This is a genomic window from Mycobacterium sp. E2733 (genome assembly GCF_001667585.1).
Classification (GTDB): domain Bacteria; phylum Actinomycetota; class Actinomycetes; order Mycobacteriales; family Mycobacteriaceae; genus Mycobacterium.
This window is the reverse complement of record NZ_LZJZ01000023.1, coordinates 1-53,871: the sequence shown is the minus strand read 5'-3', so window position 1 is coordinate 53,871 and position 53,871 is coordinate 1. Positions and strand designations below refer to the sequence as shown.

General features: G+C 68.0%; 47 protein-coding genes and 3 tRNA genes. 17 read left to right on the top strand and 33 right to left on the bottom strand.

The genetic code is table 11. The features are described from left to right. The first annotated feature begins 200 nt into the window (after positions 1 to 200). The 5 genes from A5678_RS05290 (at position 201) to A5678_RS05270 (ending at position 11,353) form a co-directional block, all read left to right on the top strand. Positions 201 to 1,103: an esterase family protein gene (locus A5678_RS05290; protein WP_068039538.1), complete on the top strand. Its 903-nt coding sequence runs from the start codon at positions 201 to 203 to the stop codon at positions 1,101 to 1,103. Between the two features lie 109 nt (positions 1,104 to 1,212). Continuing rightward, a complete protein-coding gene (locus tag A5678_RS05285) occupies positions 1,213 to 2,223 on the top strand; it encodes a cutinase family protein (protein WP_068039529.1) in 1,011 nt (336 codons plus the stop codon). 288 nt (positions 2,224 to 2,511) lie between these two features. Next, a complete protein-coding gene (gene fadD32, locus A5678_RS05280) occupies positions 2,512 to 4,410 on the top strand; it encodes a long-chain-fatty-acid--AMP ligase FadD32 (protein WP_068039525.1) in 1,899 nt (632 codons plus the stop codon). Positions 4,411 to 4,421: 11 nt separating this feature from the next. Further along, positions 4,422 to 9,779 (top strand): polyketide synthase Pks13, encoded by a 5,358-nt coding sequence (gene pks13, locus A5678_RS05275; protein WP_068039523.1) that lies wholly within the window; start codon positions 4,422 to 4,424, stop codon positions 9,777 to 9,779. A gap of 8 nt (positions 9,780 to 9,787) precedes the next feature. Then, on the top strand, positions 9,788 to 11,353 hold the full coding sequence (locus tag A5678_RS05270; protein WP_156746767.1) for an acyl-CoA carboxylase subunit beta: 1,566 nt from the start codon (positions 9,788 to 9,790) through the stop codon (positions 11,351 to 11,353). Between the two features lie 81 nt (positions 11,354 to 11,434). On the opposite strand, the gene A5678_RS05265 is transcribed toward A5678_RS05270, so the two are convergent. From A5678_RS05265 to A5678_RS05225, 9 genes are all read right to left on the bottom strand, one after another. Then, complete coding sequence (locus A5678_RS05265; RefSeq protein ID WP_068039517.1) at positions 11,435 to 13,207, bottom strand: acyl-CoA dehydrogenase family protein; 1,773 nt, start codon at positions 13,205 to 13,207, stop codon at positions 11,435 to 11,437. A gap of 10 nt (positions 13,208 to 13,217) precedes the next feature. Then, a complete protein-coding gene (locus A5678_RS05260) occupies positions 13,218 to 13,661 on the bottom strand; it encodes an FHA domain-containing protein (RefSeq protein ID WP_068039513.1) in 444 nt (147 codons plus the stop codon). Continuing rightward, positions 13,658 to 14,125, bottom strand: coding sequence for a hypothetical protein (locus A5678_RS05255; RefSeq protein WP_068039509.1), 468 nt, complete (start codon positions 14,123 to 14,125; stop codon positions 13,658 to 13,660). The genes A5678_RS05260 and A5678_RS05255 overlap by 4 nt, the downstream gene beginning before the upstream one ends. 108 nt (positions 14,126 to 14,233) lie before the next feature. Then, positions 14,234 to 14,740 carry a hypothetical protein gene (locus A5678_RS05250; RefSeq protein WP_068039506.1) on the bottom strand — a complete coding sequence of 169 codons (507 nt, stop codon included), beginning with the start codon at positions 14,738 to 14,740 and terminating at the stop codon, positions 14,234 to 14,236. A gap of 153 nt (positions 14,741 to 14,893) precedes the next feature. Then, on the bottom strand, positions 14,894 to 18,103 hold the full coding sequence (locus A5678_RS05245) for an arabinosyltransferase domain-containing protein (protein ID WP_068039504.1): 3,210 nt from the start codon (positions 18,101 to 18,103) through the stop codon (positions 14,894 to 14,896). Next, positions 18,100 to 21,426 carry an arabinosyltransferase domain-containing protein gene (locus A5678_RS05240; RefSeq protein ID WP_068039501.1) on the bottom strand — a complete coding sequence of 1,109 codons (3,327 nt, stop codon included), beginning with the start codon at positions 21,424 to 21,426 and terminating at the stop codon, positions 18,100 to 18,102. Before A5678_RS05240 ends, A5678_RS05245 begins: the two co-directional genes overlap by 4 nt. Positions 21,427 to 21,483: 57 nt before the next feature. After that, entirely contained in the window at positions 21,484 to 22,107 is a 624-nt protein-coding gene (locus A5678_RS05235) for a maleylpyruvate isomerase family mycothiol-dependent enzyme (RefSeq protein WP_068039498.1), read from the bottom strand. After that, positions 22,104 to 22,589: an SRPBCC family protein gene (locus A5678_RS05230; RefSeq protein ID WP_068039496.1), complete on the bottom strand. Its 486-nt coding sequence runs from the start codon at positions 22,587 to 22,589 to the stop codon at positions 22,104 to 22,106. Before A5678_RS05230 ends, A5678_RS05235 begins: the two co-directional genes overlap by 4 nt. Further along, positions 22,586 to 22,909, bottom strand: coding sequence for a helix-turn-helix transcriptional regulator (locus A5678_RS05225; RefSeq protein ID WP_068039493.1), 324 nt, complete (start codon positions 22,907 to 22,909; stop codon positions 22,586 to 22,588). Before A5678_RS05225 ends, A5678_RS05230 begins: the two co-directional genes overlap by 4 nt. A 313-nt stretch (positions 22,910 to 23,222) precedes the next feature. Here A5678_RS05225 and A5678_RS05220 point away from each other — a divergent pair, with 313 nt between their 5' ends. After that, the gene (locus A5678_RS05220) at positions 23,223 to 23,573 is read left to right on the top strand and encodes a hypothetical protein (protein ID WP_156746766.1); all 351 of its coding nucleotides are present in this window, start codon (positions 23,223 to 23,225) and stop codon (positions 23,571 to 23,573) included. A 3-nt stretch (positions 23,574 to 23,576) separates the two neighbouring features. On the opposite strand, the gene A5678_RS05215 is transcribed toward A5678_RS05220, so the two are convergent. The 9 genes from A5678_RS05215 to A5678_RS05175 all read right to left on the bottom strand — a co-directional run bounded on the left by A5678_RS05215 (position 23,577) and on the right by A5678_RS05175 (position 33,691). After that, positions 23,577 to 26,855, bottom strand: coding sequence for an arabinosyltransferase domain-containing protein (locus tag A5678_RS05215; RefSeq protein ID WP_068039487.1), 3,279 nt, complete (start codon positions 26,853 to 26,855; stop codon positions 23,577 to 23,579). Positions 26,856 to 26,865: 10 nt separating this feature from the next. Then, positions 26,866 to 28,755, bottom strand: coding sequence for a galactan 5-O-arabinofuranosyltransferase (locus A5678_RS05210; RefSeq protein ID WP_068039484.1), 1,890 nt, complete (start codon positions 28,753 to 28,755; stop codon positions 26,866 to 26,868). Between the two features lie 2 nt (positions 28,756 to 28,757). Beyond that, positions 28,758 to 29,522, bottom strand: coding sequence for a decaprenylphospho-beta-D-erythro-pentofuranosid-2-ulose 2-reductase (locus tag A5678_RS05205; protein ID WP_068039481.1), 765 nt, complete (start codon positions 29,520 to 29,522; stop codon positions 28,758 to 28,760). Next, complete coding sequence (locus A5678_RS05200; protein WP_068039478.1) at positions 29,523 to 30,914, bottom strand: FAD-binding oxidoreductase; 1,392 nt, start codon at positions 30,912 to 30,914, stop codon at positions 29,523 to 29,525. It lies immediately after the preceding gene. Between the two features lie 31 nt (positions 30,915 to 30,945). Next, positions 30,946 to 31,374, bottom strand: coding sequence for a GtrA family protein (locus A5678_RS05195; RefSeq protein WP_068039473.1), 429 nt, complete (start codon positions 31,372 to 31,374; stop codon positions 30,946 to 30,948). A 42-nt stretch (positions 31,375 to 31,416) separates the two neighbouring features. Further along, the gene (locus A5678_RS05190) at positions 31,417 to 31,896 is read right to left on the bottom strand and encodes a GreA/GreB family elongation factor (RefSeq protein ID WP_068039534.1); all 480 of its coding nucleotides are present in this window, start codon (positions 31,894 to 31,896) and stop codon (positions 31,417 to 31,419) included. Between the two features lie 97 nt (positions 31,897 to 31,993). Further along, positions 31,994 to 33,133 (bottom strand): flotillin family protein, encoded by a 1,140-nt coding sequence (locus A5678_RS05185; RefSeq protein WP_068039471.1) that lies wholly within the window; start codon positions 33,131 to 33,133, stop codon positions 31,994 to 31,996. A 59-nt stretch (positions 33,134 to 33,192) separates the two neighbouring features. Next, complete coding sequence (locus A5678_RS05180) at positions 33,193 to 33,408, bottom strand: hypothetical protein (RefSeq protein ID WP_082945400.1); 216 nt, start codon at positions 33,406 to 33,408, stop codon at positions 33,193 to 33,195. Positions 33,409 to 33,451: 43 nt separating this feature from the next. Next, complete coding sequence (locus A5678_RS05175; protein WP_068039464.1) at positions 33,452 to 33,691, bottom strand: hypothetical protein; 240 nt, start codon at positions 33,689 to 33,691, stop codon at positions 33,452 to 33,454. 97 nt (positions 33,692 to 33,788) lie between these two features. On the opposite strand from A5678_RS05175, the gene A5678_RS05170 reads away from it, so the two are divergent. Then, positions 33,789 to 34,154 carry a DUF732 domain-containing protein gene (locus A5678_RS05170; RefSeq protein ID WP_068039461.1) on the top strand — a complete coding sequence of 122 codons (366 nt, stop codon included), beginning with the start codon at positions 33,789 to 33,791 and terminating at the stop codon, positions 34,152 to 34,154. Between the two features lie 16 nt (positions 34,155 to 34,170). On the opposite strand, the gene A5678_RS05165 is transcribed toward A5678_RS05170, so the two are convergent. The 5 genes from A5678_RS05165 to A5678_RS05145 form a co-directional block, all read right to left on the bottom strand. Then, on the bottom strand, positions 34,171 to 35,001 hold the full coding sequence (locus tag A5678_RS05165) for an ABC transporter permease (RefSeq protein ID WP_068039458.1): 831 nt from the start codon (positions 34,999 to 35,001) through the stop codon (positions 34,171 to 34,173). Positions 35,002 to 35,074: 73 nt separating this feature from the next. Beyond that, a complete protein-coding gene (locus A5678_RS05160; RefSeq protein WP_068039455.1) occupies positions 35,075 to 35,989 on the bottom strand; it encodes a glycosyltransferase in 915 nt (304 codons plus the stop codon). Beyond that, positions 35,982 to 36,821: an ABC transporter ATP-binding protein gene (locus A5678_RS05155; RefSeq protein WP_068039452.1), complete on the bottom strand. Its 840-nt coding sequence runs from the start codon at positions 36,819 to 36,821 to the stop codon at positions 35,982 to 35,984. The genes A5678_RS05160 and A5678_RS05155 overlap by 8 nt, the downstream gene beginning before the upstream one ends. Positions 36,822 to 36,831: 10 nt before the next feature. Continuing rightward, positions 36,832 to 37,281: a bacterial proteasome activator family protein gene (locus tag A5678_RS05150; RefSeq protein WP_231983578.1), complete on the bottom strand. Its 450-nt coding sequence runs from the start codon at positions 37,279 to 37,281 to the stop codon at positions 36,832 to 36,834. Between the two features lie 78 nt (positions 37,282 to 37,359). Further along, complete coding sequence (locus A5678_RS05145) at positions 37,360 to 39,333, bottom strand: DUF6541 family protein (protein WP_068039446.1); 1,974 nt, start codon at positions 39,331 to 39,333, stop codon at positions 37,360 to 37,362. A gap of 128 nt (positions 39,334 to 39,461) precedes the next feature. On the opposite strand from A5678_RS05145, the gene A5678_RS05140 reads away from it, so the two are divergent. Next, the gene (locus A5678_RS05140) at positions 39,462 to 40,658 is read left to right on the top strand and encodes a cysteine desulfurase-like protein (protein WP_068039444.1); all 1,197 of its coding nucleotides are present in this window, start codon (positions 39,462 to 39,464) and stop codon (positions 40,656 to 40,658) included. Positions 40,659 to 40,732: 74 nt separating this feature from the next. Here the strand turns inward: A5678_RS05140 and A5678_RS05135 are convergent, their stop codons facing one another. Beyond that, the gene (locus A5678_RS05135) at positions 40,733 to 41,713 is read right to left on the bottom strand and encodes an NAD(P)H-quinone oxidoreductase (RefSeq protein WP_068039531.1); all 981 of its coding nucleotides are present in this window, start codon (positions 41,711 to 41,713) and stop codon (positions 40,733 to 40,735) included. Between the two features lie 37 nt (positions 41,714 to 41,750). Here A5678_RS05135 and A5678_RS05130 point away from each other — a divergent pair. Continuing rightward, a tRNA-Ser gene (locus tag A5678_RS05130) sits at positions 41,751 to 41,837 on the top strand. A gap of 6 nt (positions 41,838 to 41,843) precedes the next feature. Here the strand turns inward: A5678_RS05130 and A5678_RS05125 are convergent. The 4 genes from A5678_RS05125 to A5678_RS05110 are packed head-to-tail and all read right to left on the bottom strand — an operon-like array spanning position 41,844 to position 45,303. Then, a complete protein-coding gene (locus tag A5678_RS05125; RefSeq protein ID WP_068039440.1) occupies positions 41,844 to 42,962 on the bottom strand; it encodes a hypothetical protein in 1,119 nt (372 codons plus the stop codon). A 34-nt stretch (positions 42,963 to 42,996) separates the two neighbouring features. Continuing rightward, the gene (locus A5678_RS05120) at positions 42,997 to 43,188 is read right to left on the bottom strand and encodes a hypothetical protein (RefSeq protein WP_067760639.1); all 192 of its coding nucleotides are present in this window, start codon (positions 43,186 to 43,188) and stop codon (positions 42,997 to 42,999) included. A 29-nt stretch (positions 43,189 to 43,217) separates the two neighbouring features. Continuing rightward, a complete protein-coding gene (gene lipE, locus A5678_RS05115; protein ID WP_068039437.1) occupies positions 43,218 to 44,453 on the bottom strand; it encodes a lipase LipE in 1,236 nt (411 codons plus the stop codon). A gap of 25 nt (positions 44,454 to 44,478) precedes the next feature. After that, positions 44,479 to 45,303 carry a crotonase/enoyl-CoA hydratase family protein gene (locus tag A5678_RS05110; protein ID WP_068039434.1) on the bottom strand — a complete coding sequence of 275 codons (825 nt, stop codon included), beginning with the start codon at positions 45,301 to 45,303 and terminating at the stop codon, positions 44,479 to 44,481. 23 nt (positions 45,304 to 45,326) lie between these two features. Between A5678_RS05110 and A5678_RS05105 the strand changes: the two genes are divergently transcribed. Then, complete coding sequence (locus A5678_RS05105) at positions 45,327 to 45,911, top strand: TIGR03086 family metal-binding protein (protein WP_197502037.1); 585 nt, start codon at positions 45,327 to 45,329, stop codon at positions 45,909 to 45,911. Positions 45,912 to 46,000: 89 nt separating this feature from the next. On the opposite strand, the gene A5678_RS05100 is transcribed toward A5678_RS05105, so the two are convergent. Further along, positions 46,001 to 46,462 (bottom strand): DUF4334 domain-containing protein, encoded by a 462-nt coding sequence (locus A5678_RS05100; protein WP_068039428.1) that lies wholly within the window; start codon positions 46,460 to 46,462, stop codon positions 46,001 to 46,003. Positions 46,463 to 46,473: 11 nt separating this feature from the next. Beyond that, positions 46,474 to 47,541 carry a pyridoxal phosphate-dependent aminotransferase gene (locus A5678_RS05095; protein ID WP_068039425.1) on the bottom strand — a complete coding sequence of 356 codons (1,068 nt, stop codon included), beginning with the start codon at positions 47,539 to 47,541 and terminating at the stop codon, positions 46,474 to 46,476. 84 nt (positions 47,542 to 47,625) lie between these two features. Here A5678_RS05095 and A5678_RS05090 point away from each other — a divergent pair. Both A5678_RS05090 and A5678_RS05085 read left to right on the top strand, forming a co-directional pair. Beyond that, positions 47,626 to 47,714, top strand: a tRNA-Ser gene (locus tag A5678_RS05090). A 41-nt stretch (positions 47,715 to 47,755) separates the two neighbouring features. Further along, a tRNA-Arg gene (locus A5678_RS05085) sits at positions 47,756 to 47,828 on the top strand. 57 nt (positions 47,829 to 47,885) lie between these two features. Here A5678_RS05085 and A5678_RS05080 read toward each other — a convergent pair. Then, positions 47,886 to 49,199, bottom strand: coding sequence for a serpin family protein (locus A5678_RS05080; RefSeq protein ID WP_156746765.1), 1,314 nt, complete (start codon positions 49,197 to 49,199; stop codon positions 47,886 to 47,888). 273 nt (positions 49,200 to 49,472) lie between these two features. Between A5678_RS05080 and A5678_RS05075 the strand changes: the two genes are divergently transcribed. Continuing rightward, the gene (locus A5678_RS05075) at positions 49,473 to 50,123 is read left to right on the top strand and encodes a DUF1345 domain-containing protein (protein WP_068039419.1); all 651 of its coding nucleotides are present in this window, start codon (positions 49,473 to 49,475) and stop codon (positions 50,121 to 50,123) included. A 10-nt stretch (positions 50,124 to 50,133) separates the two neighbouring features. Here the strand turns inward: A5678_RS05075 and A5678_RS05070 are convergent, their stop codons facing one another. Beyond that, positions 50,134 to 50,625, bottom strand: coding sequence for a hypothetical protein (locus A5678_RS05070; RefSeq protein ID WP_068039416.1), 492 nt, complete (start codon positions 50,623 to 50,625; stop codon positions 50,134 to 50,136). Positions 50,626 to 50,644: 19 nt separating this feature from the next. Then, complete coding sequence (locus A5678_RS05065; RefSeq protein WP_231983577.1) at positions 50,645 to 51,643, bottom strand: phosphotransferase family protein; 999 nt, start codon at positions 51,641 to 51,643, stop codon at positions 50,645 to 50,647. A 220-nt stretch (positions 51,644 to 51,863) separates the two neighbouring features. Between A5678_RS05065 and A5678_RS05060 the strand changes: the two genes are divergently transcribed. The 4 genes from A5678_RS05060 (at position 51,864) to A5678_RS27465 (ending at position 53,761) form a co-directional block, all read left to right on the top strand. Further along, the gene (locus A5678_RS05060; protein WP_068039409.1) at positions 51,864 to 52,805 is read left to right on the top strand and encodes a class I SAM-dependent methyltransferase; all 942 of its coding nucleotides are present in this window, start codon (positions 51,864 to 51,866) and stop codon (positions 52,803 to 52,805) included. 27 nt (positions 52,806 to 52,832) lie between these two features. Beyond that, positions 52,833 to 53,243, top strand: coding sequence for an MmcQ/YjbR family DNA-binding protein (locus A5678_RS05055; protein ID WP_068039406.1), 411 nt, complete (start codon positions 52,833 to 52,835; stop codon positions 53,241 to 53,243). 103 nt (positions 53,244 to 53,346) lie between these two features. After that, positions 53,347 to 53,595, top strand: coding sequence for a hypothetical protein (locus A5678_RS27745; RefSeq protein ID WP_068039403.1), 249 nt, complete (start codon positions 53,347 to 53,349; stop codon positions 53,593 to 53,595). Positions 53,596 to 53,605: 10 nt separating this feature from the next. Continuing rightward, entirely contained in the window at positions 53,606 to 53,761 is a 156-nt protein-coding gene (locus A5678_RS27465) for a DUF6131 family protein (protein ID WP_197502036.1), read from the top strand. Positions 53,762 to 53,871 lie beyond the last annotated feature (110 nt).

The window sequence follows — 53,871 nt, the reverse complement described above, 5'->3', positions numbered from 1 at the left end:
CGCGACCGCTGCCGGGAACGGTCAGACCGGCCAGGGCACCTAAGCCCAAGAACGACGCGACTGGCGGCGGAAACCCCGCGGGGTTTCCGCCGCTGGTTGTTTTGGTGTGTGATTTGTTTCACTACCCCGCGGGCGGGGGAACTACGGCGCTGGCTAATGTGCAGACAGCGACTAGACGATGGAGGGTGGACATGAGGGTCGTGCGGGGTATGCCAGCGCTTCTTCGGGTGATCTCCGTGGCCGCGCTGGCGGTCGGCTTGATCGGTGTGACGGTGACGGGCGGACCCGCCGGCAAGGCGCGGGCGGCCGGTTACGAGAGCCTGATGGTGCCGTCGGCGGCGATGGGCCGCGACATCCCGGTGGCCTTCCTGGCCGGCGGTCCGCACGCGGTCTATCTGCTGGACGCCTTCAACGCGGCCCCGGACGTCAGCAACTGGGTCACCGCGGGCAACGCGATGAACACCCTGGGCGGCAAGGGCATCTCCGTGGTGGCGCCCGCGGGCGGCGCTTGGAGCATGTACACCAACTGGGAGCAGGACGGCAGCAAGCAGTGGGACACCTTCCTGTCCAGCGAGCTGCCCAACTGGCTGTCCGCCAATAAGGGCCTGGCGCCCGGTGGCCATGCCGCCGTCGGCGCCTCGCAAGGTGGCTACGGCGCGATGGCGCTGGCCGCCTTCCACCCCGACCGCTTCGGCTTCGCCGGTTCGCTGTCCGGATTCCTGTATCCGTCGAGCACCAACTACAACGGCGCGATCCTGGCCGGCCTGCAGCAGTTCGGCGGCGTGGACGGCAACGGGATGTGGGGCGCCCCGCAGCTGGGCCGGTGGAAATGGCACGACCCCTATGTGCACGCCTCGCTGCTGGCGCAGAACAACACCCGGGTCTGGGTTTACAGCCCGACGAACATGGGCGGGGACGACGCCGCCATGATCGGCCAGGCGGGTGCGGCGATGGGTAGCTCCCGGGAGTTCTATCAGCAGTACCGCAGCAACGGCGGGCACAACGGTCACTTCGACTTCCCGGCCGGCGGCGACAACGGCTGGGGCTCGTGGTCGGGGCAACTGGGAGCCATGTCGGGCGACATCGTCGGCGCAATCCGGTAGCCGATCGCTGCGGGACTGACCTAGTCGGGCGAGCCGGTACCGTGTAGAGGTGCGGCAGGGGTCGGGAGGACCGCGTCGCCGCGATCAATCCCTCTGCTAGCAGGAGAACATGGCTACCAACGCCCAGCGCAAGCGCCACCGAATCCTCGCCTGGGCCGCCGCGTGCGCGATGGCGGTCGTGGTGCTGTTGGTGATCGTGGCGGTGGTGGTCTTGCTGCGCAACCGCGAGGCTCCGCCCAGCGCGGTGCCGCCCGGCGTCCTGCCTTCGCCGACCACGACCACTCACCCGCACAAGCCCCGGCCCGCTTCGCAGGACGCGTCATGTCCCGACGTCCAGTTGGTCAATGTCCCCGGCACGTGGGAATCCGCCCCGCAGGACGATCCGGTCAACCCGATGCAATTCCCCAATGCGTTGCTGCACAAGGTGACCGCGACTGTCAGCCAGCAGTTCCCTGCGTCCCGGGTGCAGGAGTACACCACCCCCTACACCGCCCAATTCCACAACCCGCTCAGCGGCGACACGCAGATGTCGTACAACGAAAGCCGCGCCGAAGGCACCCGCGCGACGGTCCAGGCGATGACGGACATGAACGCCAAGTGCCCGCTGACCAGTTACGTGCTGATGGGTTTCTCCCAGGGCGCGGTGATCGCCGGGGACATCGCCAGCGACATCGGCAACGGGCGCGGACCCGTCGACGACGACCTGGTGCTCGGTGTGACGTTGATCGCCGACGGTCGCCGCCAGCCCGGGGTGGGCAACGACATAGGGCCCAACCCGCCGGGGCAGGGCGCCGAGATCACGCTGCATGAGGTGCCCGTGCTGTCCGGTCTGGGGTTGACCATGACCGGGGCCCGGCCCGGCGGGTTCGGGGCGCTCAACGGCAAGACCAACGAGATCTGCGCTCCGGGCGACCTCATCTGCGCCGCGCCGAACGAGGCATTCAGCGTGACCAACCTGCCCAACACGCTCAACACCCTGGCGGGGAATGCCGGGCAGCCCATCCACGCGTTGTACGCCACCACGGAGTTCTGGAACGCCGACGGGCAGGCGGCGACGGATTGGACCTTGAATTGGGTTCAAGGACTGATCAATAATGCGCCGCACCCCAAACATGGATGACCGGCCGCGGGACACAGCAGCCAGGAGCCGGTTGCCGGTGCAGATCAGCGGTACCTTGTGATTTGGTGTGCTGCGGGCAGCCCCTTAACATTAAGAGGAATTTAAGAGCTAAAAGACTTTGTTGCGGACCCGGTCCTGGTAGACGCCGGCCTGTGATGAGCAGGACGCCGGCGCCCGTGACGCCGCGCGAGGGCTGGTCCGCGTAGAGATGGAAACCGTCGGCGTCCGCCGACCAGAAGACAAACGTCGGCGTACGCCGACCTAAAACAGGTGTGACAGGAGAGCGGAATGCCGTACCACAACCCGTTCATCGTGAATGGAAAGATCAGGTTCCCGGACAACACCAACCTGGTCAAGCACGTTGAGAAGTGGGCGCGGGTACGCGGCGACAACCTGGCCTACCGTTTCATCGACTACTCCACCGAGCGCGACGGGGTGTACCGCGACATCGTCTGGCGCGACTTCAGCGCCCGCAACAGGGCGGTGGGCGCCCGGCTGCAGCAGGTCACCCAGCCCGGTGACCGCATCGCCATCCTGTGCCCGCAGAACCTGGACTACCTGATCGCCTTCTTCGGCGCGCTGTACGCCGGCCGGATCGCGGTGCCGCTGTTCGACCCGGGTGAGCCGGGCCACGTCGGCCGCCTGCACGCGGTCCTCGACGACTGCACGCCCTCCACGATCCTGACCACCACCGAGGCCGCCGAGGGTGTCCGCAAGTTCATCCGCGCCCGGTCGGCCAAGGAACGGCCCCGCGTGATCGCCGTCGACGCGGTGCCCAACGAGGTGGCCTCCACCTGGGTGGAGCCGGAGGCCGACGAGAACACCATCGCCTACCTGCAGTACACCTCCGGCTCCACGCGCACCCCCACCGGCGTGCAGATCACCCATCTGAACCTGCCCACCAACGTGCTGCAGGTGCTCAACGGCCTCGAGGGCAAGGAGGGCGACCGGGGCCTGTCCTGGCTGCCGTTCTTCCACGACATGGGCCTGATCACGGCGCTGCTGTCGCCGGTGCTCGGTTACAACTTCACGTTCATGACCCCGGCCGCGTTCGTGCGCCGGCCCGGCCGCTGGATTCGGGAGATGGCGCGCAAGCCCGAAGACGCCCCGAACTGCGAGGTCGTCACCGTCGCTCCGAACTTCGCGTTCGAGCACGCCGCGGTGCGCGGCGTGCCCAAGGACGGCGAGCAACCGCTCGACCTGAGCAACGTCAAAGCGATCCTCAACGGCAGCGAGCCGGTGTCCCCGGCATCGATGCGCAAGTTCTATGAGGCGTTCGCGCCCTACGGCCTGCGCGAGACGGCGATCAAGCCGTCCTACGGCCTGGCCGAGGCCACGCTGTTCGTCTCAACCACGCCCATGGACGAGGCGCCCACGGTCATCCACGTCGACCGCGACGAGCTGAACAAGCAGCGCTTCGTCGAGGTGGCCCCCGATGCGCCCACGGCCGTCGCGCAGGTCTCCGCCGGCGTCATCGGCGTCGACGAGTGGGCCGTCATCGTCGACCCCGACACCGCCAGCGAGCTGCCGGACGGGCAGATCGGCGAGATTTGGCTGCACGGCAACAACATGGGCACCGGCTACTGGGGCAGGGAGGCGGAGACCCAGGAGACCTTCCGCAACATCCTCAAGTCGCGCATCAGCCAGTCGCACGCCGAGGGCGCTCCGGACGACGGCATGTGGGTGCGCACCGGCGACTACGGCACCTACCACAAGGGCCACCTCTACATCGCGGGCCGGATCAAGGACCTCGTCATCATCGACGGCCGCAACCACTACCCACAGGACCTCGAGTACTCGGCCCAGGAGGCCAGCCGCGCCCTGCGCACCGGCTACGTGGCCGCGTTCTCCGTTCCGGCCAACCAGCTGCCGCAGGTGGTGTTCGACAACCCGCACACCGGCCTGAAGCACGACCCCGATGACAGCTCCGAGCAGCTGGTGATCGTGGCCGAGCGTGCCCCCGGCACGCACAAGCTCGACTACCAGCCCATCGCGGACGAGATCCGGGCGGCCATCGCCGTCCGTCACGGGGTGACCATTCGCGACCTCCTGCTGGTGCAGGCCGGAACGATTCCGCGCACCTCCAGCGGCAAGATCGGGCGCCGCGCGTGCCGCGCCGCCTACCTCGACGGCAGCCTGCGCAGCGGTGTCGGTTCGCCGACCGCCTTCGCCGGTGCTAACGACTGAACCCGGGAACCATGGCTGAACTAGACGACCCCCAAGACCAGCAGGAGAATCTGCCCGCCAAGAAGACGGACCTGACGGTTCCCGAGATGCGCGAGTGGCTGCGCAACTGGGTGGGCCGTGCCGTCGGGAAGTCACCGGACGACATCGACGAGTCGGTGCCGATGGTCGAGCTGGGCCTGTCGTCGCGCGACGCGGTGGCGATGGCCGCCGACATCGAGGACATGACCGGTGTCACCCTCTCGGTCGCGGTGGCGTTCCAGCATCCGACCATCGAGTCGCTCGCCACCCGGATCATCGAGGGCGAGCCTGAAATCGACACCACCGGTGACGACGTGTCGGACTGGACGCGCAACGGCCCGGCCGAGCGTGTCGACATCGCGATCGTGGGCCTGTCGACCCGGCTGCCCGGCGACATGAACAGCCCCGACGAGACGTGGCAAGCGCTGATGGAGGGCCGCGACGCCATCACCGACCTGCCGGAGGGTCGCTGGGAGGAGTTCCTCGAGGAGCCCCGCCTGGCCGCGCGGATGGCGAGCGCCCGCACCCGCGGCGGCTACCTGAAGGACATCAAGGGCTTCGACTCCGAGTTCTTCGCGGTGGCCAAGACCGAAGCCGACAACATCGACCCGCAGCAGCGGATGGCGCTGGAGCTGACCTGGGAGGCGCTCGAGCAGGCCCACATCCCGGCGTCGAGCCTGCGCGGCCAGTCCGTCGGGGTGTACGTCGGCGTCTCCAACAACGACTACAGCTTCCTGGCGGTGTCGGACCCGACCGTCGCCCACCCCTACGCGATCACCGGCACGGCGACGTCGATCATCGCCAACCGGGTCTCCTACTTCTACGACTTCCGCGGTCCGTCGGTCGCCGTGGATACCGCGTGCTCGAGCTCGCTGGTGGCGATTCACCAGGCCGTGCAGGGCCTGCGCAACGGCGAGGCCGACGTCGCGATCGCCGGGGGCGTCAACGCGCTGATCACACCCGTGGTGACGCTCGGTTTCGACGAGATCGGCCAGGTGTTGTCTCCCGACGGCCGGATCAAGTCGTTCTCCTCGGACGCCGACGGCTACACCCGCTCCGAGGGCGGCGGCATGCTGGTGCTCAAGCGGGTCGACGACGCCCGCCGCGACGGCGACCAGATCCTCGCCGTGATCGCGGGCAGCGCCGTCAACCACGACGGCCGGTCCAACGGCCTCATCGCGCCGAACCAGGACGCGCAGGCCGACGTGCTGCGCCGGGCCTACAAGGACGCCGGCATCGACCCGCGCACCGTCGACTACATCGAGGCGCACGGCACCGGTACCGTCCTGGGCGACCCGATCGAGGCCGAGGCCCTGGGCCGGGTCGTCGGCCGGGGCCGTCCCGCCGACCGCCCGGCGCTGCTCGGCGCGGTGAAAACCAATGTGGGCCACCTGGAGTCGGCGGCCGGCGCGGCCAGCATGGCCAAGGTGGTGCTGGCCCTGCAGCACGACAAGCTGCCGCCGTCGATCAACTTCGCCGGGCCCAGCCCCTACATCGACTTCGACGCGATGCGCCTGAAGGTGATCGACCAGCCCACCGATTGGCCGCGGTACGGCGGCTACGCGCTGGCCGGGGTGTCCAGCTTCGGCTTCGGTGGCGCCAACGCGCACCTGGTGGTGCGTGAAACCTTGCCACGTGACGTGGTTGAAAAAGAGGCACGCGAACCCGAGCCCGCGCCCGAACCGCAGGCCGCCGCCGAAACCGCTGACGCCCCCACCATGGAGGGCCACGCGCTGCGGTTCGACGACTTCGGCAACATCATCCCGGACGCCGGCGCGGCCGAGGAGGACGAAGCCTACGAGCTGCCCGGCGTCACCGACGAGGCGCTGCGGCTGAAAGAGATCGCGCTGGAGGAGCTCGCCGCGCAGGAGGCGGAGGAGCCGACCAAGCCGCTGATCCCGCTCGCCGTGTCGGCGTTCCTGACCTCGCGCAAGAAGGCGGCGGCCGCAGAGCTGGCGGACTGGATGGAAAGCCCGGAGGGGCAGGCGTCGTCGCTGGAATCGATCGGGCGGGCGCTGTCGCGGCGCAACCACGGCCGCTCCCGAGCGGTGGTGCTGGCCCATGACCACGAGGAGGCCATCAAGGGCCTGCGCGCGGTGGCCGAGGGCAAGCAGCGGCCGGGCGTGTTCAGCGTCGACGGGCCGGTGACGAACGGCCCGGTGTGGGTGCTGGCCGGGTTCGGCGCGCAGCACCGCAAGATGGGCAAGAGCCTGTACCTGCGCAACGAGGTCTTCGCCGAGTGGATCGAGAAGGTCGACGCGCTGATCCAGGACGAGCTGGGCTACTCGGTGCTCGAGCTGATCCTCGACGACTCGCAGGACTACGGCATCGAAACCACCCAGGTCACCATCTTCGCGATCCAGATCGCGCTGGGCGAGCTGCTCAAGCATCACGGCGCCAAGCCCGCCGCGGTGGTCGGTCAGTCGCTGGGCGAGGCCGCCTCGGCGTACTTCGCCGGCGGTTTGTCGCTGCGCGACGCCACCCGAACCATCTGCTCCCGCTCGCACCTGATGGGTGAGGGCGAGGCGATGCTGTTCGGCGAGTACATCCGGCTGATGGCGCTGGTGGAGTACTCCGCCGAGGAGATCAAGACGGTGTTCTCCGACTTCCCGGACCTGGAGGTGTGCGTCTACGCCGCCCCCACCCAGACCGTCATCGGCGGTCCCCCCGAGCAGGTGGACGCGATCATCGCCCGCGCGGAATCTTCAGGCAAGTTCGCCCGCAAGTTCCAGACCAAGGGCGCCAGCCACACCCAGCAGATGGACCCGCTGCTCGGCGAGCTCGCGGCGGAGCTGCAGGGCATCCAGCCGACGAGCCCGACGGTCGGGATCTACTCGACGGTGCACGAGGGCACCTACATCAAGCCCGGCGGTGAGCCGATCCACGACGTCGACTACTGGAAGAAGGGCCTGCGCCACAGCGTCTACTTCACCCACGGCGTCCGCAACGCGGTCGACAGCGGGCACACCACCTTCCTGGAGCTGGCCCCCAACCCGGTGGCGCTCATGCAGGTCGGGCTGACCACGGCCGCCGCCGGGCTGCACGACGCGCAGCTGATCCCGACGCTGGCCCGCAAGCAGGACGAGGTCGAGTCGATGATCTCGACCATGGCGCAGCTCTACGCCTACGGCCACGACCTGGACATCTGGACGCTGTTCACGCGCGCAGCCGGACCGGCGGACTATGCGAACATCCCGCCGACCCGCTTCAAGCGCAAGGAGCACTGGCTGGACGTGCACTTCTCCGGCGACGCGTCGGTGATGATGCCCGGCAACCACGTCGCGCTGCCGGACGGCCGCCACGTGTGGGAGCACAACCCCCGCGGCCAGGCGGACCTGCCGGCGTTGGTGAAAGCCGCCGCGGCGGCGGTGCTGCCCGACGCGCAGCTGGCCGCGGCCGAGCAGCGCGCGGTTCCCGGCGAGAACGCCCGGCTGGTGACGACGCTGACCCGGCACCCCGGCGGCGCCTCGGTGCAGGTGCACGCGCGCATCGACGAGTCCTTCACGCTGGTGTATGACGCGCTGGTGACCCGCGGCGGGGAGGCGAGCGTCGCCCTGCCTGCCGCGGTCGGCGCGGGAGCGGCGGTCACGGCCGGGTCCAACGGGGCGGCGGCCGCGCCCGAGGCGCCCACCGAAGAGGCGGACGCCGAAACCCTGACGGACAGCCTCACCAACCGGTACTTCTCGGGCAGCGTGGGCAAGTGGTCACCGGACTCGGGCGAGACCATCGCGGAGCGCTTGGGCATGATCGTCGGCGCGGCCATGGGCTACGAGCCCGAGGACCTGCCGTGGGAGGTGCCGCTGATCGAGCTGGGCCTGGACTCGCTGATGGCGGTGCGAATCAAGAACCGCGTCGAATACGACTTCGACCTGCCGCCGATCCAGCTGGCCGCGGTGCGCGACGCCAACCTCTACAACGTGGAGAAGCTGATCGAGTACGCGGTCGAGCACCGCGACGAGGTCGAGCAGCTGCACGAGTACCAGCAGACGCAGTCATCCGAAGAGATCGCCCGGATGCAGGCGGAAATGTTGAGCGGGGCGACGCCGGGCACGGTGACGGCGCCGGCGCCCGACCCGCAGGCGGAGCCGGAAACCCAACAAGCGCCGCCGCCGGCCTCGGACGTTCCCGTCCCGCCGCCGCCCACGGACCCGTTGGGGCCCAAGGCCGCCGGACCCAATGGGGCCGCGCAGCCGCAACCCAACCTGGCCGGGGCCGCCGAAGCGCTCAACCAGCAGGCGGTCGCCGCGGCGCTCAACTCCGACGTGCCGCCGCGCGACGCGGCCGAGCGGGTCACGTTCGCCACGTGGGCGATCGTCACCGGCAAGTCCCCGGGCGGCATCTTCAACCCGCTGCCCAAGCTGGACGACGACCAGGCCGCCAAGATGGCGCAGCGCCTGTCGGAGCGCGCCGAGGGCCCGATCAGCGTCGAGGACGTCGTGACGTCGGAGAACATCGAGGCGCTCGCGGAGAAGGTACGGGAGTACCTGGAGGCCGGCGTGGTCGACGGGTTCGTCCGCACCCTGCGGCCGCGGCCCGAGGGCAGCACGAAACCGCCGGTGTTCGTCTTCCACCCGGCCGGCGGTTCGACGGTGGTGTACGAGCCGCTGCTCAACCGGCTGCCGGCCGACACCCCGATGTACGGCTTCGAGCGGGTGGAGGGCTCGATCGAGGAGCGCGCGGCGCAGTACCTGCCGAAGCTGATCGACATGCAGGGCGACGGGCCCTACATCCTGGCCGGTTGGTCCCTCGGCGGCGTGCTCGCCTATGCGTGCGCGATCGGGCTCAAGCGGCTCGGCAAGGACGTTCGGTGGGTCGGGCTGATCGACGCCGTCCGGGCCGGCGAGGAGGTGCCGCAGACCAAGGAGGAGATCCGCAAGCGCTGGGACCGCTACGCCCGGTTCGCCGAGCGGACCTTCAACGTCACCATCCCGGAGATTCCCTACGAGCAGCTCGAGGAGCTCGACGACGAGGGCCAGATCCGGTTCGTGCTCGAGGCGGTCAGCCAGAGCGGGGTGCAGATCCCGGCCGGGATCATCGAGCACCAGCGCACGTCGTACCTGGACAACCGGGCCATCGACACCGCCCAGATCCAGGCCTACGACGGGCATGTCACCCTCTACATGGCCGATCGCTACCATGACGACGCGATCATGTTCGAGCCGCGGTATGCCGTTCGCCAGCCGGACGGCGGCTGGGGCGAGTACGTAGCCGATCTCGAGATCGTGCCGATCGGTGGCGAGCACATCCAGGCCATCGACGAGCCGATCATCGCCAAGGTGGGCGCACACATGACCGAGGCGTTGAACGAGATCGAGGCCGACACCAGCCACACGAGTGAGGTAGGCAAGTAGTGACGGAGATGGCGCCAGCCCCCATCCAGCACAGCACGGCCGAGAAGCTGGCCGAGCTGCACGCCCGCCTGGAATTGGCCATGGAGCCGGGCGGTGAGAAGGCTGTCGCCAAGCGCGACAAGAAGGGCATCCCCAGTGCCCGCGCCCGCATTCACGCGCTGGTCGATCCGGGCACCTTCCTCGAGGTCGGGGCGCTGGCCAAGACGCCGAACGACCCGAACGCGCTCTACGGTGACGGCTGCGTCACCGGGCACGCCATGATCGACGGCCGGCCAGTCGGGGTGTTCTCCCACGACCAGACCGTGTTTCAGGGCACGGTGGGCGAGATGTTCGGCCGCAAGGTCGCGCGGCTGATGGAGTGGTGCGCGATGGTCGGGTGTCCGATCATCGGCATCCAGGACTCCGGTGGCGCCCGGATCCAGGACGCGGTCACCTCGCTGGCGTGGTACGCCGAGCTGGGCCGTCGCCACGAGGCGCTGTCCGGGCTGGTGCCGCAGATCTCCCTCATTTTCGGCAAATGCGCTGGGGGAGCGGTGTATTCGCCGATCCAGGACGACCTGCTCGTCTCGGTGCGCGACCAGGGCTACTTCTTCGTCACCGGTCCCGACGTGATCCGTGAGGTCACCGGCGAGGACGTCACCCTCGACGAGCTCGGCGGCTCCGACGCGCAGGCCCGCTACGGCAACATCCATCAGGTGGTGGACTCCGAGGCCGAGGCGTTCCAGTACGTCCGTGACTTCCTGTCGTTCCTGCCTTCCAATTGCTTCGACAGTCCGCCGATCATCAACCCCGGGCTGGAGCCGGAGGTCACGCCGACCGACCTGGAGCTCGACGCGATCGTGCCGGACTCCGACAACGCCGCCTACGACATGCACGAAATCCTGCTGCGGATCTTCGACGACGGCGACTTCCTCGAGGTCGCCTCGCAGCACGGGCCGGCCATCATCACCGGCTATGCCCGGGTGGACGGGCGCCCCGTCGGCGTCATCGCCAACCAGCCCATGCACCTGGCCGGGTCGATAGACAACGAGGCGTCCGACAAGGCCGCGCGGTTCATCCGGTTCTGCGATGCGTTCAACATCCCGCTGGTCTTCGTGGTGGACACCCCGGGCTTCCTGCCGGGTGCCGAGGAGGAGAAGCGGGGCATCATCAAGCGCGGCGGGCGGTTCCTCTACTCGGTGGTCGAGGCCGACGTGCCGAAGGTGACGATCACCGTCCGCAAGTCCTACGGCGGCGCCTACGCCGTGATGGGGTCCCGGCAGCTGACGTCCGACTTCAACTTCGCCTGGCCCACCGCGCGCATCGCGGTGATCGGCGCCGAGGGGGCCGCGCAGCTGCTGATGAAGCGGTTCCCCGATCCGACGACGCCCGAGGCGCAGCAGATCAAGAAGGACTTCATCGAGGGCTACAACCTCAACATGGCCATCCCGTGGACCGCCGCCGAACGCGGTTTCATCGACGCGGTCATCGACCCGCACCAGACCCGGCTGTTGCTGCGCAAGTCCCTGAAGCTGTTGCGGGACAAGCAGTTGTGGTTCCGCACGGCCCGCAAGCACGGGCTGATCCCGGTCTAGTTTTTTCCGCGAGCAGACACAAAATCGCCCTTACGACATCCGGATTGGGCTATTTTGTGTCTGCTCGCGAGCGCCAGCTCGCTAGCAGGTCAGCGCGCCGTCGATCAGTTCGTCGAATCGCTCCAACGCCTCGTCGCCGTCGGCGTCGATGCCGCGCAGCGCCCCGCGGTCGGCGAGATACCGCTGCGCGTAGAGCCGGGCGACCAGCGCCTTGCGCTCCCCGCCGCGGGTCGCACGCTCCCAGGCGGCCTGCTCGGTGAGCAGCGCCGCGCCGTACACGTCGCCCATGAATTGGGCGAGCGGGAACAGCCGCGCCTCGGCCACGTCGCGGTCCAGTTTGGACCACGCCGTGATCGCCGCGTCCAGATCCTCGATGCGCCCGGCGACCAGCCGGGTGGTGTCTTCGTCATCGGAAACCGACACCGCGTCGCGCAGGCGCGCCAACAACGTCTCGTGCGCGCGGGTCTGCTCGATGCCGCGCCGCACATCCAGGCAGAGGATGTTGTCGGGCCCTTCCCAGATGGTGTTCACCTGCGCGTCGCGCAGCAGCCGGGCCACCGGCCAGGTCTCGATATAGCCGTTGCCGCCGTGGATTTCGATCGCGTCGGACGCGGCGGTGATCCCGAGCCGGCAGACCTTGAGCTTGGTGACCGGCACGGCGATGCGCTGCCGCATGCTGCGGGGCTGGCGGTGGTTGGTGGCGCCGGTGCCGTCGAAAACCATTGCCTGCGCGGCTTCGACGTCGACGACCAGTTCAGCGAGCTTGCGCCGCATCAGCGGCTTGTCGATGAGCGCGCCCCCGAACGCGTGCCGCCGCCGGGCGTAACACAGCGACTCGACCAGGGCGCGGCGCGCGTTGCCCAGCCCGAACAGGGCGATGCCGAGGCGCGCGGCGTTGGTCAGCTCCATCATGCGGCCCAGCCCCTTGCCGTCCGACGGCCCTGCCTCGCCGGTGGGCTCGCCGGACAGCAGAAAGGCCTCGGCGTCAACGAATTCCACCTCGCCCGAGGCCACCGATCGGGTGCCGAGCTTGTCCTTCAGGCGGCGCACCCGCACCCCGTTGCGCGACCCGTCGCGGCGGGTGTGCAGCACGAGGAAGTTGGCGACGCCACGCGATGAGTCGGGCGCGCCCTCCGGCTTGGCCATCACGACGAACGCCTGGCCCGCGCAGTTGGAGGCAAACCACTTGAGGCCGTTGAGGATCCACGCATCATCGGAGCGGGTTGCCGTCGTCTCGAGCGCGCCCAGGTCCGAGCCGCCGGTGCGTTCGGTCAGCAGCTGAGCCGTCTCGCCTGCCCACTCGCCGGAGGCGAACTTGGCCAGCACGTGCTCTCGCACGTCGGCCGGCGCGTACGCGGCCACCAGCGACTGGACCATGCCGCCGCCCGTGCCCAGCGCGCAGCCCATCCCGATATCGGCCTGGTTGAGCAGATAGTTGGACGCGAACAGGCCCAGGCCCGAGCTCACCTCGGCGGCGCGCGCGTCGTCACGCAGGGCCTGCTGGGCATCCAGGACCGCGCGCTTGGACTGGGTGAAGGAGGCCGGCATGACGACCTGGCTGACGTCGTGTCCCCAGCGGTCGTAGCGCTCCAGGCGGGGCGGGTTGTGGTCGGTCTCCTCCGCCCAGCGCGCGACCGGACCGCCCATCAGCTCGCCCATGCGCACCAGATGCGGCTCTACGACCGCCAGTTCGTCCGGTTGCAGGTAGTACGCCATGGTGAACTGCAGGGTGGGATCGGTGACGTACCAGTTGAGACCCACGGCCCCGCGGTAGTTTTCGGTTTGGTAGCGCTGCGACTTCTCCCCCGTGGAGAAGGGCAGCCTGTCCACCGCCTCTACGGGGTAGTCGCTCATGAGAGAGACGCTACGCGCCCGTGAGGAAGACCAGACGAACCCTGCCGATCTGGATCTCGTCACCGTTGGTCAGCACCGCCGAGTCGACGGGTTCCCGGTTCAGATAGGTGTGGTTCATGCTGCCCACGTCGACGATGCGGAATTGGCCACCCTCGCTGCGCAATTCGGCGTGCCGGCGGCTGACGGTGATGTCGTCGAGGTAGATGTCGCTTTCCGGATGCCGGCCCGCCGACATGACGGGCTGGGTCAAGGCGAACCGTGAGCCGGCGTTGGGTCCGCGCGTGACGACGAGCAACGCCGAGCCCGGGCTCAGTGTCGGCGTGTCCTCGAGCGCCGCGGCGGCGGTGGCCGGTGCGGCGAACTCGGTCGGCAACTCAGTGCCGATGTCGCCGGTGAGTTCCTCCGAGCCCTCGCGCTGGGTCGGCCGGTTCGGTGTAGACCCGGTGTTGCTCACGCGGCTCGCGGCAGATCCGGGTTGGTCGCTGCCGGTTGCGAAGTCGGCCGCGTGGGTGCCGGTGCCCAGCCGACGTAGGTCAGGTAGACACCGACCAGGGCGAAGACGATGCACGCGGTGATCCACCAGCCTTGCGCGCCGATCATGTCGTTGGCCAGCGAGGCGAAGAACTTGGGGAAGGCCACCAGTAGCAGACCCCGCAGAACGATCAGCCAGCCGAGCAGGGAGACGATGATCGCCGCGGCGCCGCGCCAGCTCTGGTGAGCGGCGACAATGGTCAGGCCGAGCAGCAAGATGAAGGCGCCGGTGACGAACGTCCACATCGAGTTCGCCTCGAACTGCGACAGCAGGGACTGCATGTCGGACGAGCGCGCCACCGCGGTCACATCGACAATGATGAGGAAGGGACCGAGCACGCGGGAGAAAAAGCGTGTCGCGGTCTGCGATTCGTGTGGAGCGTTCATTGCCGTACCTTTCATCCGGCGCCGGTCATTCGGCGGTCCCCTTTATCGGAGCACTTCGCCACGGCGTCGAGATAGGGACTTATGGCACTCGCTGCAGGCGGCCCCGGCTTATACCGGTGCCACGAACTCCGAGGTGTAAAACTCCGCCGGATTCTGCGAGTTGGTGTTCGCCCGCTCGATAATCACCCACACGCCCGTGGTGCCGGGCCGAATGGTGTCTTGCACCGTCGCCGTTCCGTTGCCCGCCGCGTCGATGTCCATGCCGGAGAAGGCGGTGCCCGGATCACCCGGCCCGCAGGTGCTCGACGACGGCCGCGGCATCTGGATGAGCCCGACGTCGAAGTGGCTGCCCGGCTCGGGCTCGTCGTACAGATGCACCTCCGCGACCGCTCTTGACCCGGAGGTATGGATCAGGGCCGACCCGGTGCCCAGCCCCGGGCGAGGCACCTTGGGGGCGACGCTGACGCGACTGAAATCGCAGCGCCGGTAATAGTTGTCCAGGGCCACCGTGGTGCCGCCCTCGGCGGCGGCTTTGGTAATTTCGAACGTCGCCGCCGGGGTGATCACCACGGTGATCGCCGCCGCACATGTCCCGAGTCGCGTCAGCGCGTGCATTGGGCCGCCTATTTGTCCGTGTGAACTGGATCACAGCGGAATAGGTATTAACCCACAATCGGCGGGATTAAACCTTTTTCCGGCAATTACTCGACCGTTAATTTGAGCGGCTATTTGGCGGCTGACCAATTAAGGGCGAAGCCTTAAAAAGCGCTAGGGCTTAATGCGGATCGGCCCCGGGGACCACCACCCGCTGCGCGTAGCGGTGCCGAGGTCGATCTGCGCGGGATGCGCATCGGCGATGGTGTCGAACTTGCGCAGCGATCCCCAGTCGCGGCCCCAGTCATGGGACAGGTAGGTCGACATCACATGAGCCCTCAACAGCAGATCGGTGATGCCCAGCAGGCCGCCGTTGACCCCGTCCTGCCAGGTGTCGGTGTCCTGCTTCTTGGCGTTGTAGTCCGGGGTGATCCGGAACTTGGGGATCTCGGTGACACCGTTGACGTGCAGCATCGGCTGCTGACACGGGAAGGCCAACCCGACCGCCCAGTCCATCAGAACCGGCTGTGTCGAGCCCACGTACTCCTGCAACGAGCGCAGCTCCGGCACCCGCGGTGGGGTCAGTGCGATCCAGTCGTCCGGCGTCAGGGACAGGTCCTCGGCGACCACCCGCACCGCGACCGCGTCGCCGGGCATCTGGGAGCGCGCGAAGCGCAGGTTCCGCCACACCTTCGGTTGCTCGCCGTACAGGTCATAAGGCACCAGGCGGCCGGCCGGAAGGACGGCGCCGCCGGGGCCTGGCCTGCCGAATTCCAATTCCACGGTCTGTCCATTGGTGTGGTGGTGCAGGATGCTGTTGCCGGCGATGGTCCCTGCGGCGGTCACCACCACCAGCGGGTGTCCGGCGTCGGGCTTCGGCAGCTGGTACCACGCCGAGGTCAGCTTGCTCTGTCGTTGCGGGCCGCTGGTGTAGCTGCCCGCGAGCGGGACCTGTTCGGGGTTGAGGCCGTACGGCAGCGGCACCGTCGATCCGTTGATGCCCGGTGTCGTCAGCTTGAGCGGCGCGTCCCAGTCGTAGTCGGTACCGGGCTGCGGCACCGACGTCTCCTTGACCGATTCGGCCAGCGTACGATCCGGTACGCCGTTGGGGGTGAACCCGGTCGGGTTGACGCCACCCAGTGGGCCCAGCGGGCCGTAATCGTCGGGCAGGGGCGCCATGAAGCCGGCGTTGCTGTCCGGTTCGACGAGCACGTCGTCGGCCAGACCGCAACCGCCGCTGAATTCCCGTAGGTTGTCCCAGGCGTTGGAGTAGGTGGGGTACTGCCGCACGATGCCGGCCGTCATCGACGCGATGAATACCGCCGCCATGAATCCCGCTGCGATAGGGATGGGCGCTGCCGTCACCAGCCGTGCCAGTCGTCCTTCGCCGCGGCTCCTGGATGCGAAGTGCAGGTACATCGCCCACAGGGCGGCAATGGCGAATAAAGCGAAAAAGATTGTGCTGACCGTGATTCCGCCGATTTTCGGCATGCTGCTGTTGAATGGGACGCCATAGCTGGAGACGTACCACCAGCCGTTCGTGGTGGCGAAGCACAGCGCCAAAATGAAAAGCACGGCCGCCAGGAACGCCATCCGGTTGCGCGACCAGCGCAGCACCTCATGCGACACCAGCACCGTCGTCAGCGCGGCCATCGCGGCGCCCACCGCCGCGAACAACCCGAAGTGGTGCACCCACTTGGTGGGCGTGAACATCAGGAAGAACATAGTGCCGAAGATGACGCCCATCAGTCGCCACGCCGGTCCGCGGGCCACACCGGGAACCCGCTTGCGCCGCAACATGATGAACACGGCCGTAAAGAGGCACAGCGCGGTGATCAGGAAGCCGAAGCGGCGGGAGAGCGATCCGTCGACGGTGGGCAGAATCAGGTAGTAGTAGCGCAGGTTTTCGGTGTACCAGGCCTGGCTGGGCCCGATGTCGGTGCGAATCCTGGTGGCTTCCAACACCGTTGACAGCGTCTGATCGGCGAAGACCACGGTCAGGATCACCGTGCCGGCGGCCAGCATGGGTGCCACCAGCGGCCAGGTGCCGACCAGGCGATGGCGGCGGACCAGGATGCGCAGGATCGGGCGGCCACCGGCGACCAGCGCGGCCACCGCGATCAGCCCGGTGGGCTGGACTCCGAGGGTGAACGCCGCGGTGATGACGGCCAGCGCGGCCGGCGTCAGCCGGCTGTAGCGCATGGAGCGCTCGATCAGCACATAGGTGATCAGCGACCCGACGGCGATGATCGGTTCAGGGCGCAGACCGTTGTCGAACGGCATCCATGCCGTCAGCAGCACCATGCCGGCCGCCCAGTTCGCCGCCTTGCTGGAGGCCACCGCGGGCCCCAACCGGGGCAGCACCTCACGCGAAAGCAGCAGCCAGCACACGATTCCCGCGATCAGGTCCGGCAACCGCATCCACAGGCTGGCGTCGCTGACGTGGGTCATCAGCGCCAGCAGGTTGTAGTACCAGCCGAAGGGGTCCTCGGGGCTGCCGAACCAGCGGAAGTAATTCGACATGTAGCCGGCGTGGTCGGCGACCCGGGCCATGCCCAGGATGTAGCCGTCGTCGGACGAGTTGGCGCCGATCACATGCCAGAGCAGGAAGCCGAAGATCACCACGACATCGGCCAGGGTGAAGGTGCGCCAGTTCGCGGGGATGAGCCGGCGCATCCGGTGACCGTCCAGCTGGTCGAGGCGCCACAGCGCGACCAGCGCAACGATCGTGGACAGAATCGCCACCACCATCGCGGCCAGTTTCAAAGTCGTTGGGGTGGTGGAGAACCGCGTGTCGATGGTGGCCGAGAGCTTCAAATCCGGTGGGGCGGGGCCGGTCAGGTCGGTGAACACTCCCACGATCTGTGGCCGCAGGTTCGGATCGGGGAAACCGCCGCTGATAGGTTTCCCCGCCGGATCGGTCAGCCCGACGAAGGTGGCGAAGGCGCCGGCTTTGGTCGAGGTGATCTCGATTCTGGAACAGCCGGGGGCACCTGCGGCTCCTGCCACCTGATCTCGGGAAGCGCTGGCGATCACCACATTGCGGTCGGTGACGTCCACCCGCTTGGCGTTGACGACGACGAACAACGCGTTGAGCGCGGCATCTTTGCCCTTTTTGGGGGCAGTGCTCAACACCACGCCGCCCTCCGGCGGCAGGCCGCGCACCGCAGAGCACGGCACGGTTGCCGTCACGTCGACCGGGGTGAGCGAAATCAGCGGTGCGGTAACGCTATTCAGTTGGCCGTTCTGTGGCCAGTTCAGGGTCGCGGTGGTCTGCACGACGGGCAACAGCGGGGTGGCCACCGACAGCACGAACCCGATCAGGCCGGCGACGGTCGCCACCCAGCGCGTCACCCGCACGTCCTTGACGGTCGTCATGCTCATGGGAGCGCCCGAATCGGTCCCTGCCGGCTCCAGCCGTGCACTGTCATCACACCCTGTTCGATAACGGCCTCCGGCGCCTGATCAGCCGGCACCAACGGGAAGTACTGCTCCACGGATCCCCAGTCGCGATACCAGTCGCCACGCAGATACGTCGAGATCGTTGAGGTGCGCAGCATGGTCTGCAGGAACAGGAACGGCCCACCGGCCTCGCTGGCCTGCCACCCGTTCGACGACGACGCCGTTTGTTTGTGATCGGGCAGGATGCGGTACTGCGGAAGTTCGGCAACGCCGAGGTGTTCCGAGAACGGCCGCTGGCACGGGAAATTCGCGGCGGTCGCGATATCCATCAGCACCGGTGTCTGCGATCCCATCAATTGCTGCAGCGTCTGCAGCACCGGGACGCGCGGTGGCGTGAACGCGAACCACTGATCCGAACTCAGGTTCGGGTCGTAGGCGACGATGCGCGCCACGTTCGCCTCCGGCGGCGCCCACGTCAGTGGGAACCGCAGATTGCGCCACGCCGGCTCCGGGCCGATGTCGATCGGCTGCACCTCGCCCAGCGGCTGCGTGGTGCCGTCGGGGCGGGTGACGCCCCATTGCACCTTCAGCGACTGCCCGTAGGTGAAGGTGCCGTCCTCCTTGTACGACCAGATGGCGCCGGACGCCGACACCACGACGATCGGGCGGTCCGGGGTCCGGGCCGGCAGCTGGTACCAGGCGGAGGTGGCGGTGGCGGCCAGCGAGTTTTCGCCGTAGCTGCCCATCACCGGGGTGCGGGCCGGGTCGAGGCCGAACGGCAGCGCGGCGTGCGAGCCGTTCACGCCGGCGGGGCCCTTCCCGCCGGCGGTGCCCGCGGAGTCACTCATGGCGGCGTTGGGCTTGTTCGGTGACGCGTCGGAGTTCACCACCCCGGGTTTGGTGACGACCGGGTACGACCTCAGGTCGTCGCCGACGCCGTCGGGTTTGAAGCCGACCGGGTTGGCGCCGCCGAGCGGGCCGTCGGGGCCGAAGGTCTGCCCAGGCGCCGGCTGCAGCATGCCGGCGTTGGGGTCGGGCTCGGTCAGCACGTCGTCGGCCATCGCGCAGCTGGCGGGCGACAGCCCCGAACTGATGGCGGCGAGATTGGCCTTGCCGGTGGTGTAGAGCGGGTAGCGGAACACCACGCCCTTGGTCAGCGAGGCGACCTCGCCGACCACCATGATGGTCGCGACCACCAGCAGCGGCGTCGACGCCAGCACGCGGTTGCGCCGGCTGTCCTTGACCTCGGTGTGCCCGGCGTAGTCCATCCGGAAGTGCTGCCAGGCGGCCAGCAGGCCGGTGAGGATGGACAACGTCAAGAACATCGAAGTCACCGGGTGGCTGGCGACCACCGGCTGGATGTCGTACCACGGCACCCCGTAGTTGCCGACGTAGAACCAGCCGTTGATGCCGGAGGTCGCGACCGCCAGCACGAACAGCAGGGCCGTGACGTACAGCGTCAGGTTGCGGCGGTTGTGCAAGCCGATCCGCGCGAGGGCGAACGCGGTGACCGCGCCCAGGGCCCCGGTCAGTCCGGCGAACGCGCCGAACTGAACCGCCCACTTCGTCGGGGTGAAGGTCAAGAGCAACAGGCCGACGGCGGTGGTGCCGATCAGCCGCCAGGCCGGGCCGCTGGCCACCCCCGGCACCCTGCCCCGGCGCAGCAGGATGACCAGCATCCCGAACAGGCACAGCAACAGCACCAATACCGCGAATCGCCTCGCCATCGACCCGTCGGGGTTGGACTCCACCGTGAGGAAGTAGTAGCGAAGCCAGTCCTGGTACCACGCGATCGTCGGCCCGACCTTGTATTTGATGCGCGCCGACTCGGCGACGGTCGCCAGCGTCTGACTGCGGAACACCACGACGGTGATCAGGGACAGCGACGCCGCCAGCACCGCCAGCGGAGCGAGCAGGCCGTCGGTGGCCCGGCGTCGGCGGATCGTCTGGGCGACGGCCCGCGCCCCCGTCAGCAGGGCCGCGACGGCGATCAGGCCCTGCGGCGCCAGTGTCGCGGTGAGCATCGCGACGAAGATCGCGACGGCGGCCGGGGCCAGGCGCCGCAGCGCGATCGCGCGTTCGACCAGGATCCAGGTGACCAGCACGCCGAGGGCGATCAGCGGCTCGGGCCGCAGACCGTTGTTGAACGGCAGCCAGGCGGCCACGAACACCGCGGCCGCGGTCAACACTGCCACCCGGTTCGCCGCCAGGCCGCCCCTGCCGGGCCCCAGCCTGCGCAGGATCAGGTGGCTGATCACCAGCCAGCACGCGATGCCGGCCAGCGTGGCGGGCAGCCGCATCCACACGCCGGCGGTGCTCACCGACGCCAGGCTCGACAGCACCCCGAGGTACCAGTCGAAGGGCGCGTCGGTCGTGCCGAAGTAGCGGTAGTAGTTGGCGATGTAGCCGGCCTTCGGGGCGACCCGGGCGATGGTGAGGTTGTAGCCGTCGTCGGACGAGGTCGCGCCGATGATGTGCCAGAGCAGCAGCGTCGCGATCACTCCGGCGTCGGCGATCCAGGTGGCGATGCCGACGCGCCGCCACGAACTCCAGCGCGCCCGAGGGCGGTACCGGGACAGCCTGGCGATCGGGGACCGCCAATTGACCAGCGTGCCGCCGCCGCGGCTGCGACGGTCGAGCGCGGCCAGCGCGATGACGGCCGTCAGGACGGCCAGCACGCCCACGGCCATGGCGAGCTCTTTGAGGGCGGTCGGGGCCGTGATGAACCGGGTGTCGATGTCGACGCGGGCCGACAACCCGGGCTGGGCGGGCACCTTCAGGTCGGTAAAGATCCCGCCGACCTGGGGCTTCTTTTCCGAGGGCAGTATCCCGGCGGCGCCGGGCATGCCGACGAACTCCGCGCCCGCCGCGCCCGCGTCGGCCCAGGCGTGCAACACGCTGCAGGCCCCGCCGGCGACCGCCGGGCGCGGCGCCGCCGCGGCCACGGTGTCGCGGAACGCCACCACCACCAGGTCCTTGTCGGCGCGCACGAACAGCCCGTTCTTGCCGGCGTCCATCCCGCCGGCGGGCAGGGTGGAGACCACCAGGCCGCCGGCGGCCGGCAGGGTGGCGATCGCCGCGCACGGGATGGAGATGTCCAACGCGCGCGGCGCCCCGGACACCAGGGGCGCGGTGATCTGGGTGACGTGCCCATCCGTGGTGCCCTGCGGCCACAGCACCGTCGCGGTGGTCTGTTTCACCGGGAGCAACGGGACGAGCGCGCACAGCAGCAGACCCACGAGGCCCGCGATGATGGCCACCAAGCGAGGGATCCGCTGCGAACGCTGATCATCGTCGTGGGGCACGAGGCTCGATCGTAAGCGAAGCTCCTTTGTCCGATGAGGACGCGGGGCCGGAGGGCCTCAGCGGGTGATCCGGGCGGCCAGTGTGTCCAGGCCCGGACCGGCCAGGTCGGCCAGCGCCGCGGGGCGCCCGGACATCGCCATCAGTAGCGCCTCACCGGGCCCGGTGACTTCCGGCCCGTGGCCGTGTTCCCAGTCGACGTCGGTGGCGCGCAGGCGCAGGCCCCTGATCCGGCGGCCGGCGCCGAGCCTGGGGTTGCCGGGCACCAAGCCGAGAACCCGCTCGAGCCGATCGGCCGGCACGCTGCGCGGCCGGCCCAGCGCGCGGCGGATGTCTTGGTGATGGATGGTGCCGTCGACGAGTGCGATCATTCCGCCGAAACCCGCTGTCAGCCCGCGTGGTTGGAGATGAGCGCGCAGAAAGTCGAGCAGCTGCTGAGGACCCAGCTCGGCGAATTCGTCGACGCCGACCTGGTTGGCCCGCACGACCCAGCCCTTCGCGAAGCGCTTCAGCAACCCCAGCGTGCCGAGCTCTTCGTAGCTGATCACATGCGCGACAACGTCTTTGACGGTCCACCTCGAGCACAGGCTGGGAGCGTCCCACTCCCGCGGCGCCAGGGTGGCCAGGAAATCCGCCAGATCGGCCCGCTCGTCACGGGCCATGCTCATCAGGGTGGCCGTCATTGCGCGGCCCCGGCGAGCAGCAGGCGGGCATAGCGGTCCAGGTACAGCGGCCAGCCCGCGTCACCGTCGACGCCCTCGGCGACGGATTCCCATCCGGGTCCATGGCGGTCCAGATGGCGATGCTCGAGATCGATCCGGGTGCGGTCGTCAGACTCCGCGGTGAAGCGCACCTCGACTTCACTGGTTTTCGACTGGTCGGGTTCCAGTTGCCAGGTCGGGCCGATATCCCAGGTGAACACGAGGCGGCGGGGTGGCTCGTAGGCCAAGATCCGCGCCCAGCGGCATACGCTGCCGTCGACGCCGCGGTCGTAGATGTGCCCGCCCACCCGGCGCTCGAAGACCGTCTCGGCGATCGGTACCGCGAGCAGGTTGTGCTCACGGGGTTTGAAGTCGCCGAACTGCTCGGTGAAGACGGCGAATGCCTGCTCGATCGGGGCGTTGACCAAGACGTGGTGGGTAACGTCCGGGATCCGTTGCGTCACAAGTCTTCTCCTCTATTTTCGTCGATCTTTCGGGCGTAGCCGGCCAATGCCTGCGCCCAGAACCTGTCGAGGTCGGCGCGCAATGCCTCGAGGCCCGTCGGGTCGAGTTGGTAAACGCGCCGGGTGCCTGCCGCACGGTCGCGCACCAGCCCCGCGCATTTGAGCACCTTGAGGTGTTGTGAAACGGCCGGTCTGCTGACGGGCAGCTGCCGCGCCAGTTCACCGACGGCGGCCGGGCCGTGTGTAAGCCGCTCCAAGATGGCCCGCCGCGTCCGATCCGCCAGGGCGTCCCACACATCTCGGTCGGTTTGGTAAGCCATCACGAACCGTAAGCCTACACTTACCAATTGTGAGCGCCAACCCCGCGACTTCCGAGATCGCGGCAACGCCTCCCCGGCACGCCGACTCGAGTGGCCCATTAGCCACACGACCGGGTGGCTACAGGCGAATACTGATCGCCGGCGTGAGAAAGGGCGACAGGCGATGTCACGCGATCACACAGTTGCGAAGGCGGCCGACGGCGCATGCCTCGCTGACCGGGGACAGGCCGGCACCGCCCGGGAGACCGTGGCCATCGGCCGGTCGCCCGCGACCTTGGGATCGGTAGCGACCCCGACCGCCTGCACTGGCGGTATGAACATCGGTCACAACACAAAGCGGGTGCTCGCTGGCGCGTTGCTCTCGGGCGGCCTCGCCGCCGTCGGGTCGGGGCTGGTCGTGGGAACCGGCCACGCTCAGCCCGCCCCGATGGTGTGTCAGGACCCAAGCCGCGGACCGAGCCCCACCAACAGCTGCACCTATCAATGGTGCCCGGGGTCACCGGAGCTCAAAAATATGCCGAACTGGGACAGAAATGTCTGCCACCCTTGGTATTTCGATCAGAACAGCCCGCTGACCAATTCGGCCATCATCGAAGGCTTTCCACCGCCGCGGCCGCCCTCGCCTCCGTGCATCCCGTTCATCAACTGCCTGCCCGGGTTGTGACGGCTAGGTCTTGCGCAGGGGCGCGGGGCTCCACAGTCCGCTGCGCGTCGCCGTGCCGAGCTGCAGGCGGGCGGGCTGCGCATCTGCGTAATACGGCGTCAGGCGTTGCAGCGAGCCCCAATCGCGCGACCAGTCGTCCTTCAGATAGGTGGCCATGGTGGTCGCCTTCACCAGCAGCTCGGTGACGCCCAGTGGCCCGCCGCCGTTGTTGTCCATCACCGGCGAGTTCGCCTCGGCGCCGAAACGGTCCGGCAGGATGCGCCATTTCGGCGTCTCGTCGACTCCGTTTTGATGGCCGAACGGCCGCTGGCAGGGGAACGCCAGCCCGACCAGCCAGTCCAGGAACACCGGGTCCCGCGACCCCACCACGTCCTGCAGCGTGCGCAGCTGGGGAATCCGCGGCGGCGTGAGCGCGATCCAGTGCTGCGGTGCCAGGTCTTCGTCGTCGGCGACCAACCGGATCTGGGTGGCGCCGGCGGGGATGGCCGACAACGGCAGCCGCAAGTTGCGCCACGCCGGGGAGGCCCCCACATCGGAGAGCTGGAACGACCCGCCGGCGTGTCCGTTCGCCGCTTCGTCATCGGTGGCCCACTGGACCTGGACCTCGCGGGGGTCGAAGCGGCCGGCCGCGCTCACCACCAACAGCGGCCGGGCCCCGTCGCGGCTGGGCAGTCGGTACCAGCCCGATCGCAGGTGGGCGGGCACCTGGATGCCGGGGCGCCAGCTGCCCAGGACGGGCGTGCGCGACGGATCCAGGTTGTAGGGCAGCTGGGCGACCGAACCGTTGATTCCCGGCGCCGGAGTGGTGCCGCCCTCGGTGCCGGCCTCGGCGCCGGTGACCAGCTTGTCGTCGTTGATGAAGCTGCGGTCACCCGGCCGCTCCATCACCGGGTCGGCGCGGACGTCCGCGGGAATCCCGTTGGGCGTGAAGGCTTCCGACAGGCCGGCGCCCAGCGCGTCACCCACCGTGGCGCTCACCGGCGACAGCGTCCCGGCGTTGGGATCCTGTTCCACCAGCACGTCCTGGGCCAGTCCGCAGGTGTGGCCGGTCTTGAAAACGAAAGCGGCCTCGAGGTTGGACCGGCCCACCGTCCACGCGGGATACTGGTCGGTCATCGCCAGGGTCAGCGACGCCACCTCGAACACCACCAGCACCCACGTCGCGATTGCCAACGGGGACTGGACGATTCCGGCCACGCGTGCCCCGTACCGGGTCTTGGGCGGCCCGTCGTCCAGCGAAACGAAGTGGAACCACGCCGCCAGCAGCAGCACCAGGACGGTCAGCCCGAGCAGCGCGGTGGCGAAGGCGTAATGCCATGCCGGGAACGAATTCGACCATGGCACACCGAAATTGGACACGTACCACCAGCCGTTGACGCTGGCGAACGACAACGCCACCAGGAACAGCACCACGGCGGCGAACATGGTGCGGTTGCGCCGGGATCGCATCGCCACGGCAGTGACGGCGATCGCGGCCAGTGCGCCCAGCGGTCCGGCCAGCCCGGCGAACACCCCGAAGTGGTGGGTCCACTTGGTGGGGGTGAACATCATCGCGATGAACGAGATGATGGTGATCCCGAGGATGCGGCGGCTCGGCCCGGCGGCCGTGCCCGGAATCCGGCCCTTGCGCAACGACATTGCGACCGTGATCCCGAGCGCAAGGACCAGCGCCAGCACGGCGAAGCGGCGGGCGACCGACCCGTCGGGGCTGGCCATGAACAGCCGCTCGTAGCGGATGTGTTCGTCGAACCAACTCAGGCTCGGCCCGACCGCGCGCTTGAGCATGCTGGCCTGAACCTCACCGGCCAGGGTCTGGTCGCGGAAGATCAGGATGGCGGTGACGGTGACGGCGGCGAGCAGCGGCGCCACCAATGGCAGCGCACCGAATCGCTTGGACCGGCGATGCAGGATGGTGCGCAGCGGCCCGATCGCGACCAGCAGCGCACCGATCGAGGCGATGCCCGTCGGCCCGGAAAACAGCGTCAGCGCCCCGATGATGCAGGCGACCGCCACCGGCAGCAGGCGGCTGGTGGCCACCGCGCGTTCCACCGAGCACCAGGTCAGCAGGATGCCCAAGGCGATGATCGGCTCGGGCCGTAGGCCGTTGTTGAGCGGCAGCCACACGGCCAGGAACATGCCGGCCGCCGTCCACGCCGCGCCGCGGTTCAGCTTCACGGCGTGCCCCAGGCGCGGCATGACCTCACGGCTGATCACCCACCAGCACGTCACCGCCATGGCCAGGGTGGGCAACCGCATCCAGATGCTGGCGGTGCTGACGTGGGCCCACAGCGCCAGCAGGTCGTAGTACCAGCCGAAGGGCGCCTCCGGCGTGCCGAACCAGCGGTAGTAGTTGGCCATGTAGCCGGCGTGTTCGGAGACCCGGGCCATGGTCAGGATGTAGCCGTCGTCGGAGGTGTTGGCGCCAACGAACTGCCACCACACCAGCACGGCGATCACCAGGGCGTCCAGCCCGCCGACCGACCACCAGCGCGACGGCAGGAAGCGGCGATGCCGGGTGCCGTCCGCAGTGTCGAGCAGGTGCAGCGCGACCAGGGCGGCGACCGTCAGCACGACCCCCAAGATCATCGCCGCCATCTTCAGTTGGCTGGGGCTGCTGCTGTAGCGGGTGTCGACGATCGCCGAGAAGCTCAGGCCCGGCGGCGCCGGACCCGCCAGATCGGTGAAGACGCCGACGATCTGCGGTCGGAAGTCATACCCGCTCTTCTCCCCGCGCAGCGGCGAGCCGGGATGCTCGGCGTTGGGCCCCTGGGTCAGCCCGACGAACTCGGCGGTGACCCGGTCGGCGTGCGCGGTGAAGGTCAACCGCTGGCAGGCGGGGCTGAGCACCTGGTTCAACGGGGCGGTCACCACCGCGACGTTGCGCACCACCACCACCAGGTAGTCGTTGGCGCGTTGGATGAGCAGGCCGCGATCGACGGCCTTCGGGGCCTGCTTGGGCACGGTCGACAACAGCACCGTCTTCGCCGCATTGGCCGGGCCGGCCAGCCCGGCGGCGGCCTGGCACGGCACGGTGATGTTGAGGTCGGTGGCCACATAACCGATCAGCGGCGCGTCGACGCTCTCGAATGTGCCGTTCTGCGGCCAGTTCAGCGAAGCGGTGGTCTGATTGACCGGCAGCAGCGGGGTGGCGATGGCCAGCAGAGCCCCGAGGAGCCCGGCGACGGTAGCAACCAACCGAGTGATCCGGTGGTTCGCTCCCGTGTCGGTCACGGTGGTAGATGCTAGTTCTTCGACGCGCGGCGGCGAGGTGTCGGTGCTCATCAACGGCCCCTCAGTGGCTTGGAGCCGGCTTGCGGATGGCCACCACGAACGGGCCGGCGCTGTGGACGACGAACTGCGGGCTCTCGAAGAGGGCGGCCCGCAAGTCAACGGTGTAGCGACGGACATTGGGCTGGTTGGGATACACGTCCTCGGCCAGCCGCAGCGTGTAATTTCCGTTCGCGCCGCGGCGCATCAGAAACACCGTGGGCGGTGGCCAGGGGCAGGTGTCCAGCGCGTGGATGAGGTCGTCGGCGGACTTGAGTTTGGACCACTTGTTGATCTGGGCGGCCCGCAGGTCGAACTGCGCCAGCGGGTTGGCGTAGTGCGACGTCAGCCCCTGGAATCCCCAATAGGGATAGAAGGACAGGAAGCTGTAGTCGGCGGTCATCACGACGGTCTGGTCGCGGGGCCTTCCGGTCACGGTCGTGATGGTGCGGTCGATGTCGGGGTAGAACTTCTCCGAACTCGGCGGGCGCCGATCGCCGCGCTGGCCGTTGCCGTCGGTGTCGGTGTAGGCGATGGTGAGATCCGGGCGCAGCACGTCGGGAATGTCCTGGCTGAACGCGATCGCGGCGGCCAGTCCGACGGCCCCGGCGACGGGCACTGTCGCTTTCTCCCAGGCCCGGCCGCGCGCGGACAGCGCCCCGACGGCCTCGACGAAGCCGAACGCCCCGGCGGCGACCAGCAGCACGGTCAACGTGGGCTGCAGCCGGAACGACAGCAGCGTGGTGCGCGCCAGCGTGGTCAGCATCGACAGCAGCGACCACAGATAGACGGCCAGCACCCCGATGGCCAGGGCCCCGGCCCGCACGGATGATCCGGTCCGCACCACCAACCACAGGGCGCCCAGCAGGCAGACAGCGCCCAACAGGGAGAACTGCAGCATCGGGAAGGTCAGCACGGCGCCGTCGGCCGGCAGGTAGTGAAAGGCGCTGCCGGAGTTGCTGACCGGACTGCGGACCGCCCGCAACAGGAACGGCAGCCAGGTGGTGCTCGCGATGGCCGCGGCGATGACCGCGATGACGGCCAGCCGGCGCAGCGGGTCGAGCGCGGCCCCCACGCCGCCGCGCCGCCAGCGCGCACCGGCCAGCAGTAGCGCCATGAGCGACACCGTGAACGCGCTGAAGGCGAGCAGCAGCGAGTACCACGTAGCCGTCCAGCCGAGGAATAGGCCCGCGGCAACCACCGCGCCCCAGCCGCCGTTGCGCTCGCCGCCGCGCAGACCCGACCAGGTCAGCACCAGCACCGGCGGCAGCAGCACGGTGATCATGGCGGCGTAGGGCTCGGGCGAGCCATAGGCGAGGGTCGCCGCCGCCGTCGCGGCGGTGACGATCAGCGCGTACTCGAAGCGGACCATCCGCCACCACAGCACCAGGGCGACGGCTACCGCGATGGTGATCGAGGTGACGGCCCACGGCTTGTAGATCTCCCAGGCCGGTGTTCCGCTCAGCGCCGCCGCGCGCCCGCCGATCCAGAACCAGCCCGGCGGATAGAACGGCGGCAGCCCGATATAGGTCATGTCGCGCAGGGCCGGGTTGTCGGCGAGCCGGGTCAGGTACTCGGTGCGGAACTGCTGGTCGACGGAGATGCCGAACAGGTACAGCTTGGTCGCACCCAGCGGCATGCCGAGCGTTACGACGGTGAACGCGGACACGAACACCAGCCCGCCCAACTGCGCGAGCCACCGAAGCCGGCCGGACCGCCGCCATGCCCAACCCACGGCGACCAGACCGGCCAGGCAGCCGACCTGCCCCACGGTGGTCAACGCGTGCAGTTGGTTGGACGACGGGAAAGCCGGCCACTGCACGCGAGCGATCGCGACCAGCGAGACCACCGCGACGGCGACGGCCACCGCCACCGCCAAAGCCATCTGGCCCAGCCCGGCCAGCGCGTTACGCATGATCAGATTGGCAGCTTGCGGAAGACGCTCCGCGGGATGTGTCGCAACACCATCATCACATAGCGGAATGCTGCTGGCGCCCAAACCAATTCCTTACCCTTTGCGGCCGCGGTCACCGCGAGGTTGGCGACGTATTCCTTGTCCACGGTGAGCGGGGCTTCCTTGATGTGCGCGCTCATCCGGGTACGCACCTGACCGGGCCGGATAACCAGAACGCGAACACCGTACTCGCGCAACGCCTCCCCCAGGCCCAGGTAGAAGCCGTCCAGCCCCGCCTTGGTGGACCCGTAGACGAAGTTGGACCGCCGCACCCGCTCCCCGGCCACCGTGCTCATCGCAATGATCTGGCCGAAGCCCTGGGCCCGCATCTTCTCGGCCAGCAGCACCCCTACCGAAACCGCTGCGGTGTAGTTGATTTCGGCGATCTGCACGGCCTTGCGCTGGTTCTGCCACAGTTCCTCGGCGTCGCCGAGCAATCCGAACGCCACGATGGCCACGTCGACGTCACCGTGGGCGAATGCCGCATCGATCATCTTCGGATGGCTGTCGGCGTCGGTGGCTTCGAAGTCGATGAGCTCCACCGACCGCGCGCCGGCCGCCTTCATCTGGGCGACGGCGGCGTCTCGGCCCGGGTCGTCGGGCATGGCGGCCAGCACGATACGGGCGTGGGCGTTCTGCAGGTAGCGCTCACAGATGGCCAGCCCGATCTCGGAGGTACCGCCGAGCAACAGGATGGTCTGCGGGTTTCCGACGGCGTCCAGCACCATTTACAACAGCTCCAAACGTCGGGCCATGTCCGAGGCGAACACCCCGGCGGGATCCACCTTGCGGCGCACCGCGATCCACTCGTCGATGCGTGGGTACATGGCGTGGAAGGTCTCGGCGCTCGCGCGGGAATCCTTGGCGGTGTACACCCGGCCACCGAATTCCAGTACGCGCCGGTCGAGTTCGTTGAGGAACTCGTTGATCCCCGGCTTGTTGGGGAAGTCCATCGCGACATTCCAGCCGGCCATCGGGAAACTCAGTGGTGCGCGGTTGCCCGGTCCGAACAGTTTGAACACGTTCAACGCCGAGTAGTGGCCGCGGGTCTGGATCCAGCGGATGATGGCCTTGAACTCGTCCATCGCATCCGGTGGGACCAAGAACTGGTGTTGGGCGAAACCCATTGGGCCATAAGCGTTGTTCCAACCACTTACCAGGTCGAGCATGTGGTAGAACTGCGACAGATTCATGATCTTGCCGGTGTACGTGCCGCCCAGCCGGTAGTACACCTCGCCGATGGCCATGAAGGACAGCTTGTTCATTGCGCTGACCGGAAATATGTTCGGCACCGTTAACAGTTGTGGCGCATCGAATTTCAGCGGATTCCTGGCCAGCTTCTCGGGCAGTTGGTCCAGCTTCGCCAGGCTCCCGCGGCTGACGGCGGCCCGGCCGAGCTTGGGCGGCGGACTGATCAGGTCGAACCAGGCGCTGGAGTAGGTGTAGTTCGCCTCGCTGCCATCGAGGTGCACGGCGACCGTTTCGTCGAGGTCCTTGGTGGCCACCCCGTCGGCGATGAAGTAGGCCGTCTCGGTCGGCGTCATCTCGATGGTGGCCCGCAGGACGATCCCGGTCAGGCCGTTGCCGCCGACGGTGACCCAGAACAGCTCGGCGTCGTCACCGTCCGGGGTGAGGGTGCGGACGTTGCCGTCGGCCATCAGCAGGTCCATCGAGCGCACGTGGTTGCCGAAGCTGCCCGCGCTGTGGTGGTTCTTGCCGTGGATGTCGCAGGCGATCGCGCCGCCGACGGTGACCTGGCGCGTGCCGGGCAGCACCGGAACCCACAGCCCGAACGGGAGCGCCGCCTTCATCAGCTGGTCCAGGCTGACGCCGGCGTCGACGTCGACCAGCCGGGTGTCGGCGCTGATCGAGTGGATGCGATTCAGGCCGGTCATGTCGATCACCAGGCCGCCGCCGTTTTGGGCGTTGTCGCCGTAGGACCGGCCCAACCCGCGCGCGATGACGCCCCGCCCGTTCGGGCCGCCGGATTCGGCCACCCGGACGACGGCCTTGGCGATCACCTCGGGATCGCGGGTCGAGAGCACCTCGGCCACCGACGGCGCGGTGCGGCCAAAGCCGGTCAGCCGGGTGGTGGTGGTCGGAAGATCGGTGCTCAACATCGTCAAAGAGGGTACCGCTTGCGCAAGTGGCTCAGCGGATGCGGAAGATAACGGCTCGCTGCACGACGAAGTTGATCACCGTCGCGGTGCCCTGCGCGATCACGAACGCCACCGGTATCGCCCACCCGCGGTAGTGCAGAAGCGCGAGGCACAAATGGTTGAGCCCGACCTGCACGGCAAAGGTGATGCCGTACAGAATCATGACCGCGACGAAGCGCGCGGTGCTCGGGGCCGCCTGGAACGTCCACCGGCGGTTGATCAGGTACGCGGTGATGGTGCCGACGATGAAGCTGGTGGCCTTGGCCAAGTCGACCTGGACGCCCGCGGCCTTGTACAGCGCCAGGTACAGCCCGAAGTCCACGATCCCCGCCAGACCGCCGGTGACGACGAACCGCGTCACCTGTGTCGTCAGACTCAACTGCGGGCTCGGCGGCGCGGCGTCGGGCAGCGGGGCAACCATTGGGGGGAGTCTAACGGGGCCGCGGGCCTGCCCCGGGACGCGTCAGCGGGGGAGCTTGACCGATATCAGCTCGACCTGATCCTCGCCTTGCGGCGTCGAGTAGGTCACCGTGTCGCCCGCCTTGTGTCCGGCCAGGGCCTGGGCCAGGGGGCTGCGCGCCGTCAGCGTTTCACCTTCCCGGCCGACCGGAGTCTCCTCCACGATCGAGATGACGTGCATCGTGACCACTTCTCCGTCGGAGAACCGCAGGGTCACCTCGGTGCCACCGGGCAGCGTTTCCGATGCGTCGGGCTGCGACGGCCCGGTCCGCAGCCGGCGGTCCAGCTCGTTGATCCGGTCGCTGAGCCCAACCAGCTCCTCGGCGCGCTGGATCGCCTCGGCGGCGTCGCCGTGGTCGCCCACCATGCCGCGGTCGTTCCTGACTTCGACCTCGAGGCGGTCCCGCCGCTGCCGTAGCCGTTCCAGCTCAGCGGCGAGGTTCTCCCGCGCCGCGTCCGCCGCTGATTGGACCTTTTTGCTCACGTCGGTGGACCTTTCGCCCAGTTTGCTCAAGTGGCGTTCCAGTGTCGCACCACGGCGAGGCGGCCGCCACCATTATCGGGCAAGCGGCGGGTCACGCTCAGTGGCTGGCGGAGCCGGATTCGGAGTTCGTGGTGAGCGGCGGGGCGGCTTCCCCGTCGTCGTAGTAGTCGACGGTGCCCCGCAGGGCGTCGAAGATCGCCCTGCCCTGCGCGACCAAGCCGCTGGCCACCTCGGTGAGCCCCTCGGCGCCGTTGAGCACGGTCACGTTCGCGTTGGCGAGCCCGCGGGCCGCCTTCTCCACGATCTCGGGCAGCTGGTCGATGAGCGCCTTGTCCAGCGCCACCCGGTCGTGCGAAGCCGCCGCCTCGGCCTGGATCTTCATCTTCTCCGCGTCGGCGACGGCCAGGATCCGGACGCGTTCGGCCTCGGCCTCGGCGGGTTTGACCACCTCGGCGACCAGTTCCTGCTGGCGCAGCTCGGCCGCGCGCTCGGCGAGTTCGGTGCGCATCTGCAGCACCTCGCGCTGAGCCTCGGCCTCGGCGAGCGGCCCGGCCTGCGCGGCTTCCGCCTGAGCCTTGTCCACCTCGGCCTTGTACTGCGCCTTGACGATGGCGGTTTGACGGGCGAATTCGGCCTGCTTGCGCTGCGACTCCTGTTCGGCCTCGGCGGCCGCCTGATTGGCCTTCGCCTGTGCGATCTGCGCCTGTTGCTGGATCGCCGCGTTGTGCGGCGCCGGCATGGCGTCGATGTAGCCCAGGCCGTCGTCGTCGATGGACTGGATCTGCAGGGCGTCGACGGCCAGCCCGATGCGGGCCATCTCTTCCTTGGACCCGTCGAGGACCTCGGTCGCCAGTTTCTGGCGCTCCCGGATGATCTCCTCGACGGTCATCGACCCGATGATGGAGCGCAGGTGACCGGCGAAGATCCGGCCGGTCAAGACCGACATCTGGTCCTGCTCGGACAGGAACCGTTGCGCCGCGCTGATGATGCTCTCGGTGTCGTTGCCGACTTTGAAGGCGATCACCGCCCGAACGTTGAGGGTGATGCCCTGTTGGGTCACGCACTTCTCGGCGACCTCGGCCTCGCACATGGCCAGCGTGAGGAATCGGACCTTGCGGAAGAACGGCATGATGAACGCGCCGTGACCGGTCACGACGCGGAACGGGGCGTTGCTTTTGGTTCGGGCGCCGGAGACGAGCATCGCCTCATCGGGGGCGGGCACCTTGTAACCGAGCATGGGGACTCCTTTTCGGGTTTCGCTGTTCTATCTCTGGCCCTTTGGGGCGTCAATTCAGGTCAGGCGAGGCCCTGCCAGGGCTCGACGACCACCGCCCGCGGGCCCCTGACTTCGACCACCAGCACCTCGGCGCCCTTGGGCAGGGGATCGTCGGACCACGCCAGGAACGCCTCCTTGGCACCCCGCACGGTGACCAGCACCTCACCGGCGCCGCGTTCCCCGCGGGTTGCCACGGTCAACGTCCCCACACAGCCGATCGCCGCGGCGTCGCTCACGAACGCATACTCCCGCATCGGCAATGCGGGCGTCGTGTTTCGTCTAAACGGGCCCCGCCGTGACCTCGTCGAGGGTGCCCTCGTCGAGCACCGCGTCGGTGCCGGCTTCGGTTTCGGCACAGGCGAACTCGATGTCGAAAGCCCGCTCGTAGCCATGCAGGAAGAATCGTTTGCCTTGATTGGCCCACGAGCGGTGGCAGCAGGGCAAGTCGTCGAACAACCTGCGGAGGTGAAACCTGGCCGTGCGGCCCAGGGGGGCGTCGGCGCTGTGCATGGTGGCCACGCGGTCGCCCTCGAGGAGGATGGTGCGCGCCTTGCGGGATCCTTGAAGGATTCTTGGAGCCGTCGTTCGAGCGCGGCGGGTGCCTATCGTGGTGGGTATGAACGTCGGTCGCAGGAAGTGGGCGACACCGGTGGCGGTTCTGGTGGCCGTTGCCGCGGTGTTCTCCGCGGCGCCGGCATCCGCGGACCCACCCGACGACGCCTTCCTGGGGGCCCTTGCGGACAACGGGATAGCGATAAACGACCCTGGCACCGCGATCGGAATGGCGCGAAGCGTGTGCGCGGGGCTGGACCGGAACCAACGATCGAGCGTGCTGGCGATGAAGGTGATGAAAGACGCCAACCTCTCGGCGCGGCAAGCCGGGTTCTTCGTCGGCGTTTCCGTGTCCGCCTACTGCCCGCAATACAAAGGGCAGATCGACGATTCGTTGGACTGGCTGAATCCGCTGCCGCCACTCATGTGACTGCATCGTCGCCGGGCTAGACCCAGTACGGCACCCGCGCCCGGTACTGGCGCATCGCGAACGCCGCCAGCACCCAGCCGACGACGGTCAGCACCCCGACCACGGCCCAGTGCCGCAACTCCTGGTGAGCGCCCAGCAGCGGGGCGCGAACGATGTCGAGATAGTGCAGCAGCGGATTCAGCTCGACGATCTTCGACCACCGCCCGGCCCCCTGCTGCCGCAACGTGTCGTCGTTCCAGATGATCGGGGTCATGAAGAACAGCAACTGTACGACGGAGAACAGCAGCGGACCGATGTCGCGGTAGCGGGTCGCCAGGATGCCGAAACACAGTGACACCCAGATGCAATTGAGCACGATCAGCCCGAGCGCCGGGATCACCGACAGATCCGCCCACGACCACGCCTTGGGATAGATGATCGCGATGACGACGTAGATGACGATGTTGTGCGCGAACAAGATGATCTGCCGCCACACCAGCCGATAGACGTGCACGGACAGCGGCGTCGGCAATTGCTTGATCAGCCCCTCGTTGGCGACGAAGACGTCGGCGCCCTCGAGGATGGCCGCGTTGATGAGGTTCCAGATGATCAGCCCGAGCGTGACGTACGGCAGGTGCACGGAGAGCTCGAGGTGAAACAGCTTGGAGTACAGGCCACCCATCGCGACGGCGGTGGTGCCGGTCGCGATGGTGATCCAGAACGGCCCCAGCACCGAGCGACGGTAGCGCTGCTTGATGTCCTGCCAGCCCAGGTGCAGCCACAGCTCGTGCCGACGGAAGCCGGCGACCAGATCGCCCCGGGCGCGGGTGAAGGTCCGCGACTGGGCGGCGGCGTCGATGAACGTCATATGCGCCCCTCCTCTCCCCCGCAAGCGGGAGGTACCCCCACATCGCTCCGCTCTGCATCGTCGTTGGCGCGCGTCACGCGGATCCTCCGGGTCGGCCGAACTGCTCCCGACGCCCCAAGCGGCGCAACCGAATCCACTCGGCCAGCCCCTTGGGGTCGTGGCGGGTGATCAGGAAGTACCAGCCGAACCGCACCCACTCCTGCGGCAGCAGCTTGCGCAGGCCGGGTTGTGACAGCAGGTAGCCGCGGTTGCGATAGGTGTAGAAACGCTTCGTCGGATTGTCGGGATACTGGGTGTGCATTCGGCCGCCCAGGATCGGGCGGAACTCGTCGGATCCGCAGGGGTGCAAGTAGATCGCGTCCAGGCAGGTGCCGAACGGCAGGCCGGACCGAACCAGCCTGCGGTGCAATTCCACCTCGTCGCCGCGGATGAACAGCCGCATGTCCGGGACGCCGACCGCATCGAGGGTGGACGCCCGAAACAGCGCGCCGTTGAACAGCGAAGCGATTCCGGGCAAGAGGTCCTGTCCCGTTTCGGTGCGCAATTCGCTTGCCCGCCTGCGCCATACCAGGCCACGCCGCAACGGGAACGCCAGGCGCTCCGGGTCGTCGGAGTTGCACACCATCGGCGACACTTCGGCCAGGCCGTGCTTTTGGGCGCAGCCCAGCAGCGTTGCCAGCACCCGGGAGTCCTGCGGGCGACCGTCGTCATCGGCCAGCCATACCCAGTCGGCGCCCTGCGCCAGCGCGTGCAGCATGCCAAGCGCGAAACCGCCTGCGCCGCCAAGGTTTCGGCGTGAGGGCAGGTACGTTGTCGAGATCGGCTGGGCCGCAACCAGTTCGCCGATCCGGGCATCCGCACCACCATCGTTGTCGACGACGATCAGATGGTCCGGCAGCCGGGTCTGGGCGCTGAGCATGTCCAGCGACTTGGCGAGTTCTTGCGCGCGCCGGTGCGTGACCACGACGGCGACGAGGGATTCACTCATCCCCGGATGCGCTCTGCGCCAGCGGTTGGTCGGTGCGGCCTTGCAGGCGGGTCTCCTCCAGCACTTCGCGGACGTGCCGTGCCGCGTCCTCGCCCTCGTAGGCGCGCACCACGTCTTCGATGTCGCCGGCCTGGCGAATCACCCCGTGGTCGATCCACATCGCCGTCTTGCATAGCCGGGCCAGGAATTCGTTGGAATGGCTGGCGAACACCAGGATTCCGGATCGCTCCACCAGGCCCTGCAGCCGCGACTGAGCCTTCTTCAGGAAGTCGGCGTCCACCGCGCCGATCCCTTCGTCGAGCAGCAGGATCTCCGGGTCGATGCTGGTGACGACGCCCATCGCGAGCCGGACCCGCATCCCGGTGGAGTAGGTGCGCAGCGGCATCGACAGGTAGTCACCCAGCTCGGTGAATTCGGCGATCTCGTCCACCTTGGCGAGCATCTGCTTGCGGGTCTGCCCGAGGAACAGCCCGCGGATGATGATGTTCTCGTAGCCGGAGATCTCGGGGTCCATGCCGACGCCCAGATCGAAGACCGGTGCGACCCGGCCGGTGACCTTCGCCCAGCCCCGGGTTGGTTCGTAGATGCCCGAAAGCAGGCGCAGCAGAGTCGATTTGCCGGCACCGTTGTGACCGACGAGGCCGACCCGATCGCCCAGCTGGAGCGACATGGTGATGTCGCGCAACGCCTCGACGACGACCACGTTGGAGCTGTTGCGGCCGATCGTGCCGCCCGCCTTGCCCAGGAAGGCTTTCTTCAGGGAGCGCGACTTCGCGTCGAAAATGGGAAATTCCACCCACGCGTTGTGCGTCTCGATGTGAGGACCCGCCACCGTGCTTCGCTTACAGGTACTGACCGTGTCCGGACGCGCCCGGCTTGCCCATTCCCGGCGGCAGCGCGCCCTGGCGCATCTTCTCCAGCTGCGCGCGGGCGGCCATCTGCTGGGCGAACAGCGCCGTCTGGATGCCGTGGAACAATCCCTCCAGCCAGCCGACCAGCTGGGCCTGGGCGATGCGCAATTCGGCGTCCGAGGGCGCCGAGTCCTCGTTGAACGGCAGGGTGAGGCGGTCGAGCTCTTCGCGCAGCTCCGGCGCCAGGCCCTCTTCGAGCTCGCGGATGCTGGTCGCGTGGATTTCGCGCAGGCGGTTGCGGCTGGCCTCGTCGAGCGGTGCGGCGCGCACCTCCTCGAGCAGTTGCTTGATCATCGTCCCGATGCGCATCACCTTGGCGGGCTGCTCAACCAAATCGGTCAGGGAGCGCTCGTCGGAGTCGTCCTCCGTTACCGCCATCATCCGCGGGTCGACGCCGCCGATGATCTCGATGTCATCGTCGTCGTTGCGGGTACTCAATACATCACCATCCTTTGCGGACTAAGAGTGCGGCGCCGCGCCGTTTCCGCGCCATTCGTAGATTCGGGCTCCACCATTGTCGTAGATCAGCGCCCACGACTTCGATTTATCCAGTGACACTAGTCCGTCGGGTACGGCGAAGCCCCGGACCGTCGGCGTGCTGGTGTAGATGTACCGAATATTGAGTGCCTTAATCGCCTCGACCACCCGCGGATCGGACTCACCTTTGCGGGCGCCGGTCCAGAAGATGTAGCGGTTGGGCCCGGGGCCCATTTGCTGCGGGTAGTCGTAGTGGGTCCACAGCGGGTGCAGGTCGGCGACGGCGTACATCCACGCGGTGCCGTCGGTGTTGGCGTCGCCGATCACGGTGGTGTGCGCGCCGGGCAGCCTGGCCAGGTAGGCCATGGCCATCAGGTCGCGTTGGTCGATCATCACCGAGTCGTACTTGTCGCCGAACAGGACCAGGTGTCGATAGAAGTAGTGGCGGGCGGTGAATACGGTCGTGGCCAGCAGCAGGACGGCCGTCGCCGCGGTCCAGGCCGGCGCGGGTAGCGGTCTGGACCGGTCGGCGACTCGTTTGGCGCCGGCGACCAGCCCGGTGACGATCACGAACAAGGCGACACCGGCCATCGGTTGCAGCAGCAGCGTGATGGCCGCCGAGATCCGGCGCGGATCCTTGTAGAAGAACTCTCCGAACGCACCCGCTATCGCGCCGAGCGGGCCGCCCAGCGGCGTTCCGGCGTCGACGTCCACCACCACCAGCAACAACCAGACCGCCAGCGGCCACCAGATCTTTTTGTAGGCGAAGAGGATCCCGCCGATGATCGCCAGCGCCATCAGCCCGTACTGGTACGGGAAGTCGTTGAGATGACGCGAGTGCTGGAAGACGGCGTCGTAGAGGCCCCGCTTCTTGCTGAGGTGGGTCAGGAACGAGTGCCCGGCGATGATGTCTTCCTGCTGCCGCACGCTGATGAACTGCGGCAACAAAATCAGCCCGGTCGCCGTCGTCACGCCGGCGAGCGTCACGGCGTCGGCGACCCGGCCGCGCACCGGGCGCCACAGCACGTCCAGCAGCCACCAGGCCACCACGAACAGCACGACGATGAACCCGCCGGTCAGGTGGACCGACATCACCCCCACGAAGGCCAGCACCGCCGCCGGGATGCGGTCGCGGTGCCGCAGCGTTGAGGCGATCAGCACGAACGTCGGGACGGCGACCCCGTAGGCCGCCAGGTTGGGCATCGCGGCGACGCCGAACTCGACGTAGGGGAGGGCGGTGAACGACACCGACAGCGCGGCGGTGGTCGCGGCCGCGGCGGCGGTGCGCCATTCACACCAGGTCCCGCGCATCAGCCGCCAGGTCAGCATCGCCGCGCCGGCGGGGAACAGCCAGACCGAGGCCGCCACCGAGCTCACCGTGTAGCCGGTGGTGGGCGCCGCGCCGGTGAGCTGACAGAACACCGCGGTCAGGGCGTGGAACACCGACGGGTAGTACAGCGTCTGGTGTGTTTCGACGTTGCGCAGCTCGCCCATGTGCGTCGACGACGCCTGCCCGGTGTCGAGGATGAACCGCACCTCGTTGGCGTGCCAGACCGCGTCCCAGGTGCTGGGGATGGTCTGCCAATGGGTGGCCAGGCCGCGATAGGCCGCCCACATGATCAGCAGGGACCCGAGCAGCACCCCGGCCGCCACCGTCACCGCCGGCCAGCGGCCGATTCCCCGGGCTTCGGCCTCGGTGTCGCGGTAGCGGCCGAGCAGCAGCTGCAGGACGGTCATCACCAGACACACCCCGCCCAGCGTGGCCAGCGCGGTCCAGCCGTTCCACGGGATGCCGACCGCACCGAACGGGATGATCGCAAGCGCGACCGCACCGTAGGTCAGCGCCGGACCCACCGCGACGGCGATGGGCCAACTCAGCTGGCTGATTCGCGCGATGATCGCCCCCGGCGCTATCAGCAAAAACAATGCGATCAGCGTTCCGAACCAGAGGCCCACTCGACTAGTATGGCTGGCCGGGTGTCCTGCCTCGGGATGCCACCGGCCGGCTCGAACGGCTCGAGCGTTTCCGGGCACCCGCTACGGTCACGGTTTCGCGGAAATGCGCAAGCTCTAAGGTGGCTGGCATGGCTTACGACGTCGCCCGGGTGCGCGGACTGCACCCGTCGCTGGGTGACGGGTGGGTGCACTTCGACGCGCCGGCCGGGATGCTCATCCCCGATTCCGTCGCGACCACCGTGTCGACGGCCTTCCGGAGGTCCAGCGCCACCACGGTGGGCGCGCATCCGTCCGCACAGCGCAGCGCCGCCATTTTGGAGGCGGCGCGGGCGGCGGTGGCCGACCTGTTCAACGTCGACCCGGCGGGCGTGGTGCTCGGGGCCGACCGCGCGATCCTGTTGTCGGCGCTGGCCGAGGCGTCGTCCTCGCGCGCCGGGCTGGGCTACGAGGTGATCGTCAGCCGCCTCGACGACGAGGCGAACATCGCCCCGTGGCTACGGGCGGCGCACCGTTACGGCGCCAAGGTGAAGTGGGCCGAGATCGACATCGAGACCGGCGAGCTGCCGACCTGGCAGTGGGAAGGCCTGATCGGCAAATCGACCAGGCTGGTGGCCGTCGCCTCCGCGTCCGCGACGCTGGGCACGGTCACCGACCTGCGGGCCATGACCAAGCTGGTGCACGACGTCGGGGGGCTGGTGGTGGTCGACCATTCCGCCGCGGCGCCGTACCGGTTGCTCGACGTGAAGGAGAGCGACGCCGACGTGGTGGCGGTGAACGCCCTGGCGTGGGGCGGTCCGCCGATCGGCGCGGTAGTGTTCCGAGACCCGGCGCTGCTCAATTCGTTCAGCTCCATCTCGACGGACCCCAAGGCGACCGGCGCGGCGCGGCTCGAGATCGGCACGCACCAGTTCGGTCTGCTCGCCGGGGTGGTCGCCAGCATCGAGTACCTGGCCGCGCTCGACGAGTCCGCCCGCGGTACCCGCCGCGAGCGCCTGTCGGTGTCGATGCAATCGGCCAGCCTCTACCTGAACCGGATCTTCGATTACCTGATGGTGTCGTTGCGGTCGTTGCCGTTGGTCATGGTGATCGGCCGTCCGGAGGTGCGGATCCCCGTGGTGAGCTTCGCCCTGAACGGCGTGCCCGCCGAGCGGGTGGTGCAGCGGCTGGCGGACAACGGCATCCTGGCGGTCACCAACGAGAACTCCCGCGCGCTCGACGTGCTCGGCGTCAACGACGTCGGCGGCGCGGTGACCGTCGGGCTGGCGCATTACTCAACGACGGCCGAGGTCGACCAGCTGGTTCGCGCGCTCGCTTCCCTGGGCTGAGCATTCCGCGAGCGTAACCACACCGCGAAAATCCCGGCCGACAATCGCAGCCGCGTTACGCTCGCGAACGCTAGCTAGACCGTCAGCACTATCTTCCCCGTCACCTTGCTCGACGTCAGCCGTTGATGCGCCTCGCCCGCCTGCTGGATGGGCATGCGGGCGCCGATGATCGGCCGGACGCTGCCCTCGGCGATCATCGGCCACACCGACCCGATCACCGCCTGCACGATTTCCGTCTTACTGTTGGGCCCGGTCACCGGGCGGGCACGCAAGGTGGTGCCGATTACCCGCGCGCGCTTGCCGAGCAGCTTGCCGATGTTGAGCTCGCCCTTGATGCCGCCCTGCATGCCGATGATGACCAGCTGCCCGTCGGTGGCCAGCGCGTCGATATTGCGGTCCAGGTAGGCGGCGCCCATGATGTCCAGGATCACATCTGCCCCAGTGGCGCCGCCCGTTTCATCGCGGAGCCGCTCGACGAAATCCTCGTCGCGGTAATTGATGGCGATCTCGGCGCCCAGCTCGCGGCAGAATTCCAGCTTCTCCGCCGATCCGGCCGTGACGGCCACCCGGGCGCCCAGCGCCCGCGCGATCTGGATCGCGTGGCTTCCGATTCCGCTGGCGCCGCCGTGCACCAGCAGGAGCTGCCCCTTGCTCAGGTGGGCGGTCAGCACCAGGTTGGACCACACGGTGCAGGCCACCTCCGGTAGCCCGGCCGCGTCGACGAGGTCGACACGAGAGGGAATCGGCATCACCTGACCGGCGGGAACCGCGACGTACTCGGCGTATCCACCGCCAGCCAGCAGCGCGCAAACCTCTTGTCCGACCGGCCAGTTCGCAACGCCCTCGCCGATCGCGGCGACGACGCCGGACACCTCCATGCCGATGATTTCGCTGGCGCCCGGCGGCGGTGGGTATTTACCGGCGGCCTGCAGCAGGTCGGCACGGTTGACGCCGGCCGCGGTGACCTTGATCAGCACCTCGCCGGCCCCGGCGGACACGTCCGGGACGTCTTGCCAGGACAGCTGATCGGGGGATTCGGCGACGATGGCGCGCATGATGGCCACGCTACCGACCCCCGTTACCCTTATTCCCGGTGGCGTGGCAGAGCGGCCTAATGCACTCGCCTTGAAAGCGAGAGACGGCTAACACCGTCCGGGGGTTCAAATCCCTCCGCCACCGCGCGTGTCAGCCGGCGGGCTGGTGCAGCGTCGGCGCGTAGCGAAGCAGTGCACCGACGCCGTCGGCCGGGTCGATCTGCTCGTCGGTGCGCACCAGTGACGCCCCCACGGATATCGCGAACAGCGGCAGCGCCTCGTCGGTGCGCAGCGTCTTGGCGGGTGCCGCGCCCTGCTCCGAGAGCACATTTTCGTTGGGGGCGACCGTCGTCAGCCCCTCGTCGGTGACCACGGTGGCGTCGCCGACGTCGCCGACGATCAACGTGTCGACCGCGCCCTGGCGCAGCGCGGAGCAGACCGCGTCGAGCCCGTCGGCGGCCAGCCCGGATTGCCGGCCCACCTCCGCGGTGAAGCGGTCGGCGGCATCATCGATCACCTTCAACCGTCGCTTGGCGAACTCGGCTTCGATGGCCCGCTGCACTTCCTCGTCGTCGTGACCGCTGTGCCGCGCACCCACCTGTAGCTGAATTACCTTGTCGTGCAAGCGATCCGGCAGGGAGGCCAGCAGGTCCGAGCGCGACCGCACCTCACCGACGACGAAGATCAGCTCGATCGACTTGTCGTCGACGAGCTCACCGACCCGGTCTGCGACGGCACGAACGTTCTTGCGGGCGGCCTCGTCGGTGCGCAATTGCGGATCGCCGTAGCCGGCGGTTTCGGCCCCGGCGGCTTTATGCACGGGATAGCCCCCGCCGTCGACGGTTTCCGTTCGCAGGGTGCCGTTGACGTGTGTGGTGATGTCGGCGCCGGTGTGGTCGACCACGGCCAGCAGATAGTCCGCGTAGTCGAAGCCGAGCTCGACGATCGGGAGGACGAAGGGCAATTCGGAGACCCGGACGACCGTCTCGGCGGTGGGCCGGGTCAGGTGTTCGTTGAGCAGCACGCCCTTGGCGCTCGCCACCACGCCGCGGCCACTGCGGCCGATCGGGGGGCGTAAATCCTGCACGGCACGGCCGATTTCCTCGATCACCGCCGCGGGGGCGCCCTGCCGTTCCAGGTCTTCCTTCAGCGCCCGCCATTTGAGGTCGAGTTGAGTTTCGGCGTCGTGGGTGTCGTGGGAGTCGTCGAAGTAGACCGACGCGAACGGCGCGGGGGCCCCTAGCAGCTTGCGGAAGCGTTCAGAATCCATGTCTTTGGTTGCCCGACGCGGCGGGCCGCAAACGCTAGTAGCTGCGATCGCCTTCGCTGTTGTCGAAGAACCGCCATTCGCCGTCGGCTTCGACTTCCATGCGCCAGCCCAGTTCGTTGCCCTCGACCGCCTCGTCGGCGAACCACGCGTGCGCCTTGTCGGCGCTTTCGATGTCCTTCGTCGCGACGACGTCGCCCTTCGGGTTGAGCACTCGGTAGGTAGCCATGGCGGCAGAGTTCCCACCGGAGGGCACCCTCAACCGGCGGGGATCTCGGCGGTGATCGTGTCCATCAGGGCGGTGTAGCGCTTGGCTTCCGGATCGCGCCCGGGCTTGCCGCTGCTCACCACGCCTGCTGCCAGGCCCCGCGCCTGGTCGGCCCAGATTGCGATGTTGACCAGGCCGAGATTGCCGAACGCGTGTGGCGAGTTGAGCCCGAACGGCCCCCACCGGTTCGTTCCGAGGATGAACCCGGTGCCCCACCGGGCCGGTTGCAGCCCGACCGCGAAATCGGGGCGCAAGCGCCGGCATTCCTTGATCGCGCCGTACATCGTCTCCGGGCTCATCACTCGCACGCCGTCGAGATTTCCACCGCGGCGCCAGATCTCGGCGAACCGGGACATCTCGTTCGCGGTCGACACCGTGTTGGACGACGGGACGATGGTGGTGAGGAACATCGGGGTGTTGGTGATCGGGATCATCTCGTGCACGGTCCCGCCGATCGCCTTGCGGAAGATCTGCGCGACGACTGGCGGCAACGGGCGGCCGGTGGCGTGGCTGGGCGCGACCAGGGGCAGGTCCTCCTTGGCGACACCGAAGTTGGTCCACCGGAAGCCGAGCGGGTCGAGGATCTCGGTGGCCAGGATCTCGCGAATCTCCTTGCCGGTGGCCGCGTAAACGATCTCGCGCACGAGCGGGCCCCAGGTCAGCGCGTGATAGATGTGCACCAGCCCCGGCCGGTAGAGCGGGCGCAGCTCGCCCAGCTTCTGCTGGGCGTACTCGTGGTCGTCCGCGCGTTTGACGTCCGGCTTGGGCCCGGTTGGAAAGGGCAGCCCGGCGCTGTGGGTCATCACGTGCCGGATGGTGATCCGATGCTTGCCGTGACTGGTGAAGGTGGGGATGTAGTCGCAGACGCGGTCGTCGAGTGAGAAGACGCCGCGCTCTACGAGCATGTGCACCACGGTGGCCGCCATTCCCTTGGCCGCCGAGTACACGCAGAACGGTGTGTCCGGCGTGACGGGGACCTTTTCGGCGTCCGGCGGGTCGCTCGGCGCGTTGCCCCAGCCGTGACCGATCGCGCGATTGAGCACGACGCGCCCGTGCCGGCGGATGCACAGCTGGATGGCGGGGTGGAAGCCGGCCTGGTACCAGTGCCGCGCGGCCCCCCAGATCCGGTCGACGGCGGCGCTGTCGATTTCGGAGTGGTCTTCCTCGCCGATCGTCGTCACGGCGTCCAAGTCGGCCGGGACGCGGATTCTGCCGTCTGGTGTCACCTCAGCGAGGGTACGTGGCGCCGGATCACTCCCCGGTGAACCGCGGCGCGCGCTTCTCGAATGTCGCCGCGATGCCCTCGGTCAGGTCCTTCGACGGCAGGAAGGCGGCGTTCCAGGCGGCGACGTAGCGCAAGCTCTCCGCCACCGCGGCGACGCGTTGCTGGTCGAGGACGTCCTTGACGCCGTGCACGGTCAGCGGCGGGTTGGCGGCGATCTCGGCCGCGGTGGCGTGCGCGGCGGCCAGCGTCGCGTCGGCGTCGTCGTATACGTCGTTGACCAGGCCGATCTTCTCGGCCCGGGCCGCGCCGATGTCCTTGCCGGTCAGCGCCAGCTCGCGCAGGTGTCCGTCGTTCAGGATCATCGGCAGGCGGGCGAGGCTGCCAACGTCGGCGACGATGGCCAGCTTGACCTCGCGCACCGAGAACTTGGCGTCGGCGCTGGCGTAGCGGATGTCGACCGCCGAGATGAGGTCGACGCCGCCGCCGATGCACCAGCCGTGCACCGACGCGATGGTTGGGGTGCGGCAGTCCGCGACGGCGGTGATGGCGTTCTGCATGCGCTTGATCTCGGCGTGGAAAACCGCGCGCGGGCCGGCCAGCGCGTCGCCGGACAGCAGCGGGGTGAACGCCCCACCCATCGCGGGCACGTCCAGGCCGTAGCTGAAGTTCTTGCCCGAGCCGGTGATGACGATCGCCCGCACTTCGGGGTCGGCGTCGAGCGCCGCGAACAGCTCCGGCATCTCCGACCAGAACGCCGGGCCCATCGCGTTGCCCTTGCCCGGCCCGATCAGCGTCACCTGCGCGACGTGATCTTTCGTTTCCACCGTGACCGATTCGTATGCTTGCGCCATATCGAGACCGTAGCGTGGCAAATATGGCTCCTGATTTGCGGCCCGGCCCTCATTCGCCGCCCACCGACGAACTGCACAGCGCCGAGGACACGCTCGGGGTGTTGCAGCGGGTGCTGCACCCGATTGCGGCCGACGACCTGTCGCGGCCGACGCCGTGTGCGGAGTTCGACGTCGCGCAGCTGACCGATCACCTGCTGAACTCCATCACGGCGCTGGGCGGCATGGTCGGCGCGGAGATTCCGGAGCGCACCGAAGGCGATTCGGTGGAACGACAGGTGGTCGCGGCGGCCCGGCCCGCGCTGGACGCCTGGCATCGCCACGGCCTGGACGGGTGCGTGCCGTTCGGCAAGGGCGAGCTGCCCGCGAAGAGCGCGTGCGCCGTCCTATCGGTCGAATTCCTGGTGCACGCTTGGGATTACGCCGTCGCCGTGGGGCACGAGATCCACGCGCCCGAACCGCTGTCCGAGTACGTGTTGGGGCTGGCCCGTGAGGTCATCAGGCCGGAATTTCGCGGTGGCGCCGGGTTCGACGACCCGGTCGACGTGCCCGAGGACGCGGGCGCGCTCGAGCAGTTGGTCGCGTTCACCGGCCGCAACCCGACCCGCTAGCTACACCTAGCGCCTTCACCGAGCGTGTTCTCACGGCGAGAATCCTTGCGGATTTTCGCCGTCACGTCACGCTCGGCGACAGCGGGGGCCTACACCCGCTCAAGGTAGAAGTAGTAGTACCGGCCGTTATCGCGGACGCCCTTGCCGTTCATGATGCCCATCACGGCTTCGTCGTCGATCTTCTTGAAGTGGTCGTGCACGGGTTGGCCGTCGTAGACCATCGTCGCGGTGACCTCCCCGCGGAACTCTTCGAGCCACAGGCTGGCCTCGCCCTTGCCCATCTCCTTGTTCGAGAACTTGTTGCCGTCGGCGTCGAGGCAGACCAGCGGCTGCACGTCGCGGGCCGAGGAGAAGGTCTTGCCGAACCACCCCGCCTTCTCCAGCTGTCCGTTCATTTTGTGGCCGGTGCGGAACTCGCCGCCCTTCCACTCGCCCAGCATCCCCTCGATCGTCGCGGGTTCCAGGCTGGCCCAGAAGTCGTCGAGCTCGCTGTCGGGGATGTCGCCGGCGCGCTCCTTGAACTCGGTGAACAGTTTGCGCGCCAAGTCCAACGGACCACTCCTTACGTTTCGGTGCGGGTAATCCACTCGCAGGCGAAGTGCAACAGGGCGTCATTCTCCTCCACCGCACCGATGGTGATGCGCACCCCCTCGCCGGCGAACGGCCGCACGATCAGCCGCGCTTCTGCGGCCTGCTCGGTGAAGTCCGTGGTACGGACACCCAGCGGCAGCCAGACGAAGTTGGCCTGCGACGGCGGCAGGGTGAACCCGGCGTCGCGTAACACGGTGCTGACCCGGGTGCGCTCGGCCACCAGAGCGTCGGTGCGGGCCGCCAGTTCGTGCGATGCCTCGAGCGACGCGATGGCGGCCGCCTGTGCGACGTTCGTCACGGCGAACGGCATGACGACCTTGTCCAGGGCGGTGATCAGGTCGGGGTGGCCGATCGCGTAGCCGACGCGCAGGCCCGCCAGCCCGTAGGCCTTCGAAAAGGTCCGCAGCACAACGACGTTGCTGCGGGACAGCGCCAGCTCCAAGCTGTTGGGCAGCATGCCGTCGCGGATGTATTCGACGTAGGCCTCGTCGATGGCGATCAGGATGTGCGGCGGCACGGCCTCGATGAAGCGGGCCAGGGCGCCCGGATCGACCACCGTAGAGGTCGGATTGTTCGGGTTGCAGACGAAGATCAGCCGGGTGCGGTCGGTGATCGCGGCGAGCATGGCGTCGAGGTCGTGCGTGTAGTCGGTCAACGGCACTTTGACCGCGGCCGCGCCCGAGACCTGGACGATGGGCAGATAGCACTCGAAGCTGCGCCAGCCCATCATCACCTCGTCGCCGGCGGATGCGCTGATCTGCACCAGTTGCTGGCACAAGGTGACCGAACCGCTACCGACCGCGATGTGCTCCGGTGCGACGTTGGTGCCGAGGTGCATGGCCAACGCCGCCTTGAGGTCCACGCAGGCGTTGTCCGGATACCGGTTGACGACGGCAACGGCGCGCTCGATCGCCGCCCGCACGCTGGGCAGCGGGCCGTACACGGTTTCATTGCTGGCCAGCTTGATCGAGCCCGGCACGTTCTTGCCGGGCACATAGACAGGCAATCCGGCCAGTTCGGGACGCAGGCGAGCGGTCACTTCGACAGTTTATGTCGCGGATGTGTACGCTATGGCCGGTTCCGCGAGACCGTAACGGGGTCGGGTACCCTCAAACAGTCCAAGGGAGGCGTGCCAGAGCGGCCGAATGGGGCTCACTGCTAATGAGTTGTCCCCCTCAAAGGGGACCGGAGGTTCAAATCCTCTCGCCTCCGCTGGGTCTTTTCGAGGAACGAAGCAAGACAACTGAACACGGGCGCCCGTAGCTCAACGGATAGAGCATCTGACTACGGATCAGAAGGTTAGGGGTTCGAATCCCTTCGGGCGCGCTCTTGAAAAGCCCGCGCAATCACCGGCTTAAACGGCCACCGCGGATAACGCGGGGGTCACCTCGGATCCATCACCTGCCCCGCGAAGACCACCGCGCCGGTCTTGTCGACGATGGCAAACAGGAACGGGTGATCGACCTTCACCGCTTCGGGCGAACCCAGCCCGCCCCCCACGGGCGTCGAAACGGCCGCGGCTTCCGTCCCGGACTCGTCGATCCCGACGAAGGCCTTCTGCAACACGTGTGTCAGGTACAGCTTTTCGTCGGTTGTGATGTTGGAGAAGTCCGCCCGATTCTGGTCGAATGCGCGCGGCGTCCCCATCGCTGCCAACGTCTCCTTGAATTCCTCGGGTCCCCAGCTGATCCGGAACCTTGGCAAGGTCAGGAAGACGGCGTTGTTCTCGAAGGTCAGGGCACGGAACCAGGCGTCGTCCATGCTGTTGCGAACCGCCTGCAGCTGCCCCTCCGCCGGCAGCACGATCAGCATCTTGAGGTCGCCGCCCAGGTACGGGAGTTCCACAGCCTGAAAATTCGGCCCCGAAGCGTAGGGCATCGCCCCGGAGACCCTTTGCATCATCGGCACGGTGATCTGCGTGCCGGGCGCCACACGGAAGTCGCCATCTCGCGTACTTTCTTTCGCGAATGGGTGCTCCCAGCTCGCCTTGAGATAGGCCGCGTTGAGCAACACGAAACGCGTCAACCCGTCTATCGCACCCGGCGGGATCGGGTCCTTGATCTGCCCTTTGGTCGCGTCGCCGGCGAAACGGTTGATGGTGACTCGCTCGCCGTCGGGGTCGCCCTTGAAGTCGGCGAGGTGCACGCCGGCGTCGTAGTGAGACGCCAGGATGTCCAGGAACGGCGCGCGAACCGACATGCCACGCTGCAGCCAGACCGCGTCGACCATCGCCAGCTCGATACTCCTCGGATCCTCGGCGGAGATCGCGGCGCGGTTGCGTGAGCGCAGATCGAGCAGCAGTTGGTTCATGGCACGGTAATAGGTGTCATTGCCGAACGGATCGCGCAGAACGGTTTTCAGTTCGGTCGCTGTGTCACCGGCGGCACCCGCATAGGCCATCGACAACGCGACACCGAGGCTCAGCGGAGACAAGACCAAATTCTTTTCACTGGCCGCCGACATGCGCCTGAACAGATCCAGCCCAAAACCGTTGGTGGCGTCGACAAAAGATTGCTCATCAGCCGGACTAACGCCGGGCGTGTTGTTGTACCGAAGGATTGACCGCGTGAGGGGCGCGGATGCCTGACCTGATGTGGACCCGGCATGATTACGGTCGCCCCCACAGCCGACGGCACCGGCGAAAACAACGCAAGCAGCAATGACGCCGTGGAATCCAACGCGGGTTAGGTGCTTCACGGTGGTCAGTATGAACGCCGCGAGCTGCGGATATTGGGTAAATCGCTCGCGATGAAGACTTCATCACCATCCCCTTTCGGTGATTCGTTCACCCATCACTTTCCCCATCGAAAAGGCATGAAGAAGGCCGCGTACGACGGGAGACAGACCGCAGGGTGAAATACGTTGGGCGATAAGCGATCACAATGGACAGTTAGGGGGCGAATTCCTTCGGGCGCACTGTAAGGACCTCTTGCGAGCCGTCGGATCGGCGCAATCTGCTTAAGTCGAGCTGTGACGTCCTATGTGCGCCTTCTCCGTGACACCGTCGCGGTGCGGCTCTTGGTCGCCTTGCTAGCCGGAACGGCGGTTGCCGTCGCGATCGGCGATGTACTCGGCTGGAGGTTCGCTCTCCTCGGCTGGGTTGTCGCCGCGGCGGTGTATGTGGCATGGAGCTGGCTGATCATCGCCCCGATGGATGCGGAACGCACCGCTCGGCATGCGACACGCGAGGACGCCACCCGGTTGCTCGCCGACGTGGTCATCGTCTCGGCGAGCCTGGGCAGCCTCGGCGGGGTGGGATACGTCGTGGCCGCGGGCACACACTCGGGCGGCGAAGCCCTCGCAGCGGCAGGCGTCGGCGTTCTGGCCGTGGCCGCATCGTGGTTCGCCGTGCATACGCTTTTCACCGCGCACTATGCGCGCCTCTACTACTCCGACGAGGTCGGCGGGATCAATTTCCACGACCAGCACCCGCCGCGCTACCTCGATTTCGCATACGTGGCGTTCACCGTCGGCATGACCTTTCAGGTCTCCGACACCGAGATCAACGCCTCTCGGCTGCGAGTGACCGTGTTACGCCATGCGCTGCTGTCGTACCTTTTCGGTGCTGTAATCCTGGCGGTCACCATCAACATGATCGCCGGGTTGAGCGCCAAAGTGTGACGCGCCCAAGCTAGCGTCCGCCGAACGGGCCGCCGAACGGCCCGCGGCGGGGCGGCACGGTCACCGTTTGCGTGACGGTGCTGGTGTCGGTGCTCGGCGAGACCGTGACGGTGCTCGGCGCTTCCGTGGTGGTAGGGGTGTCGGTGCTCGGTGGCGGAGCCGTTTCGGTGACGGTCTCGGTCGGGGCGCCACCGCCACCGCCGCCCCCGCCGCCGTGGTGCCGAGGTGCCTCCGTGGTGGTGGTCGTGGTCACCGTTGTGGTCGTCGTCGTCGCTGCCGGGCTGTGGGCGGGGGACCCGGCCACCAGCTGGACCACCGCGTACGCCGCGAGCGCGAGCACGATCACCCCGATCGCGCCGGCCGCGACCAGCGCCGCCGGACGGCGGTACCACGGGGTCGGTGGCTCCGGCTGGGGCGCCGGCTCGTCGTAATATCCACCGCCATACCGCGCGGCCTGGGTGGGCTCGGAGTAGTAGTCGGGTTCCTCGGGATAAGGCGGCACGAACCGAAATGCTAGTGGATCAGCGCTGGTCCTCGATCAGGCCCAGCGCGCGCTGGAACAGGTGGACCGTGGCCGCGTGCAGCTGGTCGCCTACCTCTTTTTCCGCCTTGCCCGCGCACGCCCGGGCGAGCGTCCCCTCGATCACGATGCCCAGCTTGAAGCAGGCCAGCACCGTGTACCACGAGATATGCGACAAGTCGCGGGTGGTGTTGGCCGCATAGCGCTGGAAGAGTTCGTCGGTGCTCGCCAGCCCGTCCTGACCGCCAAGGGCGTGGCTGAACACGCTCGAACCGTCGGGCTGGCGCCAGGTGGCCAGCAGCCAGCCCAGGTCCAGCAGCGGGTCGCCGATCGTGCACATCTCCCAGTCGACGATGGCGACCACCTCCGGCCCGGTCCGGGAGAACATCACGTTCGCGGCGTGGTAGTCGCCGTGCATGATGCCGGGCGTCCACGTCGCCGGGCGATGGCGTTCCAGCCAGGCCGACACTTCCTCGATGCCCGGGATGTCCGGTCCCGGGTAGCCCTCGTAGTCGCTGTAGGAGTCGAGCTCCGAAAGCCAACGCGGCACCTGACGCTCGAGGAAGCCTTCCGGCTTGCCGAAGTCGGCGAGACCCACCGCGACGTGGTCGACGGCGCCGAGCTTGGCCAGCGCATCGGCCATCGAGAGGCCCATGCCGTGCCGCACGCCGGGATCGCTCGCATGCAGCGGTGGCAGTCCTTCGCCGGCGTTGAACCCGTCGACCGGGTCCATCAGGTAGAAGACGGCGTCGCCCAGCACGGCGGGATCTTCGCAGGCGGCGATCAGGTGCGGGTGCGGAACGTCGGAACCAGCCAGGGCCGCAAGGACTTTCGTTTCCCGCAGGATAACGTTGTTGCTCCGCGGCCGCAGGTGCCGCGGGCCGCGGCGCAGCACGTAGGGCCGGCCGGCCCGGGTGAACCGGAGCATGACGTTCTGGGTTCCGCCGGTGACGGCGGAAACGTCCTCCAGCGGGCCCTCGCCGAGTCCTTGCTCGGACATCCACGCCGCGACGGCATCCAGGTTCACCGCGTCCACGCTCCGCCTTTCGCGATCGGGGCGAACGCGTCCTGCGGCGTACGCGTCATGCCAGCGCTCCTCTGCAGCCCTGTGGGCCGTCTGGAAAAAAGCGTAGGCCACCGCCGAGAAGCGGCCTCGGGCGGCGGAGGCTGGAACAATAGTGTGCGCAACTAACTGACTCTCGCGCTGAAGGGGACTGGCGATGCCGCGTACCGACAACGACTCCTGGGACATCACCCAAAGCGTGGGAGCCACCGCCCTGGGTGTCGCGGCGGCGCGGGCCGCCGAGACCGAGAGCGCCGACCCGCTCATCAACGACCCGTTCGCGCGCGTGTTCGTCGACGCGGCCGGCGAAGGCATGTGGAGCATCTACGCCGATCCCGCGCTGCTGGCCAAGGCGGTCGAGCTGGAGCCAGGGGTTAGCACGCGCATCCAGCTGATGATCGACTTCATGGCCACGCGGACAGCGTTTTTCGACGAGTTCTTCCTAGGCGCGGCCGACTCCGGGGTTCGGCAGGTGGTGATCCTGGCTGCCGGGTTGGACGCGCGCACCTGGCGACTGCCGTGGCCCGACGGCACGGTCGTCTACGAGCTGGACCAGCCCAAGGTGCTGGACTTCAAATCCAACACGCTGCGCGAGCACGGCGCGCGGCCGAAGGCGCGACTGGTGAACGTACCGATCGATCTGCGGCAGGATTGGCCGAAGGCGTTGCGGGAAGCCGGATTCGACGCGACCAAGCCCGCCGCATGGTCGGCCGAGGGCCTGGTCCGTTACCTGCCCGCGCAGGCCCAGGACCTGTTGTTCGAGCGCATCCATTCGCTCAGCGCGGCCGGCAGCTGGCTGGCTTCGAACGTGCCGAGCGCCGGATTCACCGATCCCGAGCTCGTCCGGCGCCAGCGCGAGGATATGCAGCGCATGCGGGCCGCCGCCGCCAAGCTGGTCGACTCCGAGATCACCGACTTCGACGACCTCTGGTATCCCGAAGAGCGCACCCCCGTCGACGGTTGGTTGCGCGACCGCGGCTGGGACGTCGCCACGGCGACCTTTTCGGAATTGATGGCTCGCTACGGCCGCGTCGTTCCGCAGGACACCGAACACACGATGCCGCCCACGCTGTACGTGTCCGCGCAGCGGCGCGACTAGGGCGTAGGTGCCGCTACCCTCGCCGGTGTGGCTGATCGACCCGCGCGAGTAAGCGACGTACACGAGATCGCCGCGACGATGCCGCACGTCCAGCGCCTGGAGGGTCCGAAGGGCAACGCCATCTATCAGGTCGGCGGTAAGTCGTTCGTGTTCTTCCGCACGCCACAGCCCGACGCGACCGATCCGGACACCGGCGAGCGCTACGCCGACGTGATCATGCTCTGGGTGGAGTCGGAGAGCGACAAGTTGGCGCTGACGCAGGATCCCGATTCGCCGTTCTTCACCACCGACCGCTTTGCCGGACATCCATCGGTACTCGTGCGGGCCGCCCGGCTGCCCGAAATCGGCAGGACGGAGCTGGCCGAGCTGATCCAGGATGCGTGGCTTTCACGGGCGTCGAAGAGGCGGGCCGCGGCGTGGCTCGCCGACCGCGGTTAGTCCCCTGGGCTCCGCTGGCACACTGCCGAATTCACCGATGGCCAATGTTTAGACATAAGTCGAATGGGTAACTATCGTCCACGAGAAATTTTTCTCGACCACATTGGAGGTCACCATGCGTGGCAGCGGAATCATCGGCACCCTTGCCCTGGTATGGCTGCTCATCGGGGTGTTTGCGGCATGGCAACGCGACTACTTCAAAGGTGACTCAGCCAGTTGTGTCACGGCGGGAAACATCGCGTTGACCGTCATCGCGGGGCCTTTGAATTACGGGGGCGTCAACCCGAAAGTCAAGGACTGCCATGTTCCGCAGCCAAGTTCAATGCCTGGTGTCCTAGTGCCCCTCACCTAAAGGAGTCGTGATGATTGTCCTAGGCGTGATCCTACTTATTCTCGGGTTTGTATTCAGCGTCCCATTGCTGTGGGAGATCGGCATCGTCGTGCTCATCATCGGCGCCGTGTTGTGGATCATGGGCTCGATTGGCCGCCCAGTCGCCGGCCGGCGCTACTGGTATTAGCCACTTCGCCGGGAAACGGGATCGCGCGACTGCTGAGCAGTCGCGCGATCCCGTTCACAGGGGGCGCAAAGGTAAGCCATAGCGGCGGCTCAGCGCCGTGCGCATACTGG

Excerpts from the sequence above, each read along its gene's own strand:
- A5678_RS05250 (WP_068039506.1), bottom strand. The coding sequence starts at position 14,740 with ATGCACGCGCTGACGCGACTCGGGACATGTGCGGCGGCGATCACCGTG.
- A5678_RS05065 (WP_231983577.1), bottom strand. The coding sequence starts at position 51,643 with ATGTCCGAGCAAGGACTCGGCGAGGGCCCGCTGGAGGACGTTTCCGCC.
- A5678_RS05205 (WP_068039481.1), bottom strand. The coding sequence starts at position 29,522 with ATGGTGCTGGACGCCGTCGGAAACCCGCAGACCATCCTGTTGCTCGGC.
- A5678_RS05210 (WP_068039484.1), bottom strand. The coding sequence starts at position 28,755 with ATGCGTAACGCGCTGGCCGGGCTGGGCCAGATGGCTTTGGCGGTGGCG.
- A5678_RS05120 (WP_067760639.1), bottom strand. The coding sequence starts at position 43,188 with ATGGCTACCTACCGAGTGCTCAACCCGAAGGGCGACGTCGTCGCGACG.
- A5678_RS05170 (WP_068039461.1), top strand. The coding sequence starts at position 33,789 with ATGAACGTCGGTCGCAGGAAGTGGGCGACACCGGTGGCGGTTCTGGTG.
- A5678_RS05255 (WP_068039509.1), bottom strand. The coding sequence starts at position 14,125 with ATGAACGCTCCACACGAATCGCAGACCGCGACACGCTTTTTCTCCCGC.
- A5678_RS05270 (WP_156746767.1), top strand. The coding sequence starts at position 9,788 with ATGGCGCCAGCCCCCATCCAGCACAGCACGGCCGAGAAGCTGGCCGAG.
- A5678_RS05185 (WP_068039471.1), bottom strand. The coding sequence starts at position 33,133 with ATGCTCGGTTACAAGGTGCCCGCCCCCGATGAGGCGATGCTCGTCTCC.
- A5678_RS05140 (WP_068039444.1), top strand. The coding sequence starts at position 39,462 with ATGGCTTACGACGTCGCCCGGGTGCGCGGACTGCACCCGTCGCTGGGT.
- A5678_RS05285 (WP_068039529.1), top strand. The coding sequence starts at position 1,213 with ATGGCTACCAACGCCCAGCGCAAGCGCCACCGAATCCTCGCCTGGGCC.
- A5678_RS05225 (WP_068039493.1), bottom strand. The coding sequence starts at position 22,909 with ATGGCTTACCAAACCGACCGAGATGTGTGGGACGCCCTGGCGGATCGG.
- fadD32 (WP_068039525.1), top strand. The coding sequence starts at position 2,512 with ATGCCGTACCACAACCCGTTCATCGTGAATGGAAAGATCAGGTTCCCG.
- A5678_RS05105 (WP_197502037.1), top strand. The coding sequence starts at position 45,327 with ATGGCTCCTGATTTGCGGCCCGGCCCTCATTCGCCGCCCACCGACGAA.
- A5678_RS05265 (WP_068039517.1), bottom strand. The coding sequence starts at position 13,207 with ATGAGCGACTACCCCGTAGAGGCGGTGGACAGGCTGCCCTTCTCCACG.
- pks13 (WP_068039523.1), top strand. The coding sequence starts at position 4,422 with ATGGCTGAACTAGACGACCCCCAAGACCAGCAGGAGAATCTGCCCGCC.
- A5678_RS05125 (WP_068039440.1), bottom strand. The coding sequence starts at position 42,962 with ATGGATTCTGAACGCTTCCGCAAGCTGCTAGGGGCCCCCGCGCCGTTC.
- A5678_RS05245 (WP_068039504.1), bottom strand. The coding sequence starts at position 18,103 with ATGAGCATGACGACCGTCAAGGACGTGCGGGTGACGCGCTGGGTGGCG.
- A5678_RS05235 (WP_068039498.1), bottom strand. The coding sequence starts at position 22,107 with ATGACGGCCACCCTGATGAGCATGGCCCGTGACGAGCGGGCCGATCTG.
- A5678_RS05135 (WP_068039531.1), bottom strand. The coding sequence starts at position 41,713 with ATGCGCGCCATCGTCGCCGAATCCCCCGATCAGCTGTCCTGGCAAGAC.
- A5678_RS27465 (WP_197502036.1), top strand. The coding sequence starts at position 53,606 with ATGATTGTCCTAGGCGTGATCCTACTTATTCTCGGGTTTGTATTCAGC.
- A5678_RS05215 (WP_068039487.1), bottom strand. The coding sequence starts at position 26,855 with ATGAGCACCGACACCTCGCCGCCGCGCGTCGAAGAACTAGCATCTACC.
- A5678_RS05110 (WP_068039434.1), bottom strand. The coding sequence starts at position 45,303 with ATGGCGCAAGCATACGAATCGGTCACGGTGGAAACGAAAGATCACGTC.
- A5678_RS05220 (WP_156746766.1), top strand. The coding sequence starts at position 23,223 with ATGAACATCGGTCACAACACAAAGCGGGTGCTCGCTGGCGCGTTGCTC.
- A5678_RS05160 (WP_068039455.1), bottom strand. The coding sequence starts at position 35,989 with ATGAGTGAATCCCTCGTCGCCGTCGTGGTCACGCACCGGCGCGCGCAA.
- A5678_RS05200 (WP_068039478.1), bottom strand. The coding sequence starts at position 30,914 with ATGTTGAGCACCGATCTTCCGACCACCACCACCCGGCTGACCGGCTTT.
- A5678_RS05150 (WP_231983578.1), bottom strand. The coding sequence starts at position 37,281 with ATGATGGCGGTAACGGAGGACGACTCCGACGAGCGCTCCCTGACCGAT.
- A5678_RS05165 (WP_068039458.1), bottom strand. The coding sequence starts at position 35,001 with ATGACGTTCATCGACGCCGCCGCCCAGTCGCGGACCTTCACCCGCGCC.
- A5678_RS05060 (WP_068039409.1), top strand. The coding sequence starts at position 51,864 with ATGCCGCGTACCGACAACGACTCCTGGGACATCACCCAAAGCGTGGGA.
- A5678_RS05195 (WP_068039473.1), bottom strand. The coding sequence starts at position 31,374 with ATGGTTGCCCCGCTGCCCGACGCCGCGCCGCCGAGCCCGCAGTTGAGT.